Origin of the sequence: Gimesia algae, assembly GCF_007746795.1 — a bacterium.
GTDB lineage: Bacteria > Planctomycetota > Planctomycetia > Planctomycetales > Planctomycetaceae > Gimesia > Gimesia algae.
On record NZ_CP036343.1, the window covers coordinates 6,445,042 to 6,502,712 of the forward strand.

Annotated in this window: 54 protein-coding genes (2 of these 54 only partly in view); 35 read left to right on the forward strand and 19 right to left on the reverse strand. The window is 51.8% G+C overall.

Translation table 11 applies throughout. The features are described 5' to 3' along the window. The 6 genes from Pan161_RS24130 to Pan161_RS24155 all read left to right on the forward strand — a co-directional run. Positions 1–749 carry the 3' portion of an AAA family ATPase gene (locus Pan161_RS24130; protein WP_145231299.1) on the forward strand. The gene continues 1,033 nt to the left of window position 1, outside the view, so only the last 749 of its 1,782 coding nucleotides appear in the window; its start codon lies beyond the left edge, outside the window; it ends in the stop codon at positions 747–749. 284 nt (positions 750–1,033) lie between these two features. Beyond that, positions 1,034–2,401: an IS4 family transposase gene (locus Pan161_RS24135; RefSeq protein WP_145227022.1), complete on the forward strand. Its 1,368-nt coding sequence runs from the start codon at positions 1,034–1,036 to the stop codon at positions 2,399–2,401. 261 nt (positions 2,402–2,662) lie between these two features. Then, positions 2,663–3,988, forward strand: coding sequence for a Gfo/Idh/MocA family protein (locus Pan161_RS24140; RefSeq protein WP_145231300.1), 1,326 nt, complete (start codon positions 2,663–2,665; stop codon positions 3,986–3,988). Positions 3,989–4,003: 15 nt separating this feature from the next. Next, complete coding sequence (locus Pan161_RS24145) at positions 4,004–4,474, forward strand: GNAT family N-acetyltransferase (protein ID WP_145231301.1); 471 nt, start codon at positions 4,004–4,006, stop codon at positions 4,472–4,474. A gap of 110 nt (positions 4,475–4,584) precedes the next feature. After that, the gene (locus tag Pan161_RS24150; protein WP_145231302.1) at positions 4,585–5,073 is read left to right on the forward strand and encodes a GNAT family N-acetyltransferase; all 489 of its coding nucleotides are present in this window, start codon (positions 4,585–4,587) and stop codon (positions 5,071–5,073) included. 122 nt (positions 5,074–5,195) lie between these two features. Beyond that, positions 5,196–6,923 (forward strand): CocE/NonD family hydrolase, encoded by a 1,728-nt coding sequence (locus Pan161_RS24155; RefSeq protein WP_145231303.1) that lies wholly within the window; start codon positions 5,196–5,198, stop codon positions 6,921–6,923. 112 nt (positions 6,924–7,035) lie between these two features. Here the strand turns inward: Pan161_RS24155 and Pan161_RS24160 are convergent, their stop codons facing one another. Further along, on the reverse strand, positions 7,036–7,500 hold the full coding sequence (locus Pan161_RS24160) for a hypothetical protein (protein WP_145231304.1): 465 nt from the start codon (positions 7,498–7,500) through the stop codon (positions 7,036–7,038). A 411-nt stretch (positions 7,501–7,911) separates the two neighbouring features. Between Pan161_RS24160 and Pan161_RS24165 the strand changes: the two genes are divergently transcribed. After that, on the forward strand, positions 7,912–10,134 hold the full coding sequence (locus Pan161_RS24165; RefSeq protein WP_232103458.1) for an amino acid permease: 2,223 nt from the start codon (positions 7,912–7,914) through the stop codon (positions 10,132–10,134). Between the two features lie 74 nt (positions 10,135–10,208). Here the strand turns inward: Pan161_RS24165 and Pan161_RS24170 are convergent, their stop codons facing one another. Continuing rightward, positions 10,209–10,535 carry a hypothetical protein gene (locus tag Pan161_RS24170; RefSeq protein ID WP_145231305.1) on the reverse strand — a complete coding sequence of 109 codons (327 nt, stop codon included), beginning with the start codon at positions 10,533–10,535 and terminating at the stop codon, positions 10,209–10,211. Between the two features lie 191 nt (positions 10,536–10,726). Between Pan161_RS24170 and Pan161_RS24175 the strand changes: the two genes are divergently transcribed. Together Pan161_RS24175 and Pan161_RS24180 are read left to right on the forward strand one after the other, a co-directional pair. Continuing rightward, complete coding sequence (locus tag Pan161_RS24175; RefSeq protein WP_197995497.1) at positions 10,727–12,058, forward strand: acetylxylan esterase; 1,332 nt, start codon at positions 10,727–10,729, stop codon at positions 12,056–12,058. Between the two features lie 35 nt (positions 12,059–12,093). Further along, positions 12,094–12,963 (forward strand): phytanoyl-CoA dioxygenase family protein, encoded by an 870-nt coding sequence (locus Pan161_RS24180; protein WP_145231307.1) that lies wholly within the window; start codon positions 12,094–12,096, stop codon positions 12,961–12,963. Between the two features lie 79 nt (positions 12,964–13,042). Here Pan161_RS24180 and Pan161_RS24185 read toward each other — a convergent pair whose 3' ends face one another. Further along, entirely contained in the window at positions 13,043–13,915 is an 873-nt protein-coding gene (locus tag Pan161_RS24185; protein ID WP_197994218.1) for an SMI1/KNR4 family protein, read from the reverse strand. A 244-nt stretch (positions 13,916–14,159) separates the two neighbouring features. Here Pan161_RS24185 and fae point away from each other — a divergent pair, with 244 nt between their 5' ends. From fae to Pan161_RS24200, 3 genes are all read left to right on the forward strand, one after another. Then, positions 14,160–14,708 carry a formaldehyde-activating enzyme gene (gene fae, locus Pan161_RS24190; RefSeq protein ID WP_145231309.1) on the forward strand — a complete coding sequence of 183 codons (549 nt, stop codon included), beginning with the start codon at positions 14,160–14,162 and terminating at the stop codon, positions 14,706–14,708. Between the two features lie 685 nt (positions 14,709–15,393). Further along, on the forward strand, positions 15,394–15,888 hold the full coding sequence (locus Pan161_RS24195; protein WP_145231310.1) for a hypothetical protein: 495 nt from the start codon (positions 15,394–15,396) through the stop codon (positions 15,886–15,888). Positions 15,889–16,038: 150 nt separating this feature from the next. Then, entirely contained in the window at positions 16,039–17,097 is a 1,059-nt protein-coding gene (locus Pan161_RS24200) for a hypothetical protein (protein WP_145231311.1), read from the forward strand. 139 nt (positions 17,098–17,236) lie between these two features. Here the strand turns inward: Pan161_RS24200 and Pan161_RS24205 are convergent, their stop codons facing one another. Continuing rightward, the gene (locus Pan161_RS24205; RefSeq protein WP_145231312.1) at positions 17,237–17,662 is read right to left on the reverse strand and encodes an RrF2 family transcriptional regulator; all 426 of its coding nucleotides are present in this window, start codon (positions 17,660–17,662) and stop codon (positions 17,237–17,239) included. A gap of 133 nt (positions 17,663–17,795) precedes the next feature. On the opposite strand from Pan161_RS24205, the gene hmpA reads away from it, so the two are divergent. Beyond that, positions 17,796–19,037, forward strand: coding sequence for an NO-inducible flavohemoprotein (hmpA, locus tag Pan161_RS24210; RefSeq protein WP_145231313.1), 1,242 nt, complete (start codon positions 17,796–17,798; stop codon positions 19,035–19,037). A gap of 148 nt (positions 19,038–19,185) precedes the next feature. On the opposite strand, the gene Pan161_RS24215 is transcribed toward hmpA, so the two are convergent. From Pan161_RS24215 to Pan161_RS24225, 3 genes are read right to left on the reverse strand one after another with little or no spacing between them, the layout of a single operon-like run. Further along, a complete protein-coding gene (locus Pan161_RS24215) occupies positions 19,186–19,386 on the reverse strand; it encodes a DUF3565 domain-containing protein (protein ID WP_145231314.1) in 201 nt (66 codons plus the stop codon). Positions 19,387–19,410: 24 nt separating this feature from the next. Beyond that, entirely contained in the window at positions 19,411–20,886 is a 1,476-nt protein-coding gene (locus Pan161_RS24220; protein WP_145231315.1) for a neutral/alkaline non-lysosomal ceramidase N-terminal domain-containing protein, read from the reverse strand. A 31-nt stretch (positions 20,887–20,917) separates the two neighbouring features. After that, complete coding sequence (locus tag Pan161_RS24225) at positions 20,918–21,217, reverse strand: Dabb family protein (protein ID WP_145231316.1); 300 nt, start codon at positions 21,215–21,217, stop codon at positions 20,918–20,920. Between the two features lie 247 nt (positions 21,218–21,464). Between Pan161_RS24225 and Pan161_RS24230 the strand changes: the two genes are divergently transcribed. From Pan161_RS24230 to Pan161_RS24250, 5 genes are all read left to right on the forward strand, one after another. Next, entirely contained in the window at positions 21,465–22,748 is a 1,284-nt protein-coding gene (locus Pan161_RS24230) for a hypothetical protein (RefSeq protein WP_232103459.1), read from the forward strand. Positions 22,749–23,228: 480 nt separating this feature from the next. After that, on the forward strand, positions 23,229–23,849 hold the full coding sequence (locus Pan161_RS24235; RefSeq protein ID WP_145231318.1) for a hypothetical protein: 621 nt from the start codon (positions 23,229–23,231) through the stop codon (positions 23,847–23,849). Further along, positions 23,849–24,637 carry a hypothetical protein gene (locus Pan161_RS24240; RefSeq protein WP_145231319.1) on the forward strand — a complete coding sequence of 263 codons (789 nt, stop codon included), beginning with the start codon at positions 23,849–23,851 and terminating at the stop codon, positions 24,635–24,637. The genes Pan161_RS24235 and Pan161_RS24240 overlap by 1 nt, the downstream gene beginning before the upstream one ends. Before the next feature lie 4 nt (positions 24,638–24,641). After that, positions 24,642–24,968 (forward strand): DUF6959 family protein, encoded by a 327-nt coding sequence (locus Pan161_RS24245; RefSeq protein WP_145231320.1) that lies wholly within the window; start codon positions 24,642–24,644, stop codon positions 24,966–24,968. A gap of 119 nt (positions 24,969–25,087) precedes the next feature. Next, complete coding sequence (locus Pan161_RS24250) at positions 25,088–25,531, forward strand: hypothetical protein (RefSeq protein ID WP_145231321.1); 444 nt, start codon at positions 25,088–25,090, stop codon at positions 25,529–25,531. 21 nt (positions 25,532–25,552) lie between these two features. On the opposite strand, the gene Pan161_RS24255 is transcribed toward Pan161_RS24250, so the two are convergent. From Pan161_RS24255 to Pan161_RS24270, 4 genes are all read right to left on the reverse strand, one after another. Beyond that, complete coding sequence (locus tag Pan161_RS24255) at positions 25,553–26,422, reverse strand: aminoglycoside phosphotransferase family protein (protein WP_145231322.1); 870 nt, start codon at positions 26,420–26,422, stop codon at positions 25,553–25,555. A gap of 1,720 nt (positions 26,423–28,142) precedes the next feature. Then, positions 28,143–29,147 carry a D-2-hydroxyacid dehydrogenase gene (locus tag Pan161_RS24260; protein ID WP_145231323.1) on the reverse strand — a complete coding sequence of 335 codons (1,005 nt, stop codon included), beginning with the start codon at positions 29,145–29,147 and terminating at the stop codon, positions 28,143–28,145. A 15-nt stretch (positions 29,148–29,162) separates the two neighbouring features. Continuing rightward, on the reverse strand, positions 29,163–29,969 hold the full coding sequence (locus Pan161_RS24265) for a biotin--[acetyl-CoA-carboxylase] ligase (RefSeq protein WP_197995498.1): 807 nt from the start codon (positions 29,967–29,969) through the stop codon (positions 29,163–29,165). 35 nt (positions 29,970–30,004) lie between these two features. Further along, on the reverse strand, positions 30,005–30,376 hold the full coding sequence (locus Pan161_RS24270) for an STAS domain-containing protein (RefSeq protein WP_145231325.1): 372 nt from the start codon (positions 30,374–30,376) through the stop codon (positions 30,005–30,007). Positions 30,377–30,898: 522 nt separating this feature from the next. Here Pan161_RS24270 and Pan161_RS24275 point away from each other — a divergent pair. Together Pan161_RS24275 and Pan161_RS24280 are read left to right on the forward strand one after the other, a co-directional pair. After that, on the forward strand, positions 30,899–31,489 hold the full coding sequence (locus Pan161_RS24275) for a DUF2062 domain-containing protein (protein ID WP_145231326.1): 591 nt from the start codon (positions 30,899–30,901) through the stop codon (positions 31,487–31,489). A 78-nt stretch (positions 31,490–31,567) separates the two neighbouring features. Beyond that, positions 31,568–32,530, forward strand: a complete 963-nt coding sequence (locus Pan161_RS24280) for a carbohydrate kinase family protein (protein ID WP_145231327.1) — start codon at positions 31,568–31,570, stop codon at positions 32,528–32,530. A gap of 27 nt (positions 32,531–32,557) precedes the next feature. Here Pan161_RS24280 and Pan161_RS24285 read toward each other — a convergent pair whose 3' ends face one another. Further along, the gene (locus tag Pan161_RS24285) at positions 32,558–33,241 is read right to left on the reverse strand and encodes an SGNH/GDSL hydrolase family protein (protein WP_145231328.1); all 684 of its coding nucleotides are present in this window, start codon (positions 33,239–33,241) and stop codon (positions 32,558–32,560) included. A 33-nt stretch (positions 33,242–33,274) separates the two neighbouring features. Beyond that, positions 33,275–34,084 carry a dihydropteroate synthase gene (gene folP, locus Pan161_RS24290; RefSeq protein ID WP_232103461.1) on the reverse strand — a complete coding sequence of 270 codons (810 nt, stop codon included), beginning with the start codon at positions 34,082–34,084 and terminating at the stop codon, positions 33,275–33,277. A 141-nt stretch (positions 34,085–34,225) separates the two neighbouring features. On the opposite strand from folP, the gene Pan161_RS24295 reads away from it, so the two are divergent. Continuing rightward, positions 34,226–34,405: a hypothetical protein gene (locus Pan161_RS24295; RefSeq protein ID WP_145231329.1), complete on the forward strand. Its 180-nt coding sequence runs from the start codon at positions 34,226–34,228 to the stop codon at positions 34,403–34,405. Positions 34,406–35,360: 955 nt separating this feature from the next. On the opposite strand, the gene Pan161_RS24300 is transcribed toward Pan161_RS24295, so the two are convergent. Together Pan161_RS24300 and Pan161_RS24305 are read right to left on the reverse strand one after the other, a co-directional pair. Further along, positions 35,361–35,723, reverse strand: a complete 363-nt coding sequence (locus tag Pan161_RS24300; protein WP_145231330.1) for a hypothetical protein — start codon at positions 35,721–35,723, stop codon at positions 35,361–35,363. Between the two features lie 231 nt (positions 35,724–35,954). Continuing rightward, the gene (locus Pan161_RS24305) at positions 35,955–37,361 is read right to left on the reverse strand and encodes an HD domain-containing protein (protein ID WP_145231331.1); all 1,407 of its coding nucleotides are present in this window, start codon (positions 37,359–37,361) and stop codon (positions 35,955–35,957) included. A gap of 86 nt (positions 37,362–37,447) precedes the next feature. Between Pan161_RS24305 and Pan161_RS24310 the strand changes: the two genes are divergently transcribed. Next, positions 37,448–39,271, forward strand: coding sequence for a TrkH family potassium uptake protein (locus Pan161_RS24310; RefSeq protein ID WP_145231332.1), 1,824 nt, complete (start codon positions 37,448–37,450; stop codon positions 39,269–39,271). A 76-nt stretch (positions 39,272–39,347) separates the two neighbouring features. Next, the gene (locus Pan161_RS24315) at positions 39,348–40,037 is read left to right on the forward strand and encodes a potassium channel family protein (RefSeq protein ID WP_145231333.1); all 690 of its coding nucleotides are present in this window, start codon (positions 39,348–39,350) and stop codon (positions 40,035–40,037) included. 23 nt (positions 40,038–40,060) lie between these two features. Here the strand turns inward: Pan161_RS24315 and glpK are convergent, their stop codons facing one another. Further along, a complete protein-coding gene (glpK, locus tag Pan161_RS24320; RefSeq protein ID WP_145231334.1) occupies positions 40,061–41,548 on the reverse strand; it encodes a glycerol kinase GlpK in 1,488 nt (495 codons plus the stop codon). Positions 41,549–41,822: 274 nt separating this feature from the next. Beyond that, positions 41,823–43,211, reverse strand: a complete 1,389-nt coding sequence (locus Pan161_RS24325; RefSeq protein ID WP_145231335.1) for an ammonium transporter — start codon at positions 43,209–43,211, stop codon at positions 41,823–41,825. A 723-nt stretch (positions 43,212–43,934) separates the two neighbouring features. On the opposite strand from Pan161_RS24325, the gene groL (Pan161_RS24330) reads away from it, so the two are divergent. From groL (Pan161_RS24330) to Pan161_RS24385, 12 genes are all read left to right on the forward strand, one after another. Next, complete coding sequence (gene groL, locus Pan161_RS24330) at positions 43,935–45,644, forward strand: chaperonin GroEL (RefSeq protein ID WP_145231336.1); 1,710 nt, start codon at positions 43,935–43,937, stop codon at positions 45,642–45,644. A gap of 151 nt (positions 45,645–45,795) precedes the next feature. Further along, positions 45,796–46,086 carry a co-chaperone GroES gene (locus Pan161_RS24335; protein WP_002647162.1) on the forward strand — a complete coding sequence of 97 codons (291 nt, stop codon included), beginning with the start codon at positions 45,796–45,798 and terminating at the stop codon, positions 46,084–46,086. 159 nt (positions 46,087–46,245) lie between these two features. Continuing rightward, a complete protein-coding gene (gene groL / locus Pan161_RS24340) occupies positions 46,246–47,865 on the forward strand; it encodes a chaperonin GroEL (protein ID WP_145231337.1) in 1,620 nt (539 codons plus the stop codon). A 181-nt stretch (positions 47,866–48,046) separates the two neighbouring features. Then, positions 48,047–49,177: a molecular chaperone DnaJ gene (gene dnaJ / locus Pan161_RS24345; protein ID WP_145231338.1), complete on the forward strand. Its 1,131-nt coding sequence runs from the start codon at positions 48,047–48,049 to the stop codon at positions 49,175–49,177. Positions 49,178–49,252: 75 nt separating this feature from the next. Beyond that, positions 49,253–49,810 carry a nucleotide exchange factor GrpE gene (gene grpE, locus Pan161_RS24350; RefSeq protein WP_232103463.1) on the forward strand — a complete coding sequence of 186 codons (558 nt, stop codon included), beginning with the start codon at positions 49,253–49,255 and terminating at the stop codon, positions 49,808–49,810. 38 nt (positions 49,811–49,848) lie between these two features. Then, positions 49,849–50,145: an FmdB family zinc ribbon protein gene (locus tag Pan161_RS24355; protein ID WP_145231339.1), complete on the forward strand. Its 297-nt coding sequence runs from the start codon at positions 49,849–49,851 to the stop codon at positions 50,143–50,145. 79 nt (positions 50,146–50,224) lie between these two features. Continuing rightward, a complete protein-coding gene (locus Pan161_RS24360; RefSeq protein WP_145231340.1) occupies positions 50,225–50,431 on the forward strand; it encodes a DNA gyrase inhibitor YacG in 207 nt (68 codons plus the stop codon). Next, on the forward strand, positions 50,418–51,506 hold the full coding sequence (locus tag Pan161_RS24365) for a DMT family transporter (RefSeq protein ID WP_145231341.1): 1,089 nt from the start codon (positions 50,418–50,420) through the stop codon (positions 51,504–51,506). Before Pan161_RS24360 ends, Pan161_RS24365 begins: the two co-directional genes overlap by 14 nt. Beyond that, positions 51,496–52,128: a gamma carbonic anhydrase family protein gene (locus Pan161_RS24370; RefSeq protein ID WP_145231342.1), complete on the forward strand. Its 633-nt coding sequence runs from the start codon at positions 51,496–51,498 to the stop codon at positions 52,126–52,128. Before Pan161_RS24365 ends, Pan161_RS24370 begins: the two co-directional genes overlap by 11 nt. A gap of 143 nt (positions 52,129–52,271) precedes the next feature. Further along, complete coding sequence (locus tag Pan161_RS24375) at positions 52,272–53,603, forward strand: Gfo/Idh/MocA family protein (RefSeq protein WP_145231343.1); 1,332 nt, start codon at positions 52,272–52,274, stop codon at positions 53,601–53,603. Positions 53,604–53,955: 352 nt separating this feature from the next. After that, positions 53,956–54,660 (forward strand): EF-hand domain-containing protein, encoded by a 705-nt coding sequence (locus Pan161_RS24380; protein ID WP_197995499.1) that lies wholly within the window; start codon positions 53,956–53,958, stop codon positions 54,658–54,660. 66 nt (positions 54,661–54,726) lie between these two features. Next, positions 54,727–56,085, forward strand: coding sequence for an outer membrane protein assembly factor BamB family protein (locus Pan161_RS24385; protein ID WP_145231345.1), 1,359 nt, complete (start codon positions 54,727–54,729; stop codon positions 56,083–56,085). Positions 56,086–56,111: 26 nt separating this feature from the next. Here Pan161_RS24385 and Pan161_RS24390 read toward each other — a convergent pair whose 3' ends face one another. Further along, positions 56,112–56,531: a secondary thiamine-phosphate synthase enzyme YjbQ gene (locus tag Pan161_RS24390; RefSeq protein WP_145231346.1), complete on the reverse strand. Its 420-nt coding sequence runs from the start codon at positions 56,529–56,531 to the stop codon at positions 56,112–56,114. Positions 56,532–56,545: 14 nt separating this feature from the next. Continuing rightward, positions 56,546–57,671 carry the 3' portion of a chorismate synthase gene (aroC, locus tag Pan161_RS24395; protein ID WP_145231347.1) on the reverse strand. The gene runs 23 nt beyond the window's last position, so 1,126 of the gene's 1,149 nt are visible here — the last part of the coding sequence; its start codon lies beyond the right edge, outside the window; the stop codon is at positions 56,546–56,548.

Sequence of the window (57,671 nt, forward strand, 5' to 3'; positions counted from 1 at the left end):
CCGATGGCGTGCTGTTCATCGACGAAGCCTACACGCTGGCGAAATCGGGTGGCCAGGATTACGGTCAGGAAGCCATCGACACGATCCTCAAGAAAATGGAAGACCTGCGGGAACGTCTGGTGGTCATCGTCGCCGGCTATCCGGTCGAGATGGCGGAATTCATCGAATCCAATCCGGGGCTGGAAAGCCGCTTCAGCCGTTATATTGTGTTTGAGGATTATCACGTTTCAGATCTGTGTCAGATATTCGAGCTGATGTGCAACGCCAATGCGTACCAGTTGACGCCCGCCGCACGCGGCAACCTGGCGATCCTGCTCAACCGGGTCTTCACCGACCGCGATCAGAATTTCGGGAATGCCCGCCTGGTCCGTAACGCCTACGAACGCACGCTGGGCAATCATGCCGACCGCCTGGCAATGAGCAGTGAACCGATCACCCGCGAAGCACTGTCGACCATCGAAGCGGTCGACCTCCCATTTCGCATTATCACAGGAATGACCGGCCTTATCGATTTGAGCAATTCCCGCTGGCGGGTCAACTGCCCCCACTGTGAGAATGAGACAAATGCCAGTCTCCCCTTGCTGGGACAGATCGTCAAATGCAATGCCTGCGGCACTCGCTTCCGCTGCCCGTGGTGGAACCTGGACCCCGACACCGTCCCCGGCTTAAGCGGCTTTGAACTCTACGAACGCCCGAGCGATCTGAATGGGTACGATATTCAGCCTGAGGAAGCGACCGCGCAAACTTAAGAAAGGTCGAACCATGTTGCCCGTATTGAAACGTCTATGGTTGTGCAGTCTGGCTTTGAAGCGGGCTTTCTGAAAGCTGAATATCAGACTGTGCAGTTAATTACCGACAGGAAAACAACCGGGGCTAACGCCCTGCGGCTAATGGCGAAAAAAATTAGCCGCAGGGCGTTAGCCTAATGGCACTTACTTTAAATTAAGTTGGTTACCCCTGCCGTTTGGTATGGGATTTGCGCAGATTTTTATTCTTGAAAATAGGCCGCCAATTTGACAGGAGTAATCACGCTGTGAAACAATCACCGGAACAGATTCTTGAATTCGATCGTGCCTTCGAACAACTTAAAGAATTGGTGGACTTACGCCAAGCCGATCAACTGCATCCCAGGCGACCCAATGCAATCTATACCGCCTGCGTTGTGCTGTGGATGCTGATTTTTCAACGACTCAAACCAGATGCTTCACTCGAAGCAGCGGTGAAGCATCTGATTGAAAATCAACCTGGCTACCTTCCTGAAAACAAACGATTAAGCCAGGGAACACTCTCGTCCAACAGTGCAGCATACAGCCGAGCTCGCAGCGAACTACCGTTGGATGTTGTGAAATGGTTTTCCAATGAAATCACTCGTGCCATCGTCGGGCAATCTGAACCCCTGCTGGACGGTCGTCAAATTTTTTTACTCGATGGAACCACGATCACATTAGCACCGGAAAAAGAATTACAAACGAAATATCCACCTGCCTCCAATCAGCACGGCGAAAGTGTCTGGCCCGTTGTCAATCTGACCGTTTTTCATGAGCTCAGTAGTGGTTGTGCCTTGCTGCCACAGTTGGGGGCCATGTATGGACCTGAAGCGGTTTCAGAAACGGAACTTGCCCGAAATGGCATGCACTGCCTGCCAGACGAATCGATCATCATGGCTGATGCAGGATTTGGGATCTTTGGTGTTGCTCACCAGGCACAACTCCTGGGGCATGATTTTTTTCTACGTATGAAGAAGTTAAACTTTGACTCGCTTCGAGCCAAAGCAAAACTTGTATCGCAAAGCCCAAAACATAAGACCTATCAACACCAGTGGACTCCGACCCCCAAAAACCGTAGAACACAACCCGGGCTCCCCAGGGACGCTTCGCTGGCTGTTGTTTTGCACGAAATCATCGTCAATGAAACCTTGACGCTTTATTGCGTTACCAGCCTGCCGCAAGACGCTGCCACCTTAAGTAACCTCTACAATCAAAGGGTCAATGTCGAAGTTGATATTCGTAACTTGAAGGTCGTATTAGACACCGAGAACATTCGCGCCAAGAAGGTAGACACGTTTTTGAAAGAGCTGTATACGTCAGTGGTTGCCTACAATTTAGTTGGTCAATTCCGCAGACAGGCGGCTGAACTGAATCAGGTTGCTCCACGGCGGATGAGCTTTAAGCGAACCTGGACAACATTCCAAACGTTTCTCTTAAGACACCTGCACACTGAGCCTGAATTATGGCGTAAATGCTTCGAGCGAGCCCTGTTCTACGCGACCAAAGATAAACTTCCGAATCGCGCTGCCAACCGAAGCGTAAAAAGAGAATGCTACCCCAAACGTTCGAAGAGAGACCATTTCGAAAAAAGAAAAAAACCTCCAGAAAAATTGAAACACACTGATCTGAAGTAAGTGCCATTAGGCTAACGCCCCGGTTCAGAAATGTTAACGACGTTCAAACATCTTTCGATCAAGATTATAAGCCGACTGGCGCCTTACCCCTTTACTGTTTTCCACACTATAAACACCCACTCATTTTATAACCGTTCTTACGTAACTAAAACGCATTTTTTCGGTCCGGAAAAATAAACTGCAGTCAAATTCTGACCATGGATCGACTATACTGAAACCAGCGAAACACCAACCTGAGACTCAATTGACAGGAGAAATCATATGACCGCCCAACGTATTACTCGTCGTGAAGCCCTGCAGACAACCGCCGCCCTGGGAGCAGGGCTCTGGCTGGGAAGTTCCCCACAGCCGACGCGTGCTGCTGCGAATGACAAGCTGAATGTTGCGGTGATCGGCATTGGGGGTCGCGGGGTGGCGAATCTGAATGGCGTGGGCAAGACCGAAAACATTGTCGCGCTGTGTGATGTCGACGACAAACGGGCGGGCAAAGCGTATGAGCGTTTTCCCAAAGCGAAAAAATACGCCGACTACCGCCGTATGCTGGATGATATGGAAAACCAGATTGACGCGGTCATCGTGAGTACTCCCGATCATACGCACTTCCATCCTTCCATGATCGCGATGACGATGGGCAAGCATCTGTACTGCGAAAAGCCGATGGCACATTCGGTCTGGGAAGTCCGCGAGATGACAAAGCTCGCTGCTAAGAACAACCTGGCAACTCAGCTGGGTATGCAGCGACACGCGCTGGCCAACATGCATCGGGCCGTCGAACTGATCAAATCGGGATCGATTGGCGATGTGAGTGAAGTTTATAGCTGGATCAGTTCTACCAGAGGCATGCCAGCACAGCCGGTCAAAACGGTTCCCGTTCCCGAAACGCTGGACTGGGACCTGTGGATCGGTCCCGCGAAGTTTCGTCCTTACGCCGTGAACTCCAAAGGGGAAGGCACGCTGGCGCCGTACAACTGGCGTTTCTGGTGGGATTATGGCACCGGGGAGACCGGCAACTGGGGCTGTCATATTCTGGACATTCCCTATTGGGCCCTCGATCTGAAATACCCGACCCGCGTGGATGCTTCAGGACCGAAGATCGATGCCGAGCGGACGCCGACCGAAATGTTAACCAGCTTCGACTTCCCGGCCAACGACAAGCGGGGGCCCGTAAAACTGCACTGGTCGCAGCAGAAAAACGGCCCGGCGATTCTCAAAGAAAAAGGACTCAAACTGAAAGGCGCCAACACGCTGTTTGTCGGTTCGAAGGGCATGCTGCTGACCGGGTTCGGCTCATTGAAACTGTTCCCCGGTGACTCCTTCGAAGGGTTCAAATCGCCCAAAGCAACCATTCCTGATTCGCCCGGTTTCTACAAAGAATGGACGGACGCCTGCAAAGGAGAAGGCCCCGCGACCTGCAACTTCGACTATTCGGGCCCGCTGTCGGAAACGGTGCTCCTGGGCAACACCGCCTTTCGCGCGGGCGGCGGTTTCGACTGGGATGCGTCCACGCTGAAAGCCAAAGGGAATGAGAGCGCCAAACCATATCTGCATTCCGAATTCCGCAAGGGTTGGGAAGAGTTCACGAGTTAGGACTTTACACGTTCGATGAATGACATCCTGATTCGGGAAGCAACGCCCGCTGATGCTGCGGAAGTGACAACCGTTTTTGAAACGGCGTTTGCACCACTGCGGTCCATCTATCGGCCCACAGGCGCTGCGCTGGCCCGCCAGGCGGAACGCGCTCAGACCGGCACGCGACTGGTGGCTGAAATTGATGGCAAGATTGTCGCGACCGTTCAATATGACCTGCACGCGGAACATATTCACGTCATCGGCCTGGCCGTCCATCCCGATTTCCAACGCAAAGGCATCGCGCGGCAGTTGCTGGACTGGATCTGCATTCGCGCAAAGAACCTTGGACAACCTGCGGTTGTGCTGGATACAATCCGGGAGACCGGCAATGTCCCTCTGTTTGAAAAGCTGGGCTTTCGCGTCACTCACGAAGAGACAGCGACCTGGTGTGTCAGCGAGAAGTACCAGGCAGTTCATGATGTCAAACTGGAACGCCTGGTTTAACAGCGAACCAAAATCAATATCCCGGGGTCATTCTACTGCAGAGAACTCCGGCGGTTTATGGCAACCGCTGATCTGTCAAATGCTACTTCATCACAAAAGGCAGTGCGGCGATGATAATTCGGCCAGCGGTATTATCTGATCTGGAGGCGATGACCGAGATTTACAATGAAGCGATATTAACGTCAACAGCGACTTTTGATATTGAACCGATGACGCGGGACGAACGCTTACCCTGGTTTGAATCGCACGACGAGCGACATCCGATTCTTGTCGCTGAGGTGGAAAACCAGATCGTGGGCTGGTCCTGTCTTTCCCAATGGCGTCCCCGACGGGCGTATGCGGATACAGCAGAAACGTCGTTTTATGTCAAAACCTCACATCGCGGCCGGGGTATTGGGCGGCAGTTGAAGCAGGCGATTATTGAAGAGGCACGCCGCCTGGGTTATCACATACTGATCGCTGGCGTCGCGGAAGGGAACGAGGTCAGCCTGCATCTGAATCAGAGTTTGGGATTCGAAGTCGTGGGTACATTTAAAGAGGTCGGAAAGAAATTCGGCAAGGTCCTGGATGTGACCTATCTGCAACTCATGCTGAACTGAGACGCGATGAAGCGCACCAGAATTCACTTCGGAATTGCACTTTCGATCCGAAGCTGGTAAGAAAAACAGAGCGAGCTGCCTGATCTCGAACTGATTACTCCTGCTCAAGAAAGACTCTGCCCATGAAACGCGCGCACGTCCTGGCTGTCTGTCTCTGTCTGTTCGTCACTTCCTGGCTGGAAGCCGCGGAAACGTCTGCCTTCACAAAAGAAACCGTCATGGTCCCGATGCGGGATGGCGTGCTGCTGGCAACCGACGTCTATCGTGATCCCAGTCTCAAACAGACGCCGGTTCTGCTGATGCGGACGCCTTACAATAAGGACCGCGTCAAAAGAGTCGCCGAGCGGTTTGCGGCGGCCGGTTTTGTTGCCGTCGTGCAGGACTGTCGCGGCAAGTTTCAGTCGGAGGGGGTGTTCTACCCCTACGATAATGAAGGACGCGACGGCTATGACGCGATTGAATGGCTGGGCAAACAACCGTGGTCTAACGGTCGCATCGGCATGTGGGGCGCATCCTATGTCGGTGGGACGCAGTGGCTGGCCGCGAACGAACGACCGCCGGGACTGGTGACGATTGCACCGACGGCAACCTTCAGCAGTTTTTATCGCAATCTGTACCTGGGCGGCGCGATGCGGCTCTCGCTGATCACCCGCTGGGCGTCGGGTAATTCACAGAAGCCGGAAGGGGTGGAAGTCACAGATGACTGGCGACGCACATTACTGCATCTGCCGATGAGTGAAATTGACGACGAGATCGGCTGGTCGATTCTCTGGCTGGAAGGCATGTTGACGCATCCGGAACATGACGGTTACTGGAAGCCGACCGATCTGACGGCTGATATCGTCGATCTGAAACTGCCGATGCAGCATATTGTCGGTTATTACGATTTCTTTTCACGGGAATCAGTGGGCAACTTCGCGCGGATGCAGCGGGAAGCCCATGATCCGGAAACGCGCGAGCGCCAGCAACTGATCCTGGGCCCGTGGGATCATGGCTCGATTGGACGCGCGAAAGTGGGCGATGTCGATTTTGGTGAGAACGCGGTCATCGACAAGGATGGTGAGAACCTGAAATGGTTCGAACAATACCTGAAAGCGGACGCCGCCAAATCACCTGCTGTTGCTGTGCCTGTGAAATATTTTTCGATGGGCGACAACGTCTGGCGTGAATCACAGACCTGGCCGCCCCAGGGTTTCACGCCGACGGCCTTTTATCTGCATTCCGAAGGGAGCGCGAATACCGGTGCGGGGAATGGCAGGCTCGACTATTGTCCGCCTGTCACTGCCGAACCTGCTGACAGTTTCAAAGCTGATCCTGCTGATCCCACGCCTGCCTGCCCGGTGACGGAGAAGCGTCCGTTGATCGCGGCGACCTGGGCTCCCGTGGATCAACGGCCGATTGAAAAGCGAAACGATGTGCTGGTTTATACGTCGGAACCATACACGGAGCCTTTGACATTCGCCGGTAATGCCGAGGCTAAGCTGTATGTTTCCGCCGACACGCCTGATGCGGACTGGGTGGTGAAACTGATTGACGTCCACCCGGACGGATTCGCACAAAATCTGGCAGTCGGAATATTGCGCGGACGTTTCCGCGATTCAGAACAGAAACCGACGGCTCTGCATCCGGGCGAAGAATACGAAATCACCGTAGACCTGGGACCGATCGCCGCCCAGATCGGAGCCGGTCATCGACTGCGCGTGGATATCTGTGGTGCCTACTTCCCGCTGTTCGACCGGAATCCGAATACAGGGGAAGGGCCGTTCGGGAAGGGGACGAAAGTCGCGACCGAAAAAGTGTATCACGATGCGGTCAGGTCGTCGCGGATTATTCTACCCTGCGGGTATTGATAGATGCGGAGACCGATTGTGTCGTTTAATTTGAACCGGCTTTGTTAATGGAAATCAATCAGGAGTGCAAGTTCATACAAATTGGGAGACAACCGGGGCTAAGGCCCTGCGGCTAATTAGATGGAATCGGGACGACTTTCAGATTGACTTTGGAATCGTCAATGATGCTCAGCACGTCGCGGCAGTATTCGTGGCAGTTGATGCAGGTATTCAGCGAATGCATGTAGGAGTATGTGGCGCCGTCGAGATTTTTTTCTTCGGCCATCTTCGCGAGTTTCTGTGCCTGCTTGCGGAGTTCGGTGCGATGGTGGGCATATACCGGATCTTTGTGTGCCGCCCAGGCGGTAGCATTACAGATGCTACTTAATTCGGTGGCGCCACGGTGAATCTGGTCAAAGTTTTTGGTGACCAGTCCACTGGTGATCTTCTGACTGCAGGCCAGTTTCGCCAGCATCAACGCGGCCTGCTGATCGCCGGGATCGGCTTCCGCTTTCTCGGACTGACTCGAAGCAGAGACCGCGCCGGCGATGAAGAGAACGCCCGCTGTTACTAATAACCATCGTTGCGTTAAGCTCATGTCTGATCCTCGGAACGCGCGACAGGTAAGCCTGTGACGCAAAATAAAATGCCCTGTTGCAGGAGGCCGTCCCTGTTTTCTTAATCCATACAATCGGCCTGATACTTCATATCGGCTCTGGATATCCAATTTCTGAAATCAAGGAACAGGAAAGGCTCAAGAATCGTCTGAGAAAACGATTGAACACCTGGTGGATTGTAGATATTACATCGCATGCGTCCTGCAGAAATCCCTCCTTCTTACGCATTCTTTTGCCACAGCCTGCGTGCTGGGCTGAGTCTATCTTCTTTTCTGCCGAGAATCTGATAAAATAACGCGCGAACGAATTTTAAAGCAGGCCGAGTCTGCATTCCTCAAAGGGGTCACCCCGATTAAAAAGTCGCTGCCCCCTTTATTTTCAGTGAGCCCTTAATGAGTCAGGAAGACCAGCCGCGCATGAAGTTCGGCACGTTTGGTGGCGTTTTTACACCATGTACGCTGACCATCCTGGGGGTGATCATGTTTCTGCGGTTCGGCCAGGTGGTCGGACAGGCGGGCGTGCTGTATGCGATTCTGATTGTGGTGGCTTCGAAAACGATTACCACGCTGACGACACTGTCTCTCTCCGCCATTGCTTCCAACACGCGCGTCAAGGGGGGCGGTGCCTACTATCTGATCAGCCGCAGCCTGGGCGTTGAGTTCGGCGGGGCGATCGGCGTTGTGTTTTACCTGGCGCAGGCCATTTCGGTGGCCATGTATGTCATCGGTTTTACCGAGGCGTTTGTGGGAACCTTCTCTGCCTGGGAAAACCATTTCGTCATCATCGCCACGTTGATCAATGTCGCGACATTCGTCTGCGTGTATATCGGAGCGGGCTGGACCATTAAAGTTCAGTATTTCATTCTCGCTATATTGGGTGCGGCACTGGCGTCTTTCTACCTGGGTGCCTTCTCCAGCTTTGAACTCAGTCTCATGCGTGAAAATCTCATGCCCCATTACGATGCGGGTAATTCGCTGTTTACAATGTTTGCGCTTTTCTTCCCGGCGGTCACCGGTATTATGGCGGGCGCGAATATGTCCGGGGATTTGAAGAACCCCTCTCGATCCATCCCGCAGGGCACATTGGGTGCAGTTATCGTAACCGCGGTGATTTACCTGTCACTGGCACTCATCCTGGGGGGAACGCGACCTTATGCAGATCTGATCGGCAACAATCTGATTATGAAAGAGATCTCCATCTGGCCGGTGCTGATCACCGCCGGCGTGTTCGCCGCGACGCTCTCGTCGGCGCTCGGCTCCATGATGGGCGCGCCTCGTATTCTGCAGGCGTTTGCCCGTGATGAGATTTTCAAACGACTCTCGTTTTTTGGTGCGGGCAGCGGCTCCAGTCGTGAGCCACGCAGGGCAACCGTACTGACGTTCGTGATCGCCCAGATCTGTATTCTGCTGGGCGACCTGAATGCCATCGCTCCCATCATCACGATGTTTTTCATGATCACGTACGGCTTGTTGAATCTGGCGACGTTTTACGAAGCGATCACGAAGAATCCCAGCTATCGACCGACGTTCCGCTATTGCCACTGGTCGGTCTCTTTAGCGGGCACGGTGGGCTGCCTGGCGGTGATGTTTTTGATCAACTGGATCTGGGCGAGTGCCAGTATCGTAGTGATCAGCGGCTTATACTGGTTTATCCACTATCGCGAAGTCGAGTCACGCTGGGGCGACCTGCACAGCGGCATGGTGTTCGAGCGGGCCCGTCAAGGTCTGTTAAAGCTCGAACAGGAAGCCTATCACCCCAAGAACTGGCGACCGATCATTCTGACATTAAGTGGCACGGCATGGAATCGACCGCATCTGGCGGTCTACGGTCACTGGCTGACGGCCGGGCATGGCATTCTTTCGATTGCACATGTGGTAACGGGTGACATCGAGGAACACGCAGAACGCCGCGAGAAATTCGAAAACACCTTGCGCGCGTTCATCGCGAAAGAAGAACTGCTTGCGTTTCCGGCAGTGGTGGTCTCGGAATATCTCTCAGATGGGGTCGAGGCGCTGGTACAATGCCATGGCATCGGTGGTTTGCGACCAAACACAGTTTTGCTGGGCTGGCCGAATGATCCCCTGAAGTCAGAATCCTTCGGGTCGACCGTTCGTCTTGTTTCTCGACTGGGACGCAGTATCATCGCGCTGCGATTTCTACGCTATCGGGAAGATGAAGGCGAACCCACAGGTCCGGTGATCGATCCCTGGGATGTCCCCATCGGTACGATCGACGTCTGGTGGCGTGGCAGGCGGAATGGATCACTGATGTTGCTGCTGGCCCACCTGTTACACCAGAATCCCGAATGGCGCGGCAACCGGATACGCGTGCTGCGTGCCGTTTCCAATGACGAAGCGGTCGAAGAAGTGACACGCCACATCGAGGAACTTTCTGCCTCTGCCCGGATTGCCGCGGAACCGGTGGTTGTCGTCTCTTCCGATCCCGCACGGGCGATTCAACAAACCTCAGCCGCAGCCGCGGTCGTAATCCTTGGATTTGAACCACCTGAGGAAAGCGCTGAAGCTGCGTTCTTTGCCCGCATGGAATCGTTCGTCGGCAATCTGCCGCGCGTACTGTTTATCGAGAGTGCCGGCGGGATGGAACTGGAATCGTAACCTGGAACTGGCTTCTCGACTGGGTCCCGTTTTACATCGCAAGCGAGTAATATTGCGCCATTTTTGATGGGGACTTAAAGAAAATGTGTCAGACGTCGGAAAACTTCTTCAGCGACGGGCAGTACCAGTAGCAGAACCAGACAACCCAGCGCGATGATTCTTTCATCCCAAGCGGGATGTTTTCTGATCACATGATTCCAGGTAACATACCCCAGGATCAGTCCCAGCACGGCTCCGATAATTTGAGCGGAGAACTGTTGTAATTCCTCGACATAGGAGTTTCTTGTCATCCAAACATCCTGGCGCATGAGAGTCGCGGTCAGCCACCAAAACAACAGTGATGTTGTAATAGTGACTACCAGGACATGCAGGATTTTCAGAAACAATGATTCGCGGTGCATGAGCAGACTCCAGCACGAATTATATCATATCGAATCTGTTTATCACAAATTTTTTCGTCAAATAGAAATAGATATAGGCCTACTGTTTTGTCAGTTCGCTTTAGCTTCCGTTCGTAAGAAAGTCTGATAGAATGGAGTCAGCTCTTTTGAGAATCAGAAAACCGATTCAAATCGTAATTAAGGAATATTACATGCGTCACTTACTGCTGAGAAATATTGTGTGTCCCCTGATCGCGGCGGCGGTTATGTTTTCGTTGTGTCAGTCTGTGATGGCAGCCGAAAAGTACGAATTGAAAGTCGTGACGGATCGGCCCGATGCGATTTATCAAGCAGGGGAAGAGGCGACGTTTCTGATTTCACTGACGAAAGACGGTAAGCCACTCGCCGGTGAGAGTGGTGAGACGATAACATATCGAGTCGATGATTATATCAGCAGTGGCCCCAATTATCCGAACGGAAAACTGACCGTGGGCAGTGAGCCGGCGGTCGTAAAAGTGACGGCGGACAAACCCGGATTTCTCCGTTGTGTGGTGACTTTGGATGCGAATAAAAAACTGACAAAAACAGCCGGAGCCGCGTTTTCACCACAAGAGATTCAACCCAGTCTGCCTGTGCCTGCTGACTTTGATGAGTTCTGGGCCGAACAGAAACGCAAGCTGGCGGAAGTTCCCGCCAAAGCGAAGCTGACGCCGGTCACCCAGCCGAACAATAAGATTGAATGCTTTGACCTGCAGGTGGACTGTCTCGGCGGAGCGCCGGTCTCCGGTTACCTGGGGAAACCGAAAGATGCAAAACCCAAGAGCCTGCCTGCCATTCTGTGGGTCCACGGCGCGGGAGTTCGCAGTTCCTCGCTGGGCAATGCCATCAAAGGGGCGAACGCAGGCATGCTGTCATTGGACATCAACGCACACGGCCTGCCTAACGGCAAGTCGGCAGAATTTTATAAAGAACAGTACGCGGGCCCCCTCAAAGGATATCCGCACTTCGGTCGTGAGGACCGCGAGACGACTTATTTTGTCGGCATGTTTTTACGTTTGATTCGGGCGATGGATTATCTGACTTCGCAACCGGAATGGGACGGAAAAACACTGATCGTGATCGGCCACAGCCAGGGAGGCGGACAGGCGCTGGCAGCCGGTGGTCTTGATGACCGGGTGACGTTCATCGCAACCGGCGTACCCGCGATCTGCGATCATTCCGGACGGGCTGCCGGACGCATCAACGGCTGGCCAAAACTGGTCACCACACTGCCCGACGGGACGCCTGCGGCTGCGGAACTCAAAGCAGCGCAGTATGTAGACGGCGTCAACTTCGCCAGTCGCAGCAAAGCCGATGCGATAATGAGCGTTGGATTCATCGACGTCACCTGCCCCCCTTCGAGCTGCTACGCCGCCTATAACCAGTTGAAAGGCAAGAAGCAGATCATCAACAAACCCCTGATGGGCCACGCGGCTCCCGGTGACATTCACAAAGCATTTTTTGCTGCGGTGAAGGAACATGTGAAGGAACAGGCCGGGAAGTAGGGGGACTTACCGTCTATCAGTGAAAGGTCAGCAATATGGATGTCTCTTTTACCAACTCACGTGAGAAAGTTGCTGCGGCGAAGCAGGTCGAAACCGACTGGGCAACATTGAGTGTGGGACAGCAGATTCGTTCGCTGGAGCGGGATGGTTATGTGGTAATACCAGACCTGTTGTCCGCAGAGCAGATTGCGGGAATCCGTGAAGAGCTGATGCGGCTGCCGACACAGGGGACCGATTACAGTGAGCATCAGCGGGGCTACAGTGGCGTACAGTGGACCAATTCACCAACGACCATCACTACGATTGCGCTGCCGGCGATGATTTCATTCCTGGAACGGCTGTTCGGGGATGAGCTGATCTGTACGTCCTGCACCTACGCGGTTTCACAGCCGGGGCATCCGGGAATTGCCATTCATACGGACGCGCAGCCCTACGGATCGAATATTTTTGGACTGGGCGCGAGTTCGCCGTGCCTGGTGCGGGTGTTGTATTACCTGGATGATCTGACGCCTGAGCACAGCCCGTTCAAGGTGATTCCCGGCTCGCATCTTTCGCTGCACGCGGACGGCAACCCGTATCGGCGTTATCTGTCGCACGAAGATGAAATGCTGGTGACCTGTCGGGCGGGCTCAGCGGTGATCATCAACCAGAAAGTGTTCCACGCCAATTATCCCAATTTCAGCGATACCGACCGGCACCTGCTGGCGATTGCCTATCGCCCGGCGTGGGCGGGGCCGATTGGAGAAGTGCCCGATTACGACCCGGAGCAGGTGCAGACGTTACCCGAAAACGTGCGACCGTTGTTTCGCAGCCTGAACACGCAGAAGATTGACTATAATCTGCCGAACCGGCCCGATAATATGGCGAGCTCTGCGCCGGGGATCAGTCCGAAACGGTATGAGTGAGTAACTTCTCTGAGCGGAATGGCGCTAGGTAGCGGTGATTTCTATACATCGCGTGATACAACACCGGTGGAGAACGCCTTCAATCTTTTTGAAAGTAATCCTGTACTTTTGAAACTTCGTACGCTGAGGGGCCTTTTACAGGAGCGAGTTGACCGCATTCATCAAAGGCATATTTTCCCTGTTCGAGGTGTTTGAGCAGGCGTTCCAGGAATGCGGTGAAACTGGGGGCAACAATCCGCCAGGCTCCATACTCGTGCCAATAGGAAAACAGCTGACCGACCTTACCACCTTTGGCGGGATCGAGGTCGATGCACAGGTGGTCGCCCCCACTGTTATCGCTGATAGGAATCCATCCAGGACTGATCTGGACTTCCTTCATCGGCCCCAGTGGAGGTTTCAGAAAACCGGCTGCTTCGAGAGAAGGTCTGATATCCTGAAAGAACTTCCAGTGTTTGGCAGACTCTTGCAGGTTCACCCATTCCCCTTCACCGATGACGGCCAGCAACTTGACGCGGGCAGAACCGTTGTGCCGGAGATAGCTGGCACGCATGTCTGCAGGCAGTTTTGCTCCGATCGTTTTTTCAAACGCCTGTATTTCCCGCTCGGATGCCCCCGGTGCCAGAGGCCAGCGACAGAAGACCGGCGTATGTTCGCAATGCCAGTTCTCCAGCCTGCGCCACAGCCCATTGATTTTTGTCTCGCCGGCAGGTTTCTTCGTAGGTGTGATCTCGAGATAGTTTCTGCGTTTAAAATCGGCAGCCAGCTTTTCCAGTTCTTCGTCCGCTGAACGTCCGGCCCGGGGAGTATGTGTCTCATGCTTAACCCTGCCAAAATACGGAACCGTACTTCGATTGGTTCCGGAATAACTGATCACAGTTTCTTCCTCGACTGCAAGGTTGACCCAACGGCCATTGGTGTGGATAAAGCGTCGAACCGGCAGTGTTGATTTCACAATCTCTCCCTGGAGAAATCAGTAAGGTGATTGGATGCAGAGAACAGTGGGCTCTCTTTTTCATTCCAAGAATACAAGTCAAAATCAATGAAAGCAATCATTTTAGAGAGTATCTTGTCGAATCCCAAATGTTCGTGCCTCCCGAAGTCTGGCCCTGGAAACCGGGCAGGTTGCAGGTTGGCCAGCGATTGAGTAGGGTGAGGGTTCTACAACCAAACCTGTTCAACCTGCAAGGAGTGTTTTGATGAGCGAACGAATTATCATGCGTACGGGGGAATGTCTGGTCGCCGGCGGTCCCCCGTTTACGGCTGCGGAACCGGAAGTGGTGATTGGCGAACTGGATGGCCCCGTGGGTACAGCGATCGCCACGTTAACCGGCGGGCAGTCGGCGGGTCACTCGAAAGTGTTTGCGATTTTGAATACCGATATCCAGGTCAGACCGGTCACGCTGATGGTGAGCAAGGTGACTGTGAAGAGCAGTGCCTACACGAATATTTTGATGGGTACCGTGCAGGCGGCGATTGCCAATGGGGTGCTGGATGCGGTTCGCGCAGGTGATCTGCCCAAAGAGAAAGCGAATGACCTGGGCATTATCTGTTCGGTCTGGCTGAACCCGGGTGCCGCCACCGATGAGAACCTCGATCACAAGGCGCTGTTCGAAATTCATCGCAAAGCCACCGCGCAAGCGATTCACAAAGCGATGCACAACGAACCCACCATCGACTGGCTGCTGGAACACCAGGATGAGATCACACATAAGTACTACCAGAAGGGTCTGGACGGGACGCTGTAACGGCTCGATGTGACATACTGTCGCCCGAACGAAACTGCGTCAGCGTGCACGCAGAGCCACGACAATTCTGCAGAGTAAACCTCTCAATTGTGACAATCAAAAACGAGGCCTGTTTCTGACGGGGCTCGTTTTTTTTACGCACACGCGCAACTGCTGTCGCGCGAGAGACCAGGGGGCTGTGTGCTGCGCGACCAGCCTGCAGGCTGAGCAGACACAGGGGAAGTGATGACACGATTTCTTAATTGTTAATTCACAAACGCGAGCAATGCGTTTTCACGATCTGAAATACGCATCGAAAATACAACTGCTGCTTTCATCCCCACTTTTAAAAATCGCGCTGCTGTCTGGTGGAACTTTCTGCGAGGTTCTTAGTGGCTGGCATACATGTTGCACAATTTTTTTATCGCAACGCCGGCAGGGAATGCCATGAGGTTGCAGCATGTGCGAGCACGGTTTCGGATGCAGCGAACCTGGCACCTCGATCAGGTTGATGACTCTCAACGGGTGTCCGGCATCTGAAAGAATGTCGCAGTAGAGGCGCGAACTACTGCAGCGGGTCGGCGATCCAAGCCGAAATCAATGCCTTTTAAATATTCAAGAGAAGGAGATCGTAATGGTAATACAGATGTCGAAGTATTTCTTCATCTTAACCTTATCTTTGTTTCTGAACCCCTGGAGTGACGCAGTGTTAAATTCAGTGAATGCTCAGGAGCCGGCTATTTCCAGTCGCGATATCGACCCGGCCTTTGAGAGGGGAACAAGCAGATACGAAGAAGACCACTGGTTCGACAAAGAGTGGTGGTACGACAACGAAAATGAAGACGAGCAGTGGTTTAGCGACGACTGGTGGTACGACGACGAGGAAGAATACACCTATCGGTATGGAGAATCTGACCTCTATGACGACGAATTCTATGGCGATGACCATTACTACGAAGACGATGACTGGCCGGAAGAATGGTGGGAAGATGGTGAATCGGAAAACCGTTACGGAGATTACCGGGAACCCAATACAGATTACTTCTTTACCAATGAATTCTATGGAGAGGGAGTTCGTCCGGAAAATGAAGAATATCTGGATTCCGACTGGTGGGAAGATGATCGCAGTGAGGAAGGATACGACGACAGTTACTCCGACGACTACGATCGATATTACACCGCTGATGACTGGTGGGACTAAGCTCAGGGGGAGAGTAGCGTGTAGAGGGACGATCCGTGTACCCGCCGGATCAAGGTGATTTTCTCCTGGCGAGGCACGGTCTCCCTCTCGCGTTGAGAGTTACGAAATCTAAAATTATTTGAGTTAACAACAATTAAAGGAGTTTGATTAATGAATTTCAGTAAGTCTGTACTGTATGCGTCTGTCTTTGGTCTGGCTGTGGCACTGGTTGTGCCGGCACAGGCTGATGACAAAACCAGATCTCAACAAGATCAATCAAGTCAGAAATCAGCGCAGAAACAAAGTCGACATTCAAAAGATAAACAACATTCGCAGCGCGGGGACCGCTCGCGACAGCAATCATCAACAGATCGTAGTCACAACCGCTACCATTTGAATATGGAAGGCTGGGTCCATGTGGGCGTTGATTATGACCGTGATGGTATGTACGACGCCGTCGAGACGATTTTTCTGTACGACCTGGAAAAAGCCCAGAACCAGAGTCGGCAGCGATCTCAAGCACGCCGGGGTTCGGCGCGCCTGCAGCGCGGAGAGCGCGGTCAACGAGGCCAGCAGGTGCAGTTCACCGGTAAAATCAAAAATCTTCAGGAAAAGAAAATGACTTCTTCAGACCAGAAACAGATGGTCGCGAAGCTGAAGACCGATGAAGGCAAAACCCTGCGAGTCTGCCTGGGAACGAAAGAGAAAGTGAGTCAGCTTGACCTGGAAAAAGGTGACGAAATCAATGTCAAAGGCGTTCGAGCCAGAATCAATGATGAAGCCGCTGTCATGGCGCAGTTCGTTTCCTTCGAAGGGGAGTCGATCCAGAATCAACTTCCACAGCAACAGCGACTGAGAAAATTTCAGGGAACTATCCAGAATACGCGAAAGACCAGCTTCCAGGGACGCAATGGTCGGTTCCTCGTTGCTGATTTAGCCCTGAATGGAAAAGAGAAAACCCGACGTGTCAATCTGGGACCCGCCAGTGAATTTGAAGATGTGGATCTCTCGGAAGGGACATCCATTAAACTGCTGGCGCGGGAAGGCAGAATCAATAATCAGGAAGCACTGATCGCGCAACTGATTCGCGTGGATGGGCAGAGTATTGACGTCCGCGAACCGACCCGACGTACGATTCGCGGTGAAATGAAATCTCGCAAGTCACTTGAAGCGCGCGAAACGCGTCAGGAGACAGCAGATTCCAATCGCGATGAGCAAAGTATTCGTTAATCTTAACGGTACGCTTGCCGACAGCTCATCAGCGTAACGAGGCGATGGCTTCCGCTTTCAGGCAGCCATCGCTTTTTTGCTGCGCCCTGTAATACTTCATTGGGCAAGAAACAGTTCTGGCAGACGACGAAGCCGCGGTTCAGACTTTGATATCACACAGGGGGATGATGGCGCTGGTTGATTCCAGCAGCTGTTTAATCGTCACGCGCGCAAAGGCGGCTTCGGTTTCAGCATAGACCCGATCCAGTTCCGCATGCAGAGGACACAGACTGGTGTGCGACTTGAGCCCCAGCGGACAGGCTTTGATCCGCTCCAGTGGGGCGATAGCGTTGACGATATCCAGAATCGTCAGTTCGCCGCTCTCTGCAATCAGTTCGTAGCCCCCTTTGGGGCCGCTTTTGGAACTCACAATCCCCGACGCCGCCAGGTCCTGCAGTACGCGGGTCAGATAGCGACGGGGGACTTTGGTCTTTTCTGCCAGGAAGTCGGCTGATGCCGGTTTTCCGGGTTGCCCTGCCAGACAGGCGACCGCGCGGAGGGCATATTCGTGAGTTTTAGAGAGCATTTTGGAGTTCCAGGTCGTTTTTTAAAAATATCCTCAATTCTACACCTTGACATGCAGAATTATATTCTATACCTTTTGGTGTAGTATAACAGTTTTAACCTGTATTTCAAGGTTTCTCTGGGGAGAACTCATTATGTTAAGCGCTAAAACGATCCAAATAGTCAAGGAAATCACGCCGGCGGTCGCCGCCAATGCGGAAACGGTCACCCGGGTTTTCTATCAACGTATGTTCACAGAGAACCCTGAAGTGCAGGCCTATTTCAACCAGGCCCACCAGCATTCGGGCGGTCAGCAGAAAGCACTGGCGGGTGCCATCTGTGCTTATTTCCTGCACATCGATGATCTGGCAGCGTTGACCCCCGCAGTCGAGTTGATCGCGCAGAAACATTGTTCGCTGGGTATTCAACCTGAACAGTATCCGATCGTCGGCAAACATCTGCTGGCAGCCATCAAAGAGGTGATGGGGGACGGTGCGACAGACGAAGTGCTGGCTGCGGTCGGGGAAGCTTATCAGTTGCTGGCGGATGTCTGTATTGGTCGCGAGCAACAGATCTATGCAGCCCAACAGGCGGCGGTCGGGGGCTGGAACGGTTACCGTTCGTTTGTTGTGGATCGCAAGGAGCAGGAAAGCGATGTAGTGACTTCGTTCTATCTCAAGCCGGCTGACGGAAAGGCGATTCCCGACTATCAGCCGGGACAGTATATCACGGTGAAGATTGATCACCCCACCACGCCGACTTCTCCGCGGAACTACAGTCTCTCGGATCAGCCGGGACAGGGATATTACCGAATCAGTGTGAAGAAGGAAGGCCCGTTGACGGCGGATGCGCCTGGTGGATTGATTTCAAATTATCTGCATGAGCAGGTTGAGCTCGGCGATACGCTGCAGATCGGGCCTCCCTGTGGTGAGTTCACACTGGCAACAGATTCGCCGTCGACACGCCCGGTGGTACTGCTGGCGGGTGGAATTGGTGTCACGCCGTTACTGGCGATGGCGAAAACACTGGTTGCCACTCAACCGGGGCGGCCTCTTTTTCTGCTGCAGGCGGCTCGCAACAGCGGTACGCATGCCTTTGCGGAAGAAGTGCAGCAGCTGCAGACGAATGGTTCAAAGTTGCAGACTCGTGTGATCTACGACCAGCCCCTGGAAGGGGATGTGGAACAGCAGCGGTGTGACGCGACAGGTGTTGTGAGCGAAAGCCTGCTGCGGGAATGGACGCCGTTTGAAGACGCCGAATACTATTTCTGCGGGCCGAAAGCCTTCATGCAGACCGTGTATCGCAGCCTGCAGGCCCTGGATGTGGGCGATGATCGAATTCACTTTGAATTCTTCGGTCCACGTCAGGATATCGAGAGCGCAGCTGCGGTTGGCTGATGTGGTTTTCGCGAAGAGACGGTTAATGATAAACGGCTTCTGGATGGATGGTCATTCAGGAGCCATTTTTGGTTTGGTTCAGACAATCGGGCATTAAAAAGGTGTCAGGAACCTTAAATATAAGGTTCCTGACACCTTTTTAATCTTTTTAATCGGGTGGTGCGTTTTCGTCGCATTTTTTACAGTTGAGTTGATGCCCCAGCATTGAGGCGCGGCCGTCTGCGGTGGTGACCCAGGTGCGTTCCTCGAGCGGTGGGTTGTGGCGGACATGCTGATTGTGGCCGCACGCGAGTTGCGCGACCCAGTGTCCTTCTTCGTCAGTGTGATAGCCAATGATGGGCTGCTGCATGGAGTATCCTGCTGAAATCGTTGCTCAGTCGCTGGTACTTTTCTTGAACTGCCCGTTGATTGACTTGAGGGTTTCTTCGGTGAGGACCTGTCCCCCTTGCGGGCCGACGTTGTTGCTTTCGATGATGGCGCTGTAGCTGCCGCCTCGCACCGCGCGTTCACTGGGCACGTAGGAACCGGGTCCACAGAGCTGAATCACAAACGTCTGCAGGGCCGGGCTGCGGGATTTCATCTGGGTGCCGAAGTCGGTGAAGAGTTCGAAATCGTTGGTCGCCAGTGCTACATCGCCCAGTCGCAGGGTATGCAGTTCCATCTCATACGGTTTTTCTGTGCCGGCGTGCTGAGCATCGTAGCGATCGAGGACACGCTGTTTCCAGTTTTTGATCCAGACCTTCGAAGGAGCATTAGCATAGGCGACGACCTCTTTTTTCACACGGGCATAATCTTCGTCGGTGACGATCTGCCGGGGGAGTTCGATGGTTCTGACTTCGTGTTTCAGAATCGGATCGGCGTGCTTTTCCTGCTGGGCGCCGGCGTAGGCTTCTTCCCAGGCGTTGACGATGCGACGTGAAATCTCTTCCAGCAGTGTCAACTCACGCAGTTTCATCATGCGGGCTTCGGCCGATTTGCGATACATGGGGCGGGGCACCTGATCGCCGCCGGCGCCGGCCCAGCCGAGCACGCAGAGCTGGTCGCCGTACTTCTTTTTTAATGTTTCGCGGACGGGATGCCAGTAGTCGGCGTTGACAGCGGAGCGACCTTCGACGGCCTGCGCGGGGCAGGCGACGTTGACGGCGGTGGCGATCAGTTTGTCTTCATTGTTCCAGAAAAAGAGAACTTCGACGCCGTGATCTTCGTAGCCTTCGATGCCGCGAAAATCTTTGACGCTGGTGCTGCCGTACATTTTCGCCCAGCCCCCTTCGTACAGGGCCCGCCGATTCTGTGCGACAACTGCATGCCCCAGTCCCCAGCCGACGCGTCCCGGCTGACGATTGTTCCAGGCTTCGATGATGGCGTCAGCAATTATCTGCGATGCGAATTCGACGAACTCGGCCGGTTTGGTGACTCCGGTTTCCGGCAGCGTGTAGCGTCCTTCAATCATCGTGGGCGCCGTATGAGTGTGGGTGGCGTTCATAATGACCTTCTTGAGGTCAAGGCCGGGCACTTTACCTTTGAGTTTATCGCGCACCGCTTCATGGATTCCGCCGCGAATGCAGACCAGATCGCAGGAGACAAAAACAGCGTGTTCCAGTGATTTGTCTCCTTCGCGTGATTCCAATACCAACGCGGTCGCAGTGACCGGGCTTTCCACTGTTTTGGCGATGCGGGTTCGCATCTGGCCGGTCAATGAGACGGGCAGTTTGGGAGTAATATCGGTCGTCGCAGCGCCCACGTATAATTCCGCAGCTTGCGACGGCGTTGCCATCAGGACTGCCAGCAGGAGCAGCAAGGTTGTCAGCGGGACGATTCGCTTCAGATCTGAAAACAGGCGTGCGGGCATGGGATACTCCTCCGGGTTGTAAAGTTTGGTTTCAGGCACTCTCAAGGGGTTCGAAGTCGGCTTCCTGGAAATCGTCGACGCTGGTGAGCCAGTGTTCCTGAATGAAGGCCTGATGAGCGGGATGGTTGCTGTAGAAATCGTATTGTTCCTGCGTGTCGAACCGCATGCTGATGCCGAACGTGTGCGGATTTTTGGGGCTGGTCTGGCGACGGATGACGAAGTCTTTGACATCCTGAATTTCCGCCAGGGCCGCGGCCGCGGTGAGGAACGTGGTTTCTTCGTCAGAACCGTGCGAATGTTTGAGGCGAAAGGTGACGGTGTGTTCAATCACGGGTGACTTTCCTGTTGTTCAATATCGATTTCATTTAGCCGTTGATGCTGTCTTACATGGTAAATTAAGAACGTTAATTATGCTATCATATCGGGGCCTGTTTTTTCTACCACGAAAAATACGAAATGACACGAACGAGTTCTGGTGACCGGGATCTGCACAGAGTAGCATGAAGATTCAGCCTGTCATTGAATCACTTATTCAGATGAATCAAACATGGATATTGAGAGACATTGAAATCGAACTTATGAATAAATTTCGAATCAGAAAATTTTCGACACTCTATTATTTCATTCTGCTCTGTTCTTGCAGTCTGTCGGTGAGTGGCGCCAAGCCCGATCAAAATGAATTATTGAAACTGCAGGCTGAGCAGGCGTGGCAGGTGACCTGGACGCGGTTTTATCGACCTGAGACGCATCTGTTTTATGATTATCTCAGCAGCTATGAACCGGGCAAGGAACTCGGACATCTGCCGACGGCGGCAGAAGTCCAGCGGCAGTTTCCCAATCCGTGTGGATACAGCACCGGGATGGAAGACGGCATGATCCTGGGGGGTGCCATGCTGAGTACCATTGTCGACATGTACGACGTCACCGGGAATGAAAAACTGCAAACCGATATCGACAACGTGTTTCAAGGCATCAAGCTCTGCGCGACCGCGCATGGCGTCCCCGGTTTCATTGCCCGCGCGGTCTGTGTGGAAGATGGGAAAAGCGTCTATATCAACTCGTCCCGTGATCAATACACACATTGTGTGCACGGCTTGTGGAGGTATTATCACAGCCCGCTCTGCAATGAGGAAACGAAACAGGAGATCCGCGCAATCCTGTCTGCGGTCGCCGACCGGATGATTGCCAATGTGACGGCGGAGACGAACTATGATTTTCTCCGGGCGGACGGAAAACGCTGCCTGCTGGGCATCTGTCGGATGTGGAACGTGCGTCCTCACGAAGCAGCGCGGCTGCCCATGATCTACGCGGCGGCCTGGGATGTGACGGGGAAGGAAAAGTATCGGAAACAGTACCGCCACTACCTGACGCCGGCGATTCGACAGAGCCAGTCGATGAAACCGGACGAACATCATTCGGCTTACGTGTATGTGCAGATGCAATGTTCGTTCGAGTTGCTGCATCAGCTGGAACAGGATCCTGAACTCAAAGCCGACCTGCACGGGTTGATGAAACAGACGGCGGAAAAGGCACTCTCCAAAATCAGTCATGCCCGCAAAGCCCTGTATGACCTGGATCTGACCATGCTGGGACCCGACTGGCGTGAAGCAGAAAAATGGACCACGCAAGGCGAGTATCGCAATCCACAGTGGGGCGCCTACCGACGCGTGTGGCATGCGATTCGCGAAGCGGGGGAGCTCTCACTCGTGCCGCTGATGGTAACCGACCTGTCGATTACCGAGGTACAAAAACAGGACCTGGAAAAAATCATCCTGCGGATGGACTACGAACAGACCTCCAGTTGCGGCGTGGTCTATCATCTAGCCGCGTACTGGAAAACCCGTAAACGCGGGTTGTTTTAAAAACAGTGATTTTTTTCTACCACGAAAAGTACGAAATGACACGAAACACGACAAGGGGTAAGCCTGAATGCAATTCGGGCCGAGCGAAGCGAGCAGGAGGTCGCAGCTGCTGGATTCGTTTCAGATCTGAGCAGTCTATACTTTCACGACACGGTCGGACGAGCCGGACCGTGGCACCCGTGAGGTGAATCCAGATAGCCACAGTTCTTTCCGAAATGTCCGTTAACCGCGGCTAACGCCGTACGGCTAATGGTGAAATAACGGATGGCCCCTGATGCAATCCGGGGTTGTCGCAGATAACAGGAAACTGTCAGGTGAGACATTCGAACCAGATCAACAACTTCGAGCTAATCAACCAAAGTGTGCACTCCCGTATGACATCTGTCTGGTGAGGATTGCATGAGGTTCACATCCTGGAGTATTGTATTTATTATCGCAAATAATACGAAACGAGAATGAGTGGACAGGGGACGTACTTTGATGACACAACAGGAAAAGATGGACGAATTCTGGTTGTGGTTTGAGAGTCAGTCGAAATGGCTTTTAGAACAACCTTCGCTGGAAATCATAGACGAACTGGCAGAACAACTGGCGAATGTTGACAGTGGAATTACCGCTGAAGTGTCAAACATGACTGAAAACTGTGATCGCGAACTGATAATTACTGCTCACGGGGATCTCTTGCGTTTTGAACTGATCGGGACGCTGGTGCAACGGGCGCCGCAGATTCCGGGCTGGCGGGTTCTGGCTTTGAAACCGCCCCGTGGATTTTCGTTTTCCATTAATGGCAAAGAGCGTCTCTCGATCAGTGACTGGCGGTTTGTGCCTCTCAAGTCTTCGCCCGAATTCGATGAAATTGGCTTGCGCATTGAGATGCCGGAACAGGATGTACAAAAACTCGATGCAGATTCGTTATCGCTCATCCTGGAATCAGGGGTGGGTGAGGTGTTATTGTCGCTGTGTTCCCATATTGAATTCGGCAGCAGCAAGACGGCCGGCGCGCTGTCGATCCATTCGCTGGCCGAAACGATCTCTGACTGGGCCCTCGTGCGGGGGCCGAAATCCATGCGGGCCTGGTTACCAACACTGGAGCAGCACTGATGTTTGAGTGGCTTGTCGAAGAGATGGCGTCGATCAACACCAACAAGTTTCACCTTGTCGATGGCCCGCTGCCGCCTGAAAAACGAAAACTGGTGGAAACGACGGAAATCCCCGTTCCCCCTTCGTACAAAAACTTCGTGATTCAGTTCGGCAACGCGCGGCTGTATCGGAAAGGGAGTCATTACGTCGTGCAGATCTACGCCGTTCCGCAGGACGCGGAATCGGAAGCGGGAGAACCGCTGTTGAATATTGGCAAAGCGGGGATGGGCTGGGTTTACTTTAAAGAGTCACTGCTGGTGGATGGGAAAGAGTCTCCGATCTTTGAGTGGCGGTACCGACAGGGGCTGCGACAGACGGCGGACGGCTTTGATGAATGGTTGAGAAAAAAGTGTACTGCCACGCGAAAGCAGTTCAAGAAAAAAGAATGGCGGCTGATCGCAGAGGGTCCCGCACCTTTCTCAGAGCAGGAACAGGCGATCGTGGATGCCCGCAGCCAATTTCGCTGGCGCGTAGTGGGCATTGCCGCCAGCGGCGATCTTCAGTTCGAAGTTCATAATGGTTCGGAGATGGTGCTCCCCTATCTTTCGATTGGGATTCGAGGCAAAATCAATGGAGGCGTTTATCTGCCCGTTGGTGAGATCCAGCCGGGAGAGACTCGTGTGATTGAACGCGATTGCTATAAAGACCATGTCTCCGCCGAGGATGTAGAAGCATACGAAAAGCCGGAACCAGGACCTGAAGATCGTCAACAGTATTGGGAGTTCAAAACGTTACAGGGGACGGAGTGATTACATGCGAAATGAAGCTGTAGAGATCTACTCGGACCAGTCTAACTTTGCCATTATGCGGCATCCGGGGCGTCACTTTCCCGGCTCGCTGATTCAGGGAGATTCTCTGACGAGTCTGTGCCATGCAGCAGATGCGGTGCGGCGAGAAATCGATCGTGGTGATCTGGAAGAAGCCAAGGCCGAGCTTGAGATGCTGAGAGAACGGCTCTGGTACCGATTGCAGAATTATGAAGCCGTCTTAGTTGAGCACGAATGTGAGTTACCATTTTCACGGGGACTGCAGCCCCAGCCACCGCTGGAGGTTTTTGATGATGAGGATGAAGACGCGTGAAACTGGTGTCTGTTTTATCTACCACGAAAAGCACGAAAATTCGCGAAAAACCACAAAGGGTCTGGTTGTCGTCATTCCACTTCGGTGAATGAAATTTTTTCATCAAGGAAGATTATACCGTGAACTATTCTGAATCTGACTTACAACCACTCCCCGACCATGTTGAATTTGTGCGATCTCGCCCTGAGATGTTTCTGCCATACGGGCATGCCAGTAATGGAAGCCTACTGGGCGTGATGGTTGATCAAATCGTCACGATCACCGGAGCCCGGACCGCTGCGTTTCGTATTGATGAGTGGTGGGGCATCGCCTGTGTGACAGACTGGATTCCCGAAACAAACCAGAAGGCTCTGTCGGACTATTTTCAATCAATGACAGCCTGCCCGGAATGGGCCGTGAACTCCGTGCGGTTTGAAATTGTGCTGTATGCATTCACTGAGGACCTGACAACCATCACTCAGCGGGAATCAACACTGATAAAAGGAACGATGCCCGATATGGAAATAATCACGAAAGCCAAACAGATTGGCGACAACTGGCGGCGGATGCTGTTGTTTCGGTAGTTATCTGCTTGAGGATTTGGTTCACGCATCTTCCAGGACACGTTTGAGTGTGGCTAATCCCAGGGGGACGTGGCGGGGTTCATTGCTGTCGAGCAAGGTCAGCCCCATGTGCAGAGCCCAGCCCTGGGCGCGTCTGATCTGCGCTGGTTCGGCGTTGTAGAGGGTAAAGAATTTCTGCCGTTTGACTGCTGTATCAAGGAGCAGCCAGGCGCAGGCCAGATCGGTGGCGGCGTCGCCTCCGTTCAGATCGCCCCAGTCGATGATGCCGACCAGAGTGCCGTCCCGGATAATGATATTGCGGGGATGCAGGTCGCCGTGCAACCAGACGCGATCGGTACTGGCAGGTATAGAGCAGAGTTCTTCCCAGAGTGCTGCCAGCCGGGGGGCATCCACTTCGGGATGATTCCGCTGCCGCGCGAGTCGTTGTGTGACTCCCTGGTGGCGGGTGTGCAGCGGTATGCCACGAAAGGGATTTTCAGGGGCATCGGACGACGCGGGCTGATGCAGGGCCTGTAATGTTGCGGTCAGAAGACGAACATCGGCGGCACTGAAATCATGCGCGTCGGCGGTGGTGCCGGGAATCCAGTGGACGATGCTCCACGGCCAGGGGAACTCGGTGTCCGGCTGGCCGAAATGAATCGGTACGGGGATTTCGAGCGGCAGACGGTCCGCTAAAACCGGCAGCCAGAGCTGTTCGTGCAGAAGCAGTTTGACGGCCAGTTCGCGGCGGGGGAGACGGACCGCGTATTCGGTACCGAGCAGAAAAGTGATGTTGTCCCAGCCTTCATCAACGAGCGTAATTGGTAGATCGGCCAGTGCAGGAAACTGAGCTGACAGCAGTCGCTGGAATGTCTGGATGCCGATTTGAATTTCAGCGCGGGGTTGGTTCACGTGGGAGGAGGCTTTCGTAGAATTGAAATGCGTTTCCTGAAGTCATTCAGGAGACAGCTTAACAATGTTTAACTCTTTGGTTGAGTGGAGTTCGCAAACAATGCAGGAATTTGTGGTTAATACGGATTGAGTAACAACCGGGGCTAATTGGGTCTGACTTACGGATGAGACGAACTGGTATTGATTGGACGCGGGAGCTGCGACCTCCTGCTCGCCGCGCTCGGCCCGGATTGCATCCGGGCTCACCCATTTCTTTTTTGCTTACCCCTTGTTTGCATTCGTGTCATTTCGTGTTTTTCGTGGTAGTAAAAACACGATTGCATGTGTCACTGGTTTCCGATGTTGAGTGATACTGGTTCGATAATCGCCAGGCGGACGGATACGTGGGGGGTCGACTCTACACCAGGGGGTAGGTTTTTACCTGAAACCTGATTATAAGATTTCTCTGACAGTTTCCTGTTGTCTGCGACAACCCCGGATTGCATCCAGGGCCATCCGTTATTTCACCATTAGCCGTACGGCGTTAGCCGCGGTTAACGGACATTTTGGAAAGAACGGTGGCTAATTGGGTTTATCTCACGTGTCCCACGGTCCGGCTCGTCCGGCCGTGTCGGGAAAGTATAGGATGCTCGGATCTGAAACGAAACCGACAGCTGCGACCTCCTGCTCGCTGCGCTCGGCCCGGATTGCATCCGGGCTCACCCACTTTCACTTTCGTGTCATTTCGTGTTTTTCGTGGTAGAATAATTCAGTTCGAACGTTTCATTGGTTTCCGTTGTAGCTTGATACTGGTGTGATACTCGCCAGGTGGGCGGATACTTGGGTCGCGCCCCTACGAAGGAGGTCGGTTTTGTTACTCTGAATTGCCTGTCTGCCCTGACAGTTTCCTGTTGTCTGCGACAACCCCGGATTACATCCGGGGCTACCCGTCTTTCACCATTAGCCATACGGTAATTGCTGCGGTTTCTGCAGGTTGGGACTTAACCGGGGCTAACGCCCTGCGGCTGATTTTTTTTCTCGTGGAGGCTTACCCATTGACTGTGTTTAGTGGTTCGTGATTTTCATCTGCGGGAGTGGGATGCATCTCATTTATAATGCTTCTCGATACGTGAATTGTCATTGTCTTACCAGCACAGTTGGACAAGCCAACTGTGCCACACGGAATTTTTCTGGTTGGACTGGTTCTGATTTTTGCTACCACGAAAAGCACGAAACGACACGAACGTTTCATGTGACTTTATAGAATGGGGAACGAGGTAGAGTGATGGATTGTTTCCTTCAATTATTGACTGATGAGTCTTGTACGAATGCTGAAATCGGGATCAGTCTGTGTTCGTTGCTGGCCGGATTATTCTCTGCAGAGGCGCGGGGGTGTCAAGGAGGGATGAACAGAATCGGGTGGCGATGTTTGTTGATAGGGAACCGATGCTGGTGTGAGCAGTGGCGGTGCCGGGGTGAAAGACCGCGAAGTGCGGCGACCCGCAGGCATACATCCGGAATATGTGAAGTTATGCAAACTGAATATCTGGAAAAAAGGGTCTGTTTTATGGTGAAGATGACGAACAAGTGTCGCGTGTTTCAGTGCTCTGTAAACTGGGCACGCGCGCGACTCAGACCAACGCATATTCGCCCGTGGCGCGGCGGCGTCAAGGGGAAGTTGAGCAGTGAAATGCATGTGTGGTGCGCGGAAAATCAGTCGATGTTTTTCACAACTGAACTTTCAGAACCAGAGACTTTTGTCGGCGAGGGTGAGGAAGGGCTGCCCATTGAGGAAGCAGCGGATGTTTTCCAGGAGGGTTTCGAGGTGACGTTCGGGGACGCGGGGCGAGGCGGCGGCGATGTGGGGGGTAATGATCACATTCGGCATCTGCCAGAGCGGGTGACTGGAGGGCAGCGGTTCGATCTCGAAGACGTCGAGGGCAGCGCCGGCGATGTCTCCCTGTTCCAGGGCAGTGGTGAGGTCCTGCAGATCGACAATGGCGCCGCGGCCGATGTTGATCAGATACGCGGAGGACTTCATCTGGCGAAACTGTTTGGCGCGGAACAGTTTTTCGGTCTGGGGTGTGTGCGGGGCAGCGATGACGACGAAATCGCTGATGGCCAAGAGGTCGGGCAGACGATCGATGTCCCAGACGTCATCGACAACGCCGGGGACTTCGCGGGTGAGGGGATCGACGGCGTAGACGGTCATGCCGAAGGCGGCGGCGCGGTGACAGACTTCCGCGCCGATGGAGCCGACACCCACGACGCCGAGGGTACAGTCGGAGAGATGCAGATGACTGCGATCGACTTCGCTGACCTGTCCGGGTCCGGTGACGAAATCGGGTTTGCCGGCGGTTCCGCCGATGGGCTGCCAGTCTGCTTCATACTGCTGACGGATGTAGCGATGCAGATTGCGGGCGAAACAGAGTACGAAGCCGAGCACGTGGTCGGCGATGACATCGTAAAACAGTCCGCGCATATTGGTGAGCTGGCAGGGATGTGTGACCAGTTCGGGGAAGACATAATGTTCGAGGCTGGCGGTAGGGGACTGAATCCACTGGAGTTGTTCCGCAGCGGCCAACAGTGGGGGAGTGATCTTGCCGAAGAAGGCGTCGGCATCTTTGATTTCGGTTAAGGCCTGCGAGAGATCGCGGGCGTTACAGACTGTGAGCTGGTTAGAGACTTGTTGAATTCGCGCGAGGCGCGCGTCATCAATGGCGGGATAGATGAGTAGTTTTTTCATAACAGATTATTTTAATCAGAAATGTTCGATGGTGCCACTGATGATGCGTTCGATGCCGGTTGCGGTCTGTAGAATGAGGAAGCCCTGGTCGTCGATTTCGAGACAGGTTCCCTGTTTGACTTCGAGTCCGGTATTGATACGAAGGGGACGGCCGGTGAGCAGGCAGTAGCGACGCCAGTCGGCCATGAAGGAACTGGTTTCGCCTGGAACATCGTAGAGGCGGTTTTCGATGCCATTGATCAGGTCGATGAGGGTGTTGGCGAGTGAGTATTTCTGGCCGGTCGTTTCATAAAGTGAGGTACCCAGCGACTGGAGTTCTGCTTCAGCGGAGAGGAAGGAGTTATTGAGATTCACGCCGACGCCGATAACAACGAGACCGGGTTGGCTGGCTGCGATTTCGACGAGAATGCCGGCGACTTTTTTCTGCTGCAGATAGACATCGTTGGGCCACTTGAGCTGCAGCGTGTAGTCGGGCAGGTGTTTTTCAAGGGTTTCACAAACGGCAAGGCCGGTGGCGAGCGCGATGAGGGGCTGTTGTTCAAGCTGGATCTGCAGGAGCCGGGTATCGACGACGAGGGAGAAGGTGAGTCCCCCTTCGGGCGACCACCAGGAATTGCTGCCTCTCCCGCGGCCGGCGGTCTGATTTCCGGTCAGAACCAGGCTGGGATGGCTGGTTTCGCGACCGGCTGCAGATCCTGCAGAGATACAATGTGTACTGAGAGCCCAGGAGTTGGTGGAGGCCAGGCTTTCAAAGTAGTCCAGATGCTCGATAAATGTTTCGGTCTGGATTGCTTTCAGGTCGTCGGCTGTGAACGGCAGCATTCCAGGCTCATTATTATCAGGAAGGAAATGGAAGACTATGAATTCGAAGTGATGGCAGTGATGGCTTCTTCCCGGGTCTCGAACAGAGGCCAGAGGCTGCCGACTTTGATACATTTGAGGATGTTCTGCATATTTTCGCAGGCATTACAGAAGACGGCCTGGCCGCCGGTCTGTCTGGCACGCTGCAGGAGACGGATGATGGAGCCGATGATGATGGAATCGAGATAATCGACTCTGGAGAGATCAATAATCACATTCTTGATTTCTGGTGTATCGAAGAGCCTTAAGACCTTATTGGATTCGGTCTGAACATTGCTGTACAAAAACTGCAGTGTGGATCCCAGGGGAACGACAACCAGATTGGGCGCAGATACTTCGACCTCGAATATTTCCAGATTATCTACCATTATTAATCCCATTTGCGTACTAATCAGTATCAGCTGAAAACGTCAAAAAAGAACAGGCTGTGAAAAACACTACCCATTCCTAAAACAGAGCATAACCAACCTGAATTGAAATTTCAGGCTCTGGCTCAAAAAAACATACTGTTTCCAACAAAGTGTACAAAGTCTATAACAGACAGATGTTAAGGCTCGTTTTTCTGCCACAGGAGTTTGCCGCGGTTAGATATTGGACTGGCAATAACAGTTGCCTTAGTAGAAATTGCTTAACTAGAATAGAGGTCGATTGTTTATTTTAAATGAACCGTTCCGGGGAGACTGCTGCTAAATCGTATAACCGGACTGACTGTCACAGCCACTGTCCGAAATACGACTGCACCAGACGAACATTCCATAAAGTAGCGGAATTTTGCCCGGTTTCAGCCGATAAAATAATCCTATAACACTGATTAAGTAAAACTAAGCCCCTTTTCCAGACTGGACGCAGGCTGGATCAGGCTCACAGATCAAGCCTGTTGAAATAGCGATATGTCATCACCGAAACCAGCCTGGAAATACAGCCCGCGAATGCTTCTGCGTTCGATTTTAATGCTGGACGACAGTGCCCACTCCATTGCATTGGGGACGGCCATCGGGATGTTTATCGCGTTGACCCCTACGGTTGGTATTCAAATGCTGATTGTGGTCTGCGTGGCTTTTGTGACCCGTCCCCTCTTCAAATTTAATCAGGTTGCTTCCCTGATTACCGTCTATATTTCGAATCCGCTGACGATCGTGCCGATCTACTGGTTCGACTATAAAATCGGGACCTATTATGTAGGCGGATCGATGACACAGAAAGATTTCGCGCGGATCCTGGAATTTGAAGGATTCAGCGGCTGGTGTGAAACGGTGAAGCAGCTGTTGCTGGAAGTCGGCTCTCCCCTGATCATCGGATCGCTGATCGTGGCTACTTTTTTCTCGCTGATGACGTACCCGATCATGCTCAGGCTGTTGATGCATTTCAGAAAGCAGAAACCGACCGACAACCCTGACGATCCGGAAACTCAGACCGTACTTCCCTCTCAGACAGCGGACCCGGGGCAGAACTTAAAATCTGTGCATCTACATTCCAGTTAGGTGTTGATCTCTCCCTGCACTCTCGCATAATAATCAGTTCGTGAAAAATCTGAGTGTATCGAGAAAAAAGGTTATCGAATGTCGTCTCCCCGGTATGACTGTTTGTGTGCGGGCATCATTGTTGCAGACCATGTGTGCAAAGCCATCGATCATCTTCCCCGACCGGGAGAGCTGGTGCTGACTGATCAGATGGAACTGACGATTGGCGGCTGTGCCTCGAACGTGGCTTCTGATCTGGCCCGACTCGACAGGCAGGTGGCGATTGCGGGAATCGTCGGGCAGGATGTCTTCGGCCGTTATGTGGAAGAAAGCCTGATTCAATCGGGCGTGCACTGCGATTACCTGATGAAGTCTGACCAGTTGCCGACCAGCGGTTCCTTTGTGATTAATGTTCAGGGGGAAGATCGCCGTTTCATTCATTCCGTCGCAGCGAATGCCCTGTTTACAGGGGAAACGGTCACACGGGAGCAGATTGAGTCGAGCCGCATCCTGTATCTGGGGGGGTACTGTCTGTCCGAAGAGCTGTCACCGGAAAATGTAGCGAAAATGTTTCGGATGGCGAAAGAGGCAGGTGTAACGACGGTACTGGATGTGGTGACTCCCAAACCGGCAGACTACTGGAAAATGCTGGAGCCGGTGCTGCCTTATAGTGACTATTTTCTGCCTAATAATGACGAGGGTGAGTTAATTACAGGTGAGTCTGATCCACTCGAACAGGCACGCGCGTTCCGCAAAGCAGGTGCCAAGCATGTGATTATCACGTGTGGTGGCGAAGGAAGTATCCTGCTGGACGCCGAGCGGACGATTCAGTCTGAAATTTACCCGGTCAACCTCGTCGACGGAACGGGAAGTGGTGATGCGTTTGTCGCAGGCTTCATTCATGGTTTGCTCGAAGGAGCAAGTCCGGAAGACTGCCTGAAATTTGGGTCGGCTTTGGGCCACAGCTGTGTACGGGCAACGGGCGCGACGGCGGGAATTTTCACCCGGGGGGAACTGGATGAGTTTGTCGGGGCACATGACCTGCAAGTCAGAACGATCTGACCTGCAGTCTGTTGTGAAGCGGATTGGTTATTTCTGATCCATATAAGGCTGTACGGCTTTTTTCCAGATCAGGTAGCCTGCGTGTTCCATATGCAGACCATCCGATTTGAACAGTTCCGGTCGCGGTTTTCCATCTTCACCCAGCATGGGTTCCCAGACATCGGCGAATTCGAGCAAATCGCTTTTTGCGCACTGTGCTGCGATGAGTTTGTTGGCCTGCCGAATGGTATCGGCCAGTTTCCAGCGACTGAGGCTGGGCTTGATTGCAATGAAGACAATGCGGGTTTCCGGCAGACTTTTATGGACTTTTGCAACAAATTTTTTAAAATCGCTGGCGACTTGTTCCGCCGTTTTCTTGCGAGCGAGGTCGTTATCGCCAGCATATAAGAAGATCACTTTCGGTTCATGTTTGATGATAATTCGATCAGCGAAATGAGTGGAATCCACAATTTCTGAACCACCAAAACCGCGGTTGAGCACAGGTTGATCGGGGAAATATTTATCCAGATCCCACATGCGGATGCTGGAGCTGCCGACAAACAGGAGGCCCCCTGGTTTGACTCCCTGCTCCTGATCCTGCTTTTCAAACTGGGAGATCGACTTTTCCCAGCGTTGGAAATTGTGTTCCGATTTTTCAGCTGCAGAGCTACTGATCGTAAGAAGTGTGACCAGCGCGAGTACCAATGGCCGCGCGAAGAGATTCAGATTCATATCGATTCCTTATAATTAAATACTCTGATTGAATTATGTTGTGCATCGGGAAGTCACTGCCTGCCAGGCAGCGATGGCATCCCGGTTGGCGGCGATATCGTGCAGCCTTAAGATTTCGACCCCCTGACCAGCGAGAGCCACCGAGACCCCGATGGTACCAGCCAGTCGCTCTTCGAGCGAGCGACCGAGCAGTTTTGATAAAAAACGCTTGCGGGAGTGCCCGATCAACACGGGAAAGCCGAGTGCTTGAAAAGACGAAATCTGCGAAAGAATCTGCAGATTGTGATCAGCTGTTTTGCCGAAGCCAACGCCGGGATCGAGGACAATCCGCTCCGGCTCTACACCGGCATCGAAGAGTGCCTGAATCCGCAGTTGAAACCAGCTTTTTAGATCAGCAACCACATCTTCGTACTCGGGATTCTCTTGCATCGTTTGCGGCGTCCCCTGGATGTGCATACAAACCACACCCGCTTTTGATTCGGCAGCCAGAGGGACCATCGCAGGATCAAAAGTCAGTCCCGTAATATCATTGATAATAATCGCACCGGCCTGCAGCGCCTGTCGCGCGACTTCTGCTTTGGTAGTATCAATCGAAATGGGAGTAGTCGTGCGCGCAGAGAGTGCTTCAATCACGGGGATCACTCGACGAAGCTCTTCCTCTAAAGGGACCGGAGGGGCGCCAGGTCTCGTGGATTCTCCGCCGATATCCAGAATGTCGGCACCGTCTTCAACCAGTTGTAACCCTTTGCTGATAGCGGATTTTAATTCTGTTGCTTCCCCCCCATCAGAGAAACTGTCTGGTGTGACATTCAAAATACCCATCAGAAGTGGTAACTGTCCCAAAAGCAGAGTTTCAGAAACACACTTCCAGATTCGCTGCGATTCGGATTGACGGGGTGGGGAATCTGGAGAAAGTATATTCACAATGCGATCTACTCAATAGCGTGTTGTGGTTTAATTAACCGGCTGAAGATATCAGTCAGGATGAACGGTGCACAGAAATTTCAGTCAGTGAAACAGGCGCGTTTTGCTGAAAGAATTTCCCAGCCAGAAACAGAGCTGGATCATGTATTGGTTTTACTAACCGGGAATGCGGGTTGCAAGGAAATTAGCAGTAAGAAGCCCCAGGAAGACCTGTACAGCGTGCTATTTGAAGAACAATGATCAAACTTTATCACAGGGCAAATTTATAACCTATGCTTCAAACAGAGTCCTCAGGTCTGGGCGATTGAGGTGTAGTCAACACCGTTTGAAAATCAAGTAAAAACAGGTGGTAATTGAGACTTCAGGAAATAAAGGATTTTTAGAGAAACTTTATTTTTAGTGTTGTCTTTACTTTGACATCGCATTTCGTTCTGGTATTGTAATCAGCGTATTTGCCGTAACCGGCAAATCTTACCAAACCAGAAAAACAGACCTGTTTTCCCTAAGTGCGTAGACTTGGGGACATCGCCGGGGGGTGAAGTAGTGACCCATCTTTCAGCGAAGTGGAACCACTTTTTTATTTATTGAATCTGAGGAGTACACCATGATTCGAAAAACTGTCACACTTTCTATGATCGCTGCACTGACAATGATCGCCGCTTCTTTCAGCGTTTCAGACGCTGAAGCCTTTGGTTTCCGTAACCGTTGCTGCAAACCAGAGCGCGTAAAATGCTGCAAGCCAGTTCGCGTACGTTGCTGCAAGCCTAAGAAAGAACGTTGCTGCAAGCCAGTACGCGTTCGTTGCTGCAAGCCAGCACGCGTACGTTGCTGTGCACCAGCTCCTACTTGTGCTCCCGCACCAACCTGCTGTGCACCAGCACCAAGCTGTGCTCCCTCTCCTTGCTCAAGCTGTGCTCCTGCAACACCAGGTCATTCAGCTCCCAAGGTAGAAGAAGCACCAGCTCCTCCAAAGAAAGCTCCCGCACCAGCTCCTAAGAAAGCCTAATGCGGAGTGAACTCCTTTCGGAGCAACGATGAATACAGACGGCCCCATTGCTTTAAGCAATCGGGGCCGTTTATTTATTTACAACCTGTATTCCAGGCTTACGATCATTGTTCCCAGGCCATTCGGACCACACATGATAGAACCAGGGTCGCTTTAGCAAAATGCAATACGCGGTAGCATTCTTGCGGATCAGGCAGACTTTGCGTAGTCCTGGTCGATCTCACTTGCATGATCAGCGTCTTGCCCTGCAGCCAGCTTTCGGAGTTTTTTCTCCAGCCTGGGGAGCATCTTATTGCCTGCGTTGGTGACTTTATAAAAGACGCCGGCATCTCTTCCTGCCAGCTGAAATTTGAGAAGATCAAAGGCAATTAACTTGCCATGAATTCGGGGCAGATGTTCGACAGCAACTCCCTCCACTTCATTCTGGCGGATAATCCAGCCGTCTGATTCAGGATCCTGTTCTTTGACCTGAACCTGCATTTGACTGTAGTGCCTTAAAACGAGACACCACTCGGGGTTTTCCAGCATCTGTTCCTGTTCGAAATCTATCATGCTGTTGTTATCGACAGAGACACGAAACCAATGTTATGGAATTCGCTTTGCCGACACGACCGACATAACAGGACCTCTGTCTTACCGCTTTGGGTAGAAAATCGCCGAAAACAACTCAAGATTATAGGCAGACCCCTGCCAGAACTTCCATTCGACAGGTAAAAGTAATTTACAGAAGTTCATACGCCAGCATCAGCGGTCTGCGTTGAGTTCAATTTGATGAACTGGAAACTACATGTTCGTTTTTGAATCAGAGACTTCACCCAGCGCAGCATTGAGTGCATTGGTCAGCTCAAAATCGTGCAGATGGTCACGGGTATAAATACGGAATATCAGAAAACTGACGGGGAGTGCGCGAAACAACTCATCATCGTGCAGTTCCTGTGTCTTGTCAGTCCCCTGATCCAGCAGGAAGTTCTGGCCCCCCGCGGGCAGTCGACCACTGGGACGGTGATAGTGCCTGGCAACGTCGATACGTAGCGGAATCTGTTTTAATTTGGCGGGCAGTTTCGCTCGGACCCGCTTCTCCACGAGATCCGGTTCCGAAAAAATCGAAGTGTGGACAGCGGTACCTGAATGAAAATTGAGCGAACGTTCACAGGCCATTTTCCATTCAACATTCCGTGAAAGGATTCCCTGCCAGCGTTCTCCCAGATCTTGAACCGCCGGGTCTGAACTCTGCTTAAAACGTCCTACGTCAACCAGAAACGAGGATTCCGTGAACCCCAGATAATCGTCGAGATGCTCCAGAGGATTCCCATGAAACAGACGTTGCATCGTTTCCGGAAAGATCTCTTCTAAAGCTAAATCGAGTGCGCGGACCGTACGGTGATAATAAATTGTGCGAAACAGGTTGGCCCGGGTCTCAATAAAATTCACGAGGGCCTGTAAGCCGCGTCCGTGAATCGTTAAACCTTCGGCTGTAAAAAAGCTGTAGTGTATCAACCGGGACACATCGACGGCGCGACTATTGTAACCTGACATATATGCATCACGCAGGACAAAATCCATATTGTCCACAGTATAAATCCCGCTGAACATGGCACGCAGCTTGCAAAGCCAGTCCGGGTTTCCTTCTTCACTCTGCTGATCACCAGAGGGGCGGCGGATCAGCCAACCTACCTGTTTAGGGTCCAGTTCTTCCAAGGGGTTTAACCGACCGCTGGGATTTCTGCGAATCCCGCGGATCAGGTCTCCCAGTTCATGCTCGATAATATGAGACCCGATATCTTCATGGGTCAAACCATATTGATCCAGATAATGATCATCAAAAAAATGACCGAACGGTCCATGGCCGACATCATGTAACAACGCGGCCAGACGTACCAGGCTCTCCACGTAAGGCAGAGACGGAACATTGCGACAGGCGCTGTTGAGTGAATCATACCAGGCATGGATGGCGACCGATGCCAGATGCATTGCCCCCAGCACGTGCTGAAACCGCATATGTTCTGCAGACGGGAAAACCCACCAGGCTGTCTGCAACTGATGTATGTGCCTTAAACGCTGAACCCAGGGATGATCGATGATCTGCTGTTCTGAGTTTTCTTCATCGGGAATTCCCGTTTTTGATGTAAAGGGAATATACCCATGAATCGGATCATGAACCAAACTTTCGGAAATAAAATCGCGTACCATTATCTCACTGTTTCAATTGCATTATATTGCGAATAGAATCTGAACAGGTTTTCATAAATTCTTTTTTTGTTGCAGCTTATATACTCATGACGTTGTCGCATCTTCCCAGCCGGATTCAGTTCCAGACACACCATCCCCGCCGATGTCGTCTGCTGCGCCGTTATGAAATCATTGCATTGATCGTTGCTTTGATAGCCACTGTTATTCTACATGGACTGCTGAAGATTACCACCATCGTCCATTGGGAACTAGGGGTGATCATTGTCGCGGCGATGCTGTACTTCACTTTGAGCCTGGGATTTCGCTACTACTGGCATCTGTCCCGCAAAGAGTTTCTTCGCAATCATGCCGTGTATGTATTTCTATCCGGTCTCTGGATCGTCAGTGTTGTCCTGATCGTCATTTTTCAGGATCTTCTCCCTGACTCTGCGCCTGATCGGCTGATTCTGATTCTGGGAGTTTCTGAATTCTGTATCATCTTACGGAGCCTGTATGAATCGATTCTCCTGATTCGGCGTGTCTCGTCGCGGGGGTGGAACCCGGCTCTGATTGTCGTCTCTTCATTTCTGGTTCTGATTTCCGTAGGAACGATTCTGCTGATGTTTCCCTCGGCCCGTGTGCAGGACCCCACTACGATGAACACAGCAGGCGCTCCTTTTCTGACGGCGTTGTTTACCTCGACCAGCGCCAGCTGTGTGACAGGACTGATTATCGTTCCCACAGGCACGTACTGGAGCAGAACAGGTCAAACCATCATTATGATTCTGTTTCAGATTGGCGGACTGGGAATCCTGACCTTTGGCGCTTTCTTCGCGGCAGCATTCGGACGATCGATGCAAATACGCGAGAGTGTCACATTTGGTGAAATGCTCGAATCTCACCAGCGTGGTGATGTGAGACGCCTGTTACTGGCAATCCTGGGAATCACCATTTTTACAGAACTGGCAGGGGCCGTCTGTCTTTCAGGGCTCTGGCCGGAACTCGCATGGGAAGATCGTATCTTTCATAGCCTGTTTCATTCGATCAGTGCCTACTGCAATGCAGGCTTCAGCCTGATGGACGACAACCTGCTCGGCATGGGTCACCATTGGCAGGTCTGGGCAGTGATGCCGGCATTGATCATCATTGGTGGGCTGGGCTTTGCCGTGAACTATAATTTTATGTTGTACGGAATCACCCACTTTTCCAATCTGACAGTGCGCAAACCACTGTTTCACCACCCAACTCAGAAAGTCAGGTTAACGATTTCATCACGCCTGGTTTTTTTCACGACGCTCTTTCTGCTGTTGGGGGGGACCATCGGAATTTACTTTTTAGAATCGATCCATGGCAACCAGGATCTGTCTTATTGGGAACGACTGAACCAGGCCTGGTTTCAGTCGGTGACCATGAGGACAGCAGGTTTTAATACGGTTGACCTGGGGGAATATCGGCCTCAGTCGAAACTGTTTTCCGTGCTGTTGATGTTTATTGGTGCTTCCCCCGGCTCTACCGGAGGCGGTGTCAAAACGACTGTTTTCGCTTTAGCGATCCTGTCTGTCTGGGCTTTACTGAAAGGCAGAGACCGGGTGGAAATTATGGGAAGAACTATTCCCCCAACCCTGATTCACAGATCATTAACTATCATTTCACTGGGAATCATGATGCTGATGACTTCGACGTTGCTGGTCGTATTATTTGAAAATCGAGAGGACATTTTTCTGGATCATCTATTCGAAACCACCAGTGCCTTTGCAACAGTCGGTGTTTCGACAGGGATTACCGCAGGATTGACGACCCCCTCACACTGGGTGATTATTTTTACCATGCTGATTGGAAGAGTCGGTCCGTTAACCGCTCTGATCGCCTTGTCGAATCGCGGTCCTTCCTATCGGTACCGATACCCGGAAGAAAGTGTGAACCTGGGTTAATCCCTGCAATAAGATTCATTAAAATAGAGATTCATACAGCACCTACAAATTTCATCCCCAAGGGAGTAATGATCCAGTGATAAAAGTAGCCGTCATCGGTTTAGGACGATTCGGAACGGAACTGGCAAAACGCCTGGGAGCCAGCCGGGTAGAAGTGATTGCCATCGATACTTCCGACAAGCTGGTCAATGAAATCAAAGACGACGTTGCCATTGCCGTTCGCCTGAATGCGACGGACGAACTGGCATTGAAAAGTCAGGACATTGATAAGGTGGATGCCTGTGTGATTTCCATTGGCGAAAATTTCGAATCAGCGTTGTTGACCACTGTGATTCTCAAAAAACTGGGGGTCCCCAAAATCATCTGCCGCGCACAAAGCAAATTCCACGCGGAAATTTTTACCCAGGTCGGCGCGACAGATGTCATTCAACCTGAAGTTCAGGCAGGCGCTCACCTCGCACGCTTACTGGCGAACCCTCACCTGGAAGACTACATCCAGGTGGGCGATGGTTATACCATGATTGAGTTGATCACCCCGAAAGAATTCATTGGAAAAAACCTGACGGAGCTTTCCCTGCGTTCTACCTACTCAGTGAACGTCGTCGCGATTCGCAAACGGAATTCTCCCGAAGTAGAAGAGAAAACAGGCAAGATTTATACAACCGACTGTGTTCCCCACCCGGATTACCAGATTCAGGATTCAGACATTCTGCTAATCATTGGAACGGATCAAAACCTGCTGCGGCTCCCCACCAGCAATACCTGACACAGATCCCAGCGGCTGCGAGGTTATGCCCAGTCCTTCGATCGCTCGATCGCTTTTTTCCAGCGTTGATACAGATGAGTTCGCCGCTGTGGCTCCATGGCAGGCTGAAATTCTACATCCAGTGCCCAGTTTTTTGTCACTTCGTTCTGATCCTGCCAGAAGCCAACCGCAAGCCCTGCCAGATAGGCGGCTCCCAATGCTGTCGTCTCGTGTACGACGGGTCGCTGTGCGGGCACATCCAACATGTCCGCCTGAAACTGCATCAACAATTGATTCGCAGCGGCTCCCCCATCCACTTTCAGGTTTTTCAACTTGATTCCGGAATCCTCTTCCATGGCATGCAGTACATCACAACTTTGATAAGCCAGTGATTCCAGAACTGCTCTCGCCACATGTGCTTTCTTAGAGCCGCGCGTTAAACCGATCAAAGTTCCCCGCGCATTCTGATTCCAGTAAGGAGCTCCAAGACCAACGAACGCAGGTACAAAAAAGACGTCTCCTGAATCCTCCACCTGGGATGCTAAACCTTCTACTTCTTCTGACGATTTTATGATCTGCAGTCCATCGCGGAGCCACTGAATCGCAGCACCGGCAATAAATACAGACCCTTCCAGACAGTATGTCACCTTCCCATTGATACTCCAGCCGATTGTGGTCAACAATCCGGTAGTGGAGGGAACCGGCTTGTCTCCTGTATTCATCAGCATGAAGCAGCCGGTGCCATAGGTATTCTTAGCGGAACCGGTCTCAAAGCAGCCTTGTCCGAATGTCGCTGCCTGCTGATCACCTGCAATTCCGGCAATTTTAATCGGCGCCCCAAAAAGTTCGGACGTCGTTTCCCCATAGACTTCACTGGAACTTTTCACTTGTGGCAGCATGGCTCGTGGTATATTGAAGATCTTGAGCAGTTCTGCATCCCATTCATGTGTATGAATATTATACAACAGGGTTCGACACGCATTGGTAGGGTCAGTGACATGGACTTTGCCACCTGTCAGCCGCCAGATCAGAAAGGAATCGATCGTTCCGAATAATACTTCTCCTTTCGCAGCCTTCTCTCTGAGTCCTTCAATTTCGTTTAATAGATATTCAATTTTAGTACCGGAGAAATAGGCATCGAGGACCAGTCCTGTTTTCTCACGGAACAGCTTCTCGTACCCCTCCGCTTTTAACTGGTCGCAGCGTTTTGCAGTCAAGCGACTCTGCCAGACAATGGCATTGGAGACCGGTTTCCCCGTATCACGATCCCAGAGTACAATCGTTTCACGTTGATTGGTAATGCCAATCGCTGCAATATCAGAGAGGCTGATTCCGGATTGCTCGATTACCTGCTGTGCGGTTGACAGCTGTGATTCCCAGATGGCATCCGGATCGTGTTCTACCAGTCCGGGCGAAGGAAAGATCTGTTCAAATTCCTGTTGGGCAGTCGCCTCAATTTTTCCCTGATGGTTGAACAGTATAGAGCGGCTGGACGTCGTTCCCTGATCTAAAGCCAAAACATACTTAGCCATTTTAAAACTCCTTGAGGCGAACACAAAATCCAAAGCGAGATACCTAAATGCTTACATCCTGTTACATTAAGTAAGCCAAGCCTGGTTCACAAGGAATTCCTGAGATTTCTTCCAGAGAGATCTTCTGACCATCTCTCAATGCAGTTCAGCATGGGAGTTCTGTTGGGAGAGTGCGCATAAAAAAACTGATGGCGAGAGAAATCATTTCTCAGGCCATCAGTCAGTCACACTAAATAGTACCTCCTGCAAAGTACCAGTGTATCAGCAGTCTGTCCTAGTGGTATGCTTGCATTCCGTGCTCAGACAGGTCCAGACCTTTCAACTCGTCTTCTTCAGATACTCTCAGTTGTCCGATCGCTTTCAGAACCGTGAAGAGAATGAACATCGTGACAAAGGCATAGACAGGAATCACAACGGATCCCAGAATCTGAACACCCAGGTCATAATCTCCAAAGATACCAGTGGCAACTCCACCCCAGACTCCACACAACCCGTGGACAGGGAAAGCACCAACGGGATCGTCGATTTTCAGTTTTTCCAGTGCAAGGATGCCGAAGACAACCAGCAGGCCAGCAACACCGCCGATAACCAGAGCCTCGACGTTGGTCACACTGTCACAGTTAGCAGTAATACCAACCAGACCAGCCAGAACACCGTTCAGAGCCATCGAAATATCAGGCTTACCGTACATAATCCAACCCAGGACCATGGCGGCGACACCACCAGTGGCTGCAGCCAGAGTTGTGTTGGTTGCAATTAACATCACAGCGTCCGTGTTTGCAGTTCCGGCGAAAGCCAGCTGACTACCAGGATTGAATCCGTACCAACCGACCCAGAGGATAAAGACACCCAGTGTCGCTTGAGCAATATTGTGTCCCGGAATGGGAACTGACTTGCCATCTTTGAAGCGACCGATACGGGGCCCGAGAACCAGAGCACCTGCCAGACCGGCAAAGCCACCGACCGCGTGTACTACAATCGAACCGGCAAAGTCATAGAATTCCATTCTATTCAACCAGCCACCACCCCATTTCCAGTAACCACTGATAGGATAGATAAGCCCGGTCAGGATAATACTGTAGATCAGGTAAGAACTGAATTTGAGACGACCAGCAACTGCCCCGGATACGATGGTGGCAGCAGTCGCAGCGAAAGCAACCTGAAACAGGAAATCAACCTGCTTATGGAGTGCAGCAGGCCCCGGTTCTCCTGATTCAGGAATTCCGAATTGACCGAAACCAAAGTAACCATTGCCCTCGAGCATGGGTTTGTCTACGCCGGGATACATCAAACCATAACCGACTGCGTAGTAAACCAAAACGCCAACACAGACATCCATTAAGTTCTTAAAGAGGATATTGATTGTGTTCTTGGATGAGTTAAATCCTGACTCAACCATCGCGAAACCGGCCTGCATGAACAGCACCAGTACAGCACACAGCATTAGCATGCTGTTATCGAGTGCGTAGTACATGTCAGATAATGAAAGTGGGGGGGCTTCTTCAGCAGGAGCTTCCTCAGCGGGAGCCTGTGTCTCCGCTGTCGCTTCCGCTGCGGGCTTTTCTGTCGGTTCAGCTTCATCAAAAGCCAAAGTGGGTTGAGAGAACGCTAATACTACGACAAGGCTTGCCGTTAAGCCTGTGAGCGCTTGTTTCCAATTCATTTTGTCGCAAACCTTTCCCGGAGTCTAATCAGTCGTTGTTTCTTCTACTGTTTGGACAATCATTTATCCTGATTAGGGCCCCTAATATACCAATCAATAATTTGAGCACTTTTCTTTGGTAGCTGGTCATAATGCAAACAGTGTGCCTCAATGAATTTTCAGAAGAGGTTCCATGCACCTATCCTGTTTGTTAATTGGTACTTAAAAACTATCACAATAAATTCATATTTGTCGTTTATTACATTTTGTAACATTTTCAATGCGGGTAATTCAGGCATAACCCAGCAATACTGCCTGCTGTTTGAGCAGCATGCCTGCAATTTGCATCAGCGATCTGAAACCAGCACTTTTGATTGGACACTATGACTGGATCTTCAAGATAAAAATCCACGCAGCCAACTCTTGATGGACTGGCCATTGTCAGTATCACCCTCGCTGCCAACTTGGCAGTTACAGAGTAAAACCTAAAATACTCAAATCACATAATCCCTTATATAAAAGTATCTTACAAATCATAAATCCGATTGGCATGACGATTGCATTTACTGATCGACGTGGTCAGGGTCCAGTTAAATCCCTGCCAACTTTGTTGTATTACACCTAAACGTACTCACGCGTTAGAGAATGCATGACAGGCATGTAAGTGAATCTGTCAGACGTGTGAGAGATCATCGTGGTCATGGGCAAATATTATTGGCCATTATTGCTGGTTGAGGAGAGACTGTGGCAAAACTTTTAAGCTTTGACGAAGAGGCCAGGAAGAGTTTATTGGCAGGAGTCGCTAAATTGTCGCGAGCCGTAAGCAGTACGCTTGGGCCGCGAGGGCGAAATGCTGTCTTGGACAAAGGCTGGGGAACACCAAAAGTAACTAAGGACGGTGTCACTGTAGCAGAGGACATCGAACTGGAAGATCCCTTCGAGAACATGGGAGTCCAGCTGGTAAAAGAAGCAGCCTCGAAAACAAACGATGTTGCCGGCGATGGAACCACAACGGCAACGGTCCTTGCAGAAGCCATTTTCCGTGAAGGACTGAAATACATTGCCTCAGGCGCTGACCCGATGGCCTTGAGCCGTGGTGTTCAGAAAGCCGTCGATGCAGTCGTCGAGCAGATCGGAAAGATTTCCAAGGAAGTCAAAGGCAAAGACAAAAAAGCGATTGAGACTGTCGCTACGATCGCTGGAAACAATGATCCGGAAATCGGTAAAATTCTGGCAGACGCCCTGTTGAAAGTGGGCGCTGATGGAGTGATTACTGTTGAAGAAGGCCGCGGCGTCTCAACAGAAGTCGATCTGGTTGAAGGGATGCAGTTCGAACGCGGATTCCTGTCACCCCACTTTGTCACTGATGAAGACAACCAGACCTGTGATATGGAACGGGCTCACATTCTGATCTACGAAGAAAAGATCAGCTCAGCCCAGGCTCTGGTACCACTGCTGGAACAGGTTTCTAAAGATGGTTCGCCTCTGTTAATTATTGCAGAAGATATTGAAGGCGAAGCACTGGCAACTCTGGTTGTCAATAAATTACGCGGTATTATCAAAGTCTGTGCAGTGAAAGCACCTGGCTACGGCGACCGTCGTAAAGCCATGCTGGAAGACCTTGCCGTACTCACCGGCGGCAAAGCTATTTTCAAAGATCTGGGTATCAAGCTGGAAGCAGTTGAGCTGAAAGACCTGGGCCAGGCCAAGAAAATCCATGTCAGCTCTGATAACACAACAATTGTCAGCGGCGGTGGAAATAAAGCTGCTGTCAGCGGTCGTGCTGATCAGATCCGGGCTGAAATCGAAATCACTGACAGTGAATACGATCGCGAAAAACTTCAGGAACGCCTGGCCAAACTGGCAGGCGGAGTGGCTCAGATCAATGTAGGAGCTGCTACCGAAACTGAAATGAAGGAACGCAAAGACCTGATCGACGACGCACTGGCCGCAACCCGTGCTGCCATCGAAGAAGGTATTGTTCCCGGCGGTGGAATCGCTCTGCTGCGATCCAGCAAGTCACTCGACAGTCTTAAACTGTCTGGCGACCAGGCACTGGGAGTCGCTTTGATTCAGAAAGTTCTGGAAATGCCTCTGCGGGCAATCGCCGAAAATGCGGGACAGGATGGCTCCGTTGTTGCCAATCGTGTTAAAAAAGATAAGAGCACTTCCTACGGTTACGACGCATTGAATGATCGCTATGGCGACATGTTTGATTTTGGTGTCGTTGACCCTGCTAAAGTGGTTCGGTCTACCCTGCAGAATGCATCCAGTGTAGCCTGCCTGCTGATGACAACAGATTCCATTGTTGTCGAGGAACCCAAGGACGAAGAAGACGATCACCACCATGATGACCACCACGACATGGGTGGGATGGGCGGCATGGGTGGCATGCCAGGAATGGGTGGCGGTATGCCCGGCATGGGCGGCATGCCCGGTATGGGTGGCTTCTAAGTCACAATCGCTATCCTCTCAGCATTTTAAGAGGGTGGCAACAGGACTGTAACAGGATCCTGATTGTTAAAAAGAGACATATTACTTCCGGGAACTGCTCCCGGATTCACACATACAACCAGACTAATTGGAATACTTGGGAGTTAACATAATGGAACTGAATCCTCTTGATGACCGTATCGTGATTGAACCCAATGTTGCAGAAGAAACAACTGCTGGTGGGATTGTTCTGCCTGACACAGCCCAGGAAAAGCCACAGAGCGGTACTGTCATCGCTGTCGGACCTGGACGTCTTCTGGAAAGTGGTGAACGTTGCCCGGTTGCTGTTGAAGTCGGTGATGAAGTTCTCTACGGGAAATACGGCGGAACCGATATCGAAGTCAGTGGTAAGGACGTCAAGATCCTGCGGGAAAGCGACATTCTTGCCAAAATCATCAAGTAAAGACGTACTGAATCGGACCATTCGGACAGAGAATGGCATTGTAAAACACAATGTTTTCTCTGTCTGCTTCGAGAATCTTAATCAACCACAAATCACGCAGGGGAGAACGGAGCAATCCGATCGAATGTTCGTTCCTGTTAAACAGAGGAGTTTATAAGCGTGGCAAAGCAACTATTGTTTGAAGATCGCGCACGTGCCAAGCTGCAAAAAGGCGTGCAAACTATCAGCGACGCTGTAGCCATCACAATGGGTCCCACGGGACGTAATGTGATCATCGATAAAAGCTTTGGGAACCCCCTGGTAACCAAAGACGGTGTTACAGTCAGTAAAGAAGTTGAGCTCGAAGATCCCTTCGAAAACATGGGAGCGAAACTGGTTAACGAAGTCGCTACCAAAACCAGCGATGTCGCCGGCGATGGTACAACAACTGCCACCGTTTTAGCCCGCTCCATCTACCAGGAAGGCCTGCGTGGCATATCGCTGGGAGCAAATCCCATGATCGTTCGTCGTGGAATCGACAAAGCAGTGGAAGCTGCTGTCGCTGCGATCGAAGCACTGGCCAAACCTGTCACCGAAAAGGCAGAAATTGCTCAGGTCGGTGCCATCTCTGCCAACAACGATAATGTCATCGGCAACCTGATCGCCGACGCTGTTGAAAAAGTGGGTCGTGACGGCGTGATCACTGTCGAAGAAGGCAAAGGAAATGAAACCACTCTGTCTTTCGCAGACGGAATGCAGTTCGACAAAGGATACATTTCACCTTACTTTGTCACTGACACAGAAGGCATGAAGTGCATTCTGGAAGACTGCTATATTCTGATTCACGAATCTAAAATCTCGGCTTTACGAGATCTGGTGCCTCTGCTGGAAAAAGTTTCGCAGACAGGGAAACCGCTGTTGATTATTGCTGAAGACGTGGAAGGCGAACCACTGACAGCGCTGGTCGTCAACAAACTGCGTGGCGTGCTCAATATTGCTGCTGTCAAAGCTCCCGGCTTTGGCGATCGCCGCAAAGCCATGCTGGCAGACATCGCTGTGCTGACAGGTGGTACCGTGATTTCTGAAGACCTGGGAATCAAACTCGAATCTGTGGAACTGGCACAACTGGGCCAGGCCAAGCAGATTGAAATTACTAAAGATTCCTGTACTCTGATCGAAGGTGCCGGCGAAACAGCCGCTTTGCAGGCACGCGTTGCTCAGATTCGCGGTCAGCTTGAAAAAACTGACAGTGAATATGATCGCGAAAAATACCAGGAACGTCTGGCAAAACTGACTGGCGGAGTTGCTATTATTTCTGTTGGTGCAGCTACCGAATCAGAAATGAAGCAGACCAAAGCCCGTATGGAAGATGCGTTGCACGCCACACGCGCTGCAGTGGAAGAAGGAATTCTTCCCGGTGGTGGCGTTGCTCTGCTGCGATCGATCGAAGCCGTCGAAAAAGTCAAAGGCAAAAACGACGACGAGAAGATCGGCATCCAGATTGTCGCACGTGCTCTGGAAGGACCAATTCGACAGATCGCAGAAAACTGCGGAACTGATGGTGCCGTGGTCGCCGATGAAGTCAAACAACTGACTGGCTCCAAAGGTTATAATGCCAACTCTGGCGAATACGTCGACATGTTCAAAGCAGGAATTATTGATCCGGCCAAGGTTGTGAAAAACGCCCTGAAAAATGCCGCCTCGATTGCCGGCCTGATGCTGACCACCCAGGTACTTGTCACCCGCAGTGACAGCACCGAAGGTAAAAAGCTGGCTGACGTCGAAGGTAGTGTTCGATAGTTTCTGACAGAGTCTGAGTTCTGTCACCGGAATTCAGGAGAAACATTGTGATAACAGACGGGCCGCCGTAAAATGGTGGCCCGTTTTTTTCAATTCTGAATAGAACGACAATAACAGAAACTTGACCAGAGCGGACATGGTCAGGTTCTAAACCTTTTAGACATACGACGAGTTGTGATTTATGGCATCGAAACGCGATTATTATGAAATTCTTGGCGTATCGCGCGAAGTGACCACCGTTGAAATCAAAAAAGCGTACAAGAAACTGGCGCTGGCAAATCATCCGGACCGAAATCCAGGTGATGATGAAGCCGTCGAACGCTTCAAAGAAGCTGCAGAAGCATTTGAAGTTCTGGGTGATGATAAAAAACGTGCCCACTATGATCGCTATGGACACGCTGATTTTGGCGCAGGTGCCAGTCAGTTCCATGATGTCTCCGATATCTTCAGTGCGTTTGGCGATCTGTTTGAAGGCTTCGGTTTCCGAAATTCGTCTCAGCGCGGCGGCAACCGTCCGCGTCAGGGTGAAAGCCTGAGAACCAGCCTGCAAATCGATCTGCTGGATGCCGCTGCGGGCTGCGAACGTGAAATCCATATCAATCGACAGGAAACCTGCGATACCTGTCACGGATCAGGCGCGAAACCAGGGACGGAACCTGATGAATGTGATTACTGTGGCGGTGCCGGCCAGGTAGTGCAGTCCCAGGGATTTTTCCGGGTGCAGACAACCTGTCCACGGTGCCGTGGTGCGGGAAAAGTCATTGTCCAAAAATGCTCAGACTGTCGTGGAGAGGGTCGCATAGCACAAGAAACCGAGCTGGAAATTAAAGTTCCTGCCGGTATCGATAACGGGATGCAACTCTGCCTGAGAGGTGAAGGAAACCCGGGAGCCAATGGGGGACCAAGGGGTGACCTGTATGTCGTCATCGGCGTTGATGAGCATCCACTGTTCCGCCGCCAGGAACAGGAACTGAGTTGCCATGTTCCCATCACTTACACACAGGCTGCTCTGGGAGCCAATATCGAGATCCCGACTTTGGAAGGACGACACGATCTGAAAATACCTTCGGGAACCCAGCCAGGCGAAGTCTTCCGACTGAAAGGGCAGGGAATGCCTAATCCGCATGGGGGCCGGCGTGGCGACCTGCATGTCGTCGTGCAGATCGATGTCCCCAAGAAGATCTCAGAGCGGGAAGAAGAGCTGTTGCGTGAACTGGCAGAAATTGAACACACGGAAGTCTCTTCCCACCGCAGCCCGAACCGTAATTCGTTTTTTGACAAATTGAAGGAGTACTTCACACACTCTGACTAGGGAGTGTGATGGATGAGTTCGTCAATTTAGTTTTCATATTCAGAACAGTTTGAAATAGCGTAGCAGGTCAGAAACATGTCAGACATGGAACAACCAGAAGAGATTCAAAACCAGACCGAAGAAATTCCGGTTGAGGAGAATAAAGTGACAGAGGAAGCGCCCACAGTCGAAGAACAGCTGCAGACCGCGATTTCCGAGCGTGATGAGAATCAGGATCGTTTTCTGCGTTCACAGGCCGAACTGGACAATGTCCGAAAGCGCCATCAGAAAGAAATGGAACTGCTGCGCCAGTATGCGGCAGCTCCCTTTATTCAGGACCTGTTACCGGCGCTGGATAATCTGAAACGGGCTGTCGATGCCGCTGAGAGTGCCGATCAGGTCGGTGATCTCAAACAAGGCGTCGAAATGGTGGCAAAACAGCTTCTGGATGTTCTCTCTAAACATAATGTGACCCCGATTGATGCGCTGGGAAAACCGTTCGATCCAAATCTGCATGAAGCACTGCAGCAGATGCCCTCTGATGAGCATCCGCCGATGACAGTCATTCAGGAACTGGAACAGGGGTTCATTCTGAATGACCGGGTAGTTCGCCCTACGAAAGTTATTGTTTCGTCTGGTCCTGCGGAAGGTTAATTACTTCTCATTGCCTTTTTAATTGTGAGTCACTATCGATGCCAACATATGATTATGAATGTTCCCAGTGTGGTCATAAATGGGAAGAATTTCAGTCAATTACCGCTAAGCCCCTGAGAAAATGCCCGGAGTGCGGAAAGCTCAAAGCCAAACGCGTGATCGGCGCAGGCGGCGGAATCATCTTCAAAGGTACCGGTTTTTACCAAACTGATTACCGGAGCAGCTCTTACAAAAAAGATGCTGCCGCCGATTCCAAAGCACAGTCACCCAGCCCCGATTCGAAAAGCAGCGGTGATTCAGGCTCTTCCAGCAAGAGTGGCTCTTCAGATTCCTGATTACCTTTGATATTTCCTCTGGAATGATCTATAAGAGATTCAGCCCCTGAATTCGCTTCCCCTTTTGTCTGAGGATCCGATGATCCAACCACAAACATGCCCCATATGTCGAAAAGTCGTCACATCACAAGCGAGTGATGACCAATCACCCTTTCCATTCTGCAGCCAAAAATGTCGTGACGTTGACTTCTTCCGCTGGTCAGATGGCCGCTATGCGATTGTAGAAGAACTCGACCCGCGTATCATCGAGTTGCAGCAACTGGAGCAAGAAGGTGAAGACGATTAAAGAGACTTCATCGGATGCGCCTGCTTTGTCTGAAAACTCCGAAAGCGAATACACTGGTGGGCTCTCCCCCACCGTAAAGGGCACGTTATATGGACTGTTATCCGCGTTAGCCTATACCGCTGCCAATATCGCATTGCGTGAAGCGGCTGTGGATAACAATGCTGACTGGGCCATCTGGATTTCTGCTTTAAAATCGGTCCCCGCCACCATTGTGGGCTGGGGCCTGGTTGCCTACCGCGGATCTCAGGGACTTCCTGCACTGCCACCGCGGCGACTGATCCTGCCATTAATTCTGACCGGGCTGGTCATGCAATTCGGTGGAAACGTCATGTTTCAATGGTCGCTCAGCCTGGGAGGGCTGGCTTTTACCGTGCCCCTCTGCTTCGCCACACTGCTGACCACAGGTGCCCTGCTGGGGCGAATCTTCCTGGAGGAAGCAATCACACCGCGCATGTTTACTTCCATGATCATCCTGACTGCGGCGATTGTAATCCTCAGTCTGGGTGCCCACCAGGCAGAGGAATCCGTATTTGAAAATATGGAACATCATTCCAGCGCAATGGCGACGGTTGCACTCACTATTTTTGTGGCAGGTTTTGCCGGCTGTTCTTATGGCGCAGGAGGCGCTGTCATTCGCGGTTCGGTACGAGGGGAAACATCCATCTCTGCTACTCTGGTATTGATCAGCACGACAGGTCTGATCTGCCTGACTGGTGTCGCCGTTTATCGACTGGGAATCTCCATTTTCTGGATTACAACTCCCTGGCAGTATCTGGTCATGCTGGTGGCAGGCATCATGAATGCCATCGCGTTTTTCGCGATTGGTGCCTCGATGAAATATCTGACGGTGACCCGGGTCAATCTGTTAAACGCATCCCAAACGGCAATGGCCGCATTTGCTGGCGTCCTCTGCTTCGGTGAACAGTTAACTGTCTGGCTGTTAAGCGGGACCGCTTTGACAATCGGTGGTTTGTTTCTAATGGAAAAGAAACGCCCCACCATTCCGAACAGCAGTCTGACTCAGGTTGCTGTGCTACCAGCCCCACAAGATAAAGGTACTCCTGATGAATCATGATTCCGCTTCACCCGACTGGCCACGAATGCAATCGGAGATTCCCGCCCCCCCCGAATTACCCTATCCGGAAGTGGACTGTGACTGGCAGGCACTCCATTCTTCACCATTCATCGATCCGACAGCCTGGGTGACACCGGACGCCATTATCACCGGAAGAGTTCGCCTCAAAGCGCGTAGTACGGTCTGGCATCAGTGTGTGTTGCGCGGTGATCTGGAATATATTGAGGTAGGAGAAGAGACCAATGTGCAGGATGGATCGATCCTGCATACTGACTATCAACATCCCTGTATTCTCGGTGATCGCGTGACACTGGGACACGCTGCCATCGTACATGGCTCTTTAGTGGAAGATGACGCCATGATCGCCATCGGTGCAACAGTACTCAGTCGTTGTGTGATCGGAAAAGGTGCATTGATTGCCGCAGGTGCTCTGGTGCGGGAAGGCATTCACGTTCCCCCGGGTACGCTCTGGGCAGGCTGTCCAGCCCGGCAGATCAAAGTTCTCACCGAACAGCAGCAGGAACGTCTCAAAGCAACCTGGCAACACTACGTCAATTTAGGCGCAGCCAGTCTGCAGCGCTTTGGAAGAGATCACATCGACGCATTGATTACAGACAAATAGTAAAGACAGTGCCTGTTCACATGCCCAACTCCTCTTGCAAAAACCTGTTACCAGTTCTGCTTTTTGCCTCGAAAACAGTCGGTTGGGTATGGTATCCTAAGGAATCAGTTTTTCAACGAAACTAATTAATTCAGGATTACCTCATGACTACCAACCAACCTCAGACTTCCCCCTCAACGACGCGACGTGAATTTATCAAAAACGGCACTGCAGTTGTAGCTGCCGCTTCTTCTTTCTCAAGCGCCGCATTCGCTGGTTCCTCTCAGATGACTGCTCTGCAAACCAGTCTGTTTGCCGGAGGCAGTGATGTAATTCGCGTGGGATTGGTTGGCTGTGGTGGACGGGGAACCGGAGCCGCCGCACAGGCGCTGGCTGCTGACCCGAATGCCAAACTGGTCGCCATGGGTGATACGTTCTATGACCATCTGGATAAGAGCTTACAGAATCTGAAAAAAAATCCTGTTGCGGAACAGGTTCAGGTAGACGCCGATCACAAGTTTGTCGGCTTCGATTCCTACCAGAAAGTGATTGACTGTGTCGACGTCGTGCTCCTGACAACGCCCCCCCACTTCCGCCCCATGCAACTGCGGGCCGCCATTGAAGCTGGCAAACATGTCTTCGCAGAAAAGCCGGTTGCCGTAGATGCGCCTGGCGTGCGGTCAGTTCTGGAAACCTGTAAGCTGGCAAAACAAAAGAACCTTTCCATCGTCTCCGGACTCTGCTGGCGCTATCACCAGGGGATGCGGGAAACATTCAAGCAGATCCACGACGGAGCTGTCGGCGATGTGATGGCCATCCAGTGCAGTTACAATACCCGCGGATTATGGATGTTTGAGCGGCAACCCGAATGGAGCGATATGGAATGGCAGATGCGAAACTGGTTGTATTTCACCTGGCTGTCCGGGGATTTCAACACGGAGCAACATGTCCACAGCCTGGATAAAATGGCATGGACCATGAAGGACCAAACGCCACTGGCCTGTAGCGGAACCGGCGGTCGACAGACCAGAATTGGGAAAGAGTATGGCAATATTTTCGATCACTTTGCCATCGTTTACGAATATCCGAATGGCGTTAAAGGTTTCAGCCGTTGTCGACAGCAGGATGGATGCGCCGTCGATGTCTCTGATCATGTATTTGGTACCAAGGGCCGTGTCGATGTCTTTAAACACCGCATTTACGACCCAAAAGGCGAAAAGACCTGGCAGTTCCGGGACAAAAGCAAAAACATGTATCAGGTCGAACATGATGAATTCTTCGCGAGCATCCGCTCAGGCGAACCGCTAAACAATGGTGACTATATGACAAAAAGTACCATGCTGGCGATCATGGGACGCATGGCAGCTTATACCGGAAAATCAATCACCTGGGAGGAAGCCATGAATTCCAAAGAAGACCTGACACCAGCCAGTTATGAGTGGGGGCCGATCCCAGTCCCTCCCATTGCCATGCCCGGTATCACTGCGTTCAAATAGTATCAGCCTGATCGCAGTTTTCCATCAAATGATTTCAAAACGTCTGCAGTTTACCTGCAGGCGTTTTTTTTCGGACAAATTGTCGCTACCTCAAATTTTCATGTTCGCAGATATTCTGAGAGATTATGGAGTTTTTCGAAACATTTTCTCGTCTCCCGGGTTTGATTTTTGTAGCTTAAAGATGATCGAGGTACACAGTCACTTCCACTAACGCACCCGTTCTTCCTAACAGGTGTTGCACGAGTGGAAGATGGACCTTAAACCTCATTTCGTTTTAACATACAGCCAGTGCTGTAAACCCACTGGTTTGAGACACTTAACATTTCAAAATCACATTTCTGGAGACTCTCAAATGCGTATGTCACGTTTATTTTCAGTTGGTGCTGCTTTACTTGCAATCAGCGCCACCACACTTGTATCAGCTCAGCCTCCAGAGGGAGGAGATCGTCCGGAAAGGGGCGATCGTCCCGAAGGACGTCAACGTGGTGATCGTGACCGTGGTCCCCGGGAAGGTGGCCCCCGTGATGGCCGAGGAGGTCCTGGTGGACGTCCTAATTTTATGCTGATGTTACCCATCTTCATTACTCTCGACGTCAACAAGGATGGAGAACTCTCCAAAGAAGAGATCGACAATGCTACAGTCGCTCTCCAGAAACTGGACAAAGACAAAAACGGAAAACTGACAGAAGAAGAATTGCGACCTGATTTTGGTGGCTTCGGCCGTCGTGATGGAGATCGACGTGGACCGGGAGGTCCCGGTGGATTTGGTCGTGGTGATGGGGACCGCGGTGGTCGAGGCGGCGACTTTGTCGAGCGTATGATGGTCAATGACAAGAACAAAGACGGCAAACTCACCAAAGAAGAACTTCCCGAAAGAATGCAGGGGATGTTCGATCGAATCGATACCAACAAAGACAAGGAAATCGATAAAGCCGAGCTGACGAAAATGTCAGAGCAGTTCAACTCTCGCAATCGATCAGGTGGTAGAGATCGCGGCGACCGCGGTGGTCGTAATTCAGACGGAGATCGCCCCAAACGTCCTGAATCTGATAACTAACTTGAGTCTTAAAACCCACTGTTATCCGTTTGGCCCATTAACGTATCCAGTTTCAGGGAACATGCCATGCAGCCCAAAATTGCTGTCTTCGCTTTGTTGATGTTAATTTCCTCAAGCGTTCAGGCAGACTGGATGCGGTTTCGTGGACCAAACGGGTCAGGGGTTTCAGACGAAAAGCAGGCGACGCCTGACAAATGGAGTCCTCAGCAGAATCTCAAATGGAAAGTGGCTCTGCCTGGACACGGTTCATCCAGTCCGATCATTGTAGGTGATAAAGTATTTGTCACCTGCTGGTCGGGCTACGGGATGACCCGCAATGATCCTGGAAATCAAAAGGATCTGCGCAGGCATCTGGTCTGCCTTGATCGAAAATCGGGAAAAATTCTCTGGGACAAAACGGTTAAACCGGTACTCCCTGAAGACGTCTACACAGGCATGTTCGCCGAGCATGGCTATGCATCGCATACCCCCACTTCAGACGGGAAGCATGTCTATGCTTATTTCGGAAAATCGGGCGCAGTCGCTTACGATCTGGATGGCAACAAACTGTGGCAGACAATCGTCGGCGATGAACTCGATTCTCGCAGATGGGGTTCTTCATCCAGCCCGATTCTCTATAAAGATCTGCTGATCGTTACCGCAACTGCGGAAAGCGAAGCTCTGGTTGGTCTCGATAAAAAGACAGGCAAAGAAGTCTGGCGGCAGGAATCAACGGGCTTTAACGCAACCTGGGGCACCCCCGTTCTGGTCAAGGGGAGTGACGATGAGACAGATCTGGTACTGGGTGTACCTTATGAGATCTGGGGGATGAACCCAGAAAACGGCAAATTACGCTGGTATTGCGAAGCTATGGACACAGACACCTATTGTTCCAGCGTGATTGCAGAGAACGGCGTTATCTACGGCATTGAAGGGCGGGGCGGCGGATCGATTGCTGTCAAAGCCGGTGGCAAAGGTGACATTACCAAAACAAACATACTCTGGACTGGTCGCGATGCCAACCGAATTGAAACACCGGTGATGTACCAGGGCCGAATTTATTTCTTCTCGCGCGGTATTGTTAACTGCATTGATGCCAAAACGGGAGAACGGATCTTCCGGGGTCGACTGGATTCAGGAGATTCAGTCGCCACGGACGACCGGGAAGAGGAAGCAGGCGGCAATCGCTCTGGTAGACGTTCTGGCAGAGGAGGTGGTGGAGGCTTTCGTGGCAGTGACTATTCTTCTCCGGTCATAGCAGATGGCAAAATCTATTTCACATCTCGTTCCGGGGAAACTTATGTCATCAAAGCCAGTGATCAACTGGAACAGATCTCTGTGAATCGACTGACAAATGACAATGAGGATTTCAGTGCTTCACCAGCGATCAGTGATGGCGACCTTTTTATCCGCTCAGACAAGCATCTGTATTGTGTGGGTAAATAAGATAGTGAGAGCAGAGTCATTCCAGACTATTCACCCTGAATCGTCACAACCAGTCGCCGACCGCCGCCATGATTGCGGTGTTCACACAGATAGATTCCCTGCCAGGTTCCCAGGCAGAGACGCCCTTCGCTGATCGGGATCGTCAAGGAATTTCCAAGTAGAGACGCTTTGACGTGCGCAGGCATATCATCGGGCCCTTCACAGGTATGCACATAGGGAAATGATTCCGGCGCAATCTTGTTAAAAGACATTTCCAGATCCACGGGGACATCCGGATCCGCATTTTCGTTGATCGAAAGTGAAGCGGACGTATGCATGATAAAGACATGCATTAAGCCGACCTTGATTGTCGAGAGTTCAGGGATTTCACTGAGGACTTCACGAGTAACAATATGAAACCCACGTCGAAACGCAGGCAGACGAATCTGCTTTTGTATCCAGGCCATGTTGGATTTCCCTCTTAAATGTGATGAGTGCGATCCGGAGCCGCCGCACATTGAGCCCGCCAGCGCAACCAGTGGTCAGCCAGTGTAATAGCAATCATTGCTTCGGCGATCGGAACGAAGCGGGGCAGCAGACAGGGATCATGTCGTCCCTTTGTGCGAATCGTCGTCGCCTCTCCCTGACTGGTGACCGTCGGTTGTTCGATCAGCAGACTGCTGGTCGGTTTGACGGCTGCACGAAAGACAAGAGGTTGTCCGGTGGAGATCCCACCCAGGTTGCCTCCATGACGATTCGTATCCGTCGCAATCACAGGTGTATCACTTTCGGCACTGGTCTCCGCCACAAAGTGATCGTTATTTTCACTGCCACGCATGGTCGCACAGCCAAATCCTGAGCCATATTCAACTCCCAGAACTGCGGGAATGCTGAACAGGGCTTTGGCGATATCCGCTTTCAGTTTGTCGAAAACCGGTTCACCCAGACCAGCGGGAATATTGATGGCGGCAATTTCTGCTACGCCACCAATGGAATCGCCGTCTTTTCGGACAGTATCGATGAAGTCAAACATCTGACGCGCCAGGTCATGATCGGGGCAGCGGACCGGGTTCAAACTGCCGTCGGAAAATGTTTCGACCTGCGCTGCCGTAATCGAAGTCGGATCGGAAATCTCGGCCTTGAGATGTCCGACCTGAGTCACATAACCGATGACGCGTCCACCGAATGCTGCGTCCAGAATTTTCTTGGCGACAACACCGGCTGCAACACGCACATTCGTTTCTCGTGCACTGGAGCGGCCACCGCCACGGTAATCACGGAAGCCGTATTTCACATCGTAGGTGTAGTCAGCATGACCGGGGCGATATTTGTCTTTAATATCGCTATAGTCTTTACTGCGCTGATCTTCATTTCGGATGAGAATTGCCAGGCTGGTTCCCGTTGTGATTCCCTCAAAAACACCGGAGAGAATTTCAGGATGGTCCGCTTCTTTGCGCTGTGTGACAATCTTGCTTTGTCCCGGTTTGCGACGATTAAGATCAACTAATAGATCTTCCACGCTGATTGGAATCCCCGGTGGAACGCCATCAATAATCACGACATTGCCCGGACCGTGGCTTTCGCCTGCTGTAGTGATCCGAAATGAT

What these genes read in the sequence shown, in the direction of transcription:
- Pan161_RS24275 (WP_145231326.1), top strand. Translation starts at nt 30,899, where the DNA reads ATGTCATCACCGAAACCAGCCTGGAAATACAGCCCGCGAATGCTTCTG.
- Pan161_RS24375 (WP_145231343.1), top strand. Translation starts at nt 52,272, where the DNA reads ATGACTACCAACCAACCTCAGACTTCCCCCTCAACGACGCGACGTGAA.
- Pan161_RS24385 (WP_145231345.1), top strand. Translation starts at nt 54,727, where the DNA reads ATGCAGCCCAAAATTGCTGTCTTCGCTTTGTTGATGTTAATTTCCTCA.
- Pan161_RS24270 (WP_145231325.1), bottom strand. Translation starts at nt 30,376, where the DNA reads ATGGTAGATAATCTGGAAATATTCGAGGTCGAAGTATCTGCGCCCAAT.
- hmpA (WP_145231313.1), top strand. Translation starts at nt 17,796, where the DNA reads ATGTTAAGCGCTAAAACGATCCAAATAGTCAAGGAAATCACGCCGGCG.
- dnaJ (WP_145231338.1), top strand. Translation starts at nt 48,047, where the DNA reads ATGGCATCGAAACGCGATTATTATGAAATTCTTGGCGTATCGCGCGAA.
- Pan161_RS24280 (WP_145231327.1), top strand. Translation starts at nt 31,568, where the DNA reads ATGTCGTCTCCCCGGTATGACTGTTTGTGTGCGGGCATCATTGTTGCA.
- Pan161_RS24170 (WP_145231305.1), bottom strand. Translation starts at nt 10,535, where the DNA reads ATGCACCGCGAATCATTGTTTCTGAAAATCCTGCATGTCCTGGTAGTC.
- Pan161_RS24390 (WP_145231346.1), bottom strand. Translation starts at nt 56,531, where the DNA reads ATGGCCTGGATACAAAAGCAGATTCGTCTGCCTGCGTTTCGACGTGGG.
- Pan161_RS24230 (WP_232103459.1), top strand. Translation starts at nt 21,465, where the DNA reads ATGAATAAATTTCGAATCAGAAAATTTTCGACACTCTATTATTTCATT.
- Pan161_RS24155 (WP_145231303.1), top strand. Translation starts at nt 5,196, where the DNA reads ATGAAACGCGCGCACGTCCTGGCTGTCTGTCTCTGTCTGTTCGTCACT.
- Pan161_RS24380 (WP_197995499.1), top strand. Translation starts at nt 53,956, where the DNA reads ATGCGTATGTCACGTTTATTTTCAGTTGGTGCTGCTTTACTTGCAATC.
- Pan161_RS24355 (WP_145231339.1), top strand. Translation starts at nt 49,849, where the DNA reads ATGCCAACATATGATTATGAATGTTCCCAGTGTGGTCATAAATGGGAA.
- Pan161_RS24310 (WP_145231332.1), top strand. Translation starts at nt 37,448, where the DNA reads ATGACGTTGTCGCATCTTCCCAGCCGGATTCAGTTCCAGACACACCAT.
- Pan161_RS24300 (WP_145231330.1), bottom strand. Translation starts at nt 35,723, where the DNA reads ATGATAGATTTCGAACAGGAACAGATGCTGGAAAACCCCGAGTGGTGT.
- Pan161_RS24180 (WP_145231307.1), top strand. Translation starts at nt 12,094, where the DNA reads ATGGATGTCTCTTTTACCAACTCACGTGAGAAAGTTGCTGCGGCGAAG.
- Pan161_RS24370 (WP_145231342.1), top strand. Translation starts at nt 51,496, where the DNA reads ATGAATCATGATTCCGCTTCACCCGACTGGCCACGAATGCAATCGGAG.
- glpK (WP_145231334.1), bottom strand. Translation starts at nt 41,548, where the DNA reads ATGGCTAAGTATGTTTTGGCTTTAGATCAGGGAACGACGTCCAGCCGC.
- Pan161_RS24240 (WP_145231319.1), top strand. Translation starts at nt 23,849, where the DNA reads ATGTTTGAGTGGCTTGTCGAAGAGATGGCGTCGATCAACACCAACAAG.
- Pan161_RS24360 (WP_145231340.1), top strand. Translation starts at nt 50,225, where the DNA reads ATGATCCAACCACAAACATGCCCCATATGTCGAAAAGTCGTCACATCA.
- Pan161_RS24175 (WP_197995497.1), top strand. Translation starts at nt 10,727, where the DNA reads ATGCGTCACTTACTGCTGAGAAATATTGTGTGTCCCCTGATCGCGGCG.
- Pan161_RS24305 (WP_145231331.1), bottom strand. Translation starts at nt 37,361, where the DNA reads ATGGTACGCGATTTTATTTCCGAAAGTTTGGTTCATGATCCGATTCAT.
- Pan161_RS24220 (WP_145231315.1), bottom strand. Translation starts at nt 20,886, where the DNA reads ATGCCCGCACGCCTGTTTTCAGATCTGAAGCGAATCGTCCCGCTGACA.
- Pan161_RS24235 (WP_145231318.1), top strand. Translation starts at nt 23,229, where the DNA reads ATGACACAACAGGAAAAGATGGACGAATTCTGGTTGTGGTTTGAGAGT.
- Pan161_RS24325 (WP_145231335.1), bottom strand. Translation starts at nt 43,211, where the DNA reads ATGAATTGGAAACAAGCGCTCACAGGCTTAACGGCAAGCCTTGTCGTA.
- Pan161_RS24295 (WP_145231329.1), top strand. Translation starts at nt 34,226, where the DNA reads ATGAACGGTGCACAGAAATTTCAGTCAGTGAAACAGGCGCGTTTTGCT.
- Pan161_RS24165 (WP_232103458.1), top strand. Translation starts at nt 7,912, where the DNA reads ATGAGTCAGGAAGACCAGCCGCGCATGAAGTTCGGCACGTTTGGTGGC.
- Pan161_RS24245 (WP_145231320.1), top strand. Translation starts at nt 24,642, where the DNA reads ATGCGAAATGAAGCTGTAGAGATCTACTCGGACCAGTCTAACTTTGCC.
- Pan161_RS24215 (WP_145231314.1), bottom strand. Translation starts at nt 19,386, where the DNA reads ATGCAGCAGCCCATCATTGGCTATCACACTGACGAAGAAGGACACTGG.
- Pan161_RS24145 (WP_145231301.1), top strand. Translation starts at nt 4,004, where the DNA reads ATGAATGACATCCTGATTCGGGAAGCAACGCCCGCTGATGCTGCGGAA.
- Pan161_RS24150 (WP_145231302.1), top strand. Translation starts at nt 4,585, where the DNA reads ATGATAATTCGGCCAGCGGTATTATCTGATCTGGAGGCGATGACCGAG.
- Pan161_RS24265 (WP_197995498.1), bottom strand. Translation starts at nt 29,969, where the DNA reads ATGCTGCCGTTCACAGCCGACGACCTGAAAGCAATCCAGACCGAAACA.
- fae (WP_145231309.1), top strand. Translation starts at nt 14,160, where the DNA reads ATGAGCGAACGAATTATCATGCGTACGGGGGAATGTCTGGTCGCCGGC.
- Pan161_RS24285 (WP_145231328.1), bottom strand. Translation starts at nt 33,241, where the DNA reads ATGAATCTGAATCTCTTCGCGCGGCCATTGGTACTCGCGCTGGTCACA.
- Pan161_RS24205 (WP_145231312.1), bottom strand. Translation starts at nt 17,662, where the DNA reads ATGCTCTCTAAAACTCACGAATATGCCCTCCGCGCGGTCGCCTGTCTG.
- Pan161_RS24335 (WP_002647162.1), top strand. Translation starts at nt 45,796, where the DNA reads ATGGAACTGAATCCTCTTGATGACCGTATCGTGATTGAACCCAATGTT.
- Pan161_RS24200 (WP_145231311.1), top strand. Translation starts at nt 16,039, where the DNA reads ATGAATTTCAGTAAGTCTGTACTGTATGCGTCTGTCTTTGGTCTGGCT.
- grpE (WP_232103463.1), top strand. Translation starts at nt 49,253, where the DNA reads ATGTCAGACATGGAACAACCAGAAGAGATTCAAAACCAGACCGAAGAA.
- Pan161_RS24140 (WP_145231300.1), top strand. Translation starts at nt 2,663, where the DNA reads ATGACCGCCCAACGTATTACTCGTCGTGAAGCCCTGCAGACAACCGCC.
- Pan161_RS24160 (WP_145231304.1), bottom strand. Translation starts at nt 7,500, where the DNA reads ATGAGCTTAACGCAACGATGGTTATTAGTAACAGCGGGCGTTCTCTTC.
- Pan161_RS24260 (WP_145231323.1), bottom strand. Translation starts at nt 29,147, where the DNA reads ATGAAAAAACTACTCATCTATCCCGCCATTGATGACGCGCGCCTCGCG.